General features: G+C 63.9%; 50 protein-coding genes, 1 tRNA gene and 2 rRNA genes (2 of these 53 cut by a window edge). 31 read left to right on the top strand and 22 right to left on the bottom strand.

Annotated elements, in window-relative coordinates; genetic code table 11:
- The 5 genes in view from SC1_RS00775 to SC1_RS00755 are tightly spaced (at most 50 nt apart) and all read left to right on the top strand, a layout consistent with a single transcriptional unit that may run on beyond the window.
- Positions 1-323: the 3' portion of a DUF2141 domain-containing protein gene (locus tag SC1_RS00775; RefSeq protein ID WP_062176277.1), read on the top strand. The gene continues 88 nt to the left of window position 1, outside the view; 323 of the gene's 411 nt are visible here — the last part of the coding sequence; its start codon lies off the left edge, out of view; it ends in the stop codon at positions 321-323.
- A 33-nt stretch (positions 324-356) separates the two neighbouring features.
- A complete protein-coding gene (gene lnt, locus SC1_RS00770) occupies positions 357-1,946 on the top strand; it encodes an apolipoprotein N-acyltransferase (protein WP_083435607.1) in 1,590 nt (529 codons plus the stop codon).
- Positions 1,947-1,996: 50 nt separating this feature from the next.
- Positions 1,997-3,217, top strand: coding sequence for a methionine adenosyltransferase (metK, locus tag SC1_RS00765; RefSeq protein ID WP_062176274.1), 1,221 nt, complete (start codon positions 1,997-1,999; stop codon positions 3,215-3,217).
- Complete coding sequence (locus tag SC1_RS00760) at positions 3,214-4,473, top strand: threonine synthase (RefSeq protein WP_370568686.1); 1,260 nt, start codon at positions 3,214-3,216, stop codon at positions 4,471-4,473. The genes metK and SC1_RS00760 overlap by 4 nt, the downstream gene beginning before the upstream one ends.
- A gap of 44 nt (positions 4,474-4,517) precedes the next feature.
- Positions 4,518-5,231 (top strand): tRNA (guanosine(46)-N(7))-methyltransferase TrmB, encoded by a 714-nt coding sequence (locus SC1_RS00755; RefSeq protein WP_062176271.1) that lies wholly within the window; start codon positions 4,518-4,520, stop codon positions 5,229-5,231.
- Positions 5,232-5,499: 268 nt separating this feature from the next.
- Here SC1_RS00755 and SC1_RS00750 read toward each other — a convergent pair whose 3' ends face one another.
- Complete coding sequence (locus SC1_RS00750; protein ID WP_062176268.1) at positions 5,500-5,835, bottom strand: hypothetical protein; 336 nt, start codon at positions 5,833-5,835, stop codon at positions 5,500-5,502.
- An 84-nt stretch (positions 5,836-5,919) separates the two neighbouring features.
- On the opposite strand from SC1_RS00750, the gene SC1_RS00745 reads away from it, so the two are divergent.
- Entirely contained in the window at positions 5,920-6,843 is a 924-nt protein-coding gene (locus SC1_RS00745) for a LysR family transcriptional regulator (protein ID WP_062176265.1), read from the top strand.
- Positions 6,844-6,967: 124 nt separating this feature from the next.
- Complete coding sequence (locus tag SC1_RS00740; RefSeq protein ID WP_062176261.1) at positions 6,968-7,735, top strand: sulfite exporter TauE/SafE family protein; 768 nt, start codon at positions 6,968-6,970, stop codon at positions 7,733-7,735.
- 188 nt (positions 7,736-7,923) lie between these two features.
- On the opposite strand, the gene SC1_RS00735 is transcribed toward SC1_RS00740, so the two are convergent.
- Complete coding sequence (locus tag SC1_RS00735) at positions 7,924-8,475, bottom strand: hypothetical protein (RefSeq protein WP_062176259.1); 552 nt, start codon at positions 8,473-8,475, stop codon at positions 7,924-7,926.
- Between the two features lie 191 nt (positions 8,476-8,666).
- On the opposite strand from SC1_RS00735, the gene SC1_RS00730 reads away from it, so the two are divergent.
- Positions 8,667-9,803, top strand: a complete 1,137-nt coding sequence (locus SC1_RS00730) for a beta-ketoacyl-ACP synthase III (protein WP_062176256.1) — start codon at positions 8,667-8,669, stop codon at positions 9,801-9,803.
- 110 nt (positions 9,804-9,913) lie between these two features.
- Here the strand turns inward: SC1_RS00730 and SC1_RS00725 are convergent, their stop codons facing one another.
- The 5 genes from SC1_RS00725 to hisB are packed head-to-tail and all read right to left on the bottom strand — an operon-like array spanning position 9,914 to position 13,733.
- Positions 9,914-10,996: a calcium:proton antiporter gene (locus tag SC1_RS00725; RefSeq protein ID WP_062176253.1), complete on the bottom strand. Its 1,083-nt coding sequence runs from the start codon at positions 10,994-10,996 to the stop codon at positions 9,914-9,916.
- 48 nt (positions 10,997-11,044) lie between these two features.
- Positions 11,045-11,809 (bottom strand): imidazole glycerol phosphate synthase subunit HisF, encoded by a 765-nt coding sequence (gene hisF, locus SC1_RS00720; protein WP_062176250.1) that lies wholly within the window; start codon positions 11,807-11,809, stop codon positions 11,045-11,047.
- Positions 11,806-12,540, bottom strand: a complete 735-nt coding sequence (hisA, locus tag SC1_RS00715; RefSeq protein WP_062176247.1) for a 1-(5-phosphoribosyl)-5-[(5-phosphoribosylamino)methylideneamino]imidazole-4-carboxamide isomerase — start codon at positions 12,538-12,540, stop codon at positions 11,806-11,808. The genes hisF and hisA overlap by 4 nt, the downstream gene beginning before the upstream one ends.
- On the bottom strand, positions 12,528-13,136 hold the full coding sequence (hisH, locus tag SC1_RS00710; protein ID WP_062176244.1) for an imidazole glycerol phosphate synthase subunit HisH: 609 nt from the start codon (positions 13,134-13,136) through the stop codon (positions 12,528-12,530). The genes hisA and hisH overlap by 13 nt, the downstream gene beginning before the upstream one ends.
- A 9-nt stretch (positions 13,137-13,145) precedes the next feature.
- Complete coding sequence (gene hisB, locus SC1_RS00705; RefSeq protein WP_062183263.1) at positions 13,146-13,733, bottom strand: imidazoleglycerol-phosphate dehydratase HisB; 588 nt, start codon at positions 13,731-13,733, stop codon at positions 13,146-13,148.
- An 87-nt stretch (positions 13,734-13,820) separates the two neighbouring features.
- On the opposite strand from hisB, the gene SC1_RS00700 reads away from it, so the two are divergent.
- From SC1_RS00700 to SC1_RS00680, 5 genes are read left to right on the top strand one after another with little or no spacing between them, the layout of a single operon-like run.
- Positions 13,821-14,300: an SspB family protein gene (locus SC1_RS00700; protein ID WP_062176242.1), complete on the top strand. Its 480-nt coding sequence runs from the start codon at positions 13,821-13,823 to the stop codon at positions 14,298-14,300.
- Positions 14,301-14,358: 58 nt separating this feature from the next.
- On the top strand, positions 14,359-14,616 hold the full coding sequence (locus SC1_RS00695; protein WP_083435606.1) for a hypothetical protein: 258 nt from the start codon (positions 14,359-14,361) through the stop codon (positions 14,614-14,616).
- On the top strand, positions 14,613-16,010 hold the full coding sequence (gene fumC, locus SC1_RS00690) for a class II fumarate hydratase (protein ID WP_062176237.1): 1,398 nt from the start codon (positions 14,613-14,615) through the stop codon (positions 16,008-16,010). The genes SC1_RS00695 and fumC overlap by 4 nt, the downstream gene beginning before the upstream one ends.
- A 50-nt stretch (positions 16,011-16,060) precedes the next feature.
- Positions 16,061-16,429 (top strand): hypothetical protein, encoded by a 369-nt coding sequence (locus SC1_RS00685; protein ID WP_238586520.1) that lies wholly within the window; start codon positions 16,061-16,063, stop codon positions 16,427-16,429.
- A gap of 56 nt (positions 16,430-16,485) precedes the next feature.
- Positions 16,486-16,878 (top strand): hypothetical protein, encoded by a 393-nt coding sequence (locus tag SC1_RS00680; RefSeq protein ID WP_062176232.1) that lies wholly within the window; start codon positions 16,486-16,488, stop codon positions 16,876-16,878.
- Positions 16,879-16,887: 9 nt separating this feature from the next.
- On the opposite strand, the gene SC1_RS00675 is transcribed toward SC1_RS00680, so the two are convergent.
- Positions 16,888-17,451, bottom strand: a complete 564-nt coding sequence (locus tag SC1_RS00675) for a DUF2585 domain-containing protein (protein ID WP_062176229.1) — start codon at positions 17,449-17,451, stop codon at positions 16,888-16,890.
- A gap of 44 nt (positions 17,452-17,495) precedes the next feature.
- Between SC1_RS00675 and gmk the strand changes: the two genes are divergently transcribed.
- Positions 17,496-18,158 (top strand): guanylate kinase, encoded by a 663-nt coding sequence (gene gmk / locus SC1_RS00670; RefSeq protein WP_062176226.1) that lies wholly within the window; start codon positions 17,496-17,498, stop codon positions 18,156-18,158.
- Between the two features lie 186 nt (positions 18,159-18,344).
- Here gmk and SC1_RS00665 read toward each other — a convergent pair whose 3' ends face one another.
- The 4 genes from SC1_RS00665 to SC1_RS00650 all read right to left on the bottom strand — a co-directional run bounded on the left by SC1_RS00665 (position 18,345) and on the right by SC1_RS00650 (position 22,079).
- Positions 18,345-18,782: a thioesterase family protein gene (locus tag SC1_RS00665; protein WP_062176223.1), complete on the bottom strand. Its 438-nt coding sequence runs from the start codon at positions 18,780-18,782 to the stop codon at positions 18,345-18,347.
- Between the two features lies 1 nt (position 18,783).
- Positions 18,784-19,566 carry an SDR family NAD(P)-dependent oxidoreductase gene (locus tag SC1_RS00660; RefSeq protein WP_062176221.1) on the bottom strand — a complete coding sequence of 261 codons (783 nt, stop codon included), beginning with the start codon at positions 19,564-19,566 and terminating at the stop codon, positions 18,784-18,786.
- Between the two features lie 157 nt (positions 19,567-19,723).
- Entirely contained in the window at positions 19,724-20,893 is a 1,170-nt protein-coding gene (locus tag SC1_RS00655) for an acetyl-CoA C-acetyltransferase (RefSeq protein ID WP_062176217.1), read from the bottom strand.
- 31 nt (positions 20,894-20,924) lie between these two features.
- On the bottom strand, positions 20,925-22,079 hold the full coding sequence (locus SC1_RS00650) for an acyl-CoA dehydrogenase family protein (RefSeq protein WP_062183260.1): 1,155 nt from the start codon (positions 22,077-22,079) through the stop codon (positions 20,925-20,927).
- A 230-nt stretch (positions 22,080-22,309) separates the two neighbouring features.
- Here SC1_RS00650 and SC1_RS00645 point away from each other — a divergent pair, with 230 nt between their 5' ends.
- Together SC1_RS00645 and SC1_RS00640 are read left to right on the top strand one after the other, a co-directional pair.
- Positions 22,310-23,179: an SMP-30/gluconolactonase/LRE family protein gene (locus tag SC1_RS00645; RefSeq protein ID WP_062176213.1), complete on the top strand. Its 870-nt coding sequence runs from the start codon at positions 22,310-22,312 to the stop codon at positions 23,177-23,179.
- An 86-nt stretch (positions 23,180-23,265) separates the two neighbouring features.
- Positions 23,266-25,461, top strand: a complete 2,196-nt coding sequence (locus SC1_RS00640; protein ID WP_062176211.1) for a M3 family metallopeptidase — start codon at positions 23,266-23,268, stop codon at positions 25,459-25,461.
- A 218-nt stretch (positions 25,462-25,679) separates the two neighbouring features.
- Here the strand turns inward: SC1_RS00640 and SC1_RS00635 are convergent, their stop codons facing one another.
- A complete protein-coding gene (locus SC1_RS00635) occupies positions 25,680-31,139 on the bottom strand; it encodes a YadA-like family protein (protein WP_083435605.1) in 5,460 nt (1,819 codons plus the stop codon).
- Between the two features lie 79 nt (positions 31,140-31,218).
- On the opposite strand from SC1_RS00635, the gene SC1_RS00630 reads away from it, so the two are divergent.
- The 12 genes from SC1_RS00630 to SC1_RS00575 all read left to right on the top strand — a co-directional run bounded on the left by SC1_RS00630 (position 31,219) and on the right by SC1_RS00575 (position 45,646).
- Positions 31,219-31,731 (top strand): DUF1826 domain-containing protein, encoded by a 513-nt coding sequence (locus SC1_RS00630; protein ID WP_238586519.1) that lies wholly within the window; start codon positions 31,219-31,221, stop codon positions 31,729-31,731.
- A gap of 73 nt (positions 31,732-31,804) precedes the next feature.
- Complete coding sequence (locus tag SC1_RS00625; RefSeq protein WP_062176200.1) at positions 31,805-32,710, top strand: SPFH domain-containing protein; 906 nt, start codon at positions 31,805-31,807, stop codon at positions 32,708-32,710.
- Between the two features lie 10 nt (positions 32,711-32,720).
- On the top strand, positions 32,721-32,924 hold the full coding sequence (locus tag SC1_RS00620; protein ID WP_062176198.1) for a hypothetical protein: 204 nt from the start codon (positions 32,721-32,723) through the stop codon (positions 32,922-32,924).
- Between the two features lies 1 nt (position 32,925).
- On the top strand, positions 32,926-33,168 hold the full coding sequence (locus SC1_RS00615; protein WP_062176195.1) for a hypothetical protein: 243 nt from the start codon (positions 32,926-32,928) through the stop codon (positions 33,166-33,168).
- Between the two features lie 533 nt (positions 33,169-33,701).
- Positions 33,702-34,373: a ribulose-phosphate 3-epimerase gene (gene rpe / locus SC1_RS00610; RefSeq protein ID WP_062176192.1), complete on the top strand. Its 672-nt coding sequence runs from the start codon at positions 33,702-33,704 to the stop codon at positions 34,371-34,373.
- A gap of 3 nt (positions 34,374-34,376) precedes the next feature.
- Positions 34,377-36,155 carry a heparinase II/III family protein gene (locus SC1_RS00605; protein WP_062176189.1) on the top strand — a complete coding sequence of 593 codons (1,779 nt, stop codon included), beginning with the start codon at positions 34,377-34,379 and terminating at the stop codon, positions 36,153-36,155.
- Positions 36,156-36,357: 202 nt separating this feature from the next.
- Positions 36,358-39,186, top strand: a complete 2,829-nt coding sequence (locus tag SC1_RS00600; RefSeq protein ID WP_062176186.1) for a TonB-dependent receptor — start codon at positions 36,358-36,360, stop codon at positions 39,184-39,186.
- Positions 39,187-39,207: 21 nt separating this feature from the next.
- On the top strand, positions 39,208-40,662 hold the full coding sequence (locus tag SC1_RS00595) for a metallophosphoesterase family protein (RefSeq protein ID WP_238586518.1): 1,455 nt from the start codon (positions 39,208-39,210) through the stop codon (positions 40,660-40,662).
- A 23-nt stretch (positions 40,663-40,685) separates the two neighbouring features.
- On the top strand, positions 40,686-41,702 hold the full coding sequence (locus SC1_RS00590; RefSeq protein ID WP_238586517.1) for a phytase: 1,017 nt from the start codon (positions 40,686-40,688) through the stop codon (positions 41,700-41,702).
- A gap of 178 nt (positions 41,703-41,880) precedes the next feature.
- Positions 41,881-43,473 carry a bifunctional phosphoribosylaminoimidazolecarboxamide formyltransferase/IMP cyclohydrolase gene (purH, locus tag SC1_RS00585; RefSeq protein WP_062176183.1) on the top strand — a complete coding sequence of 531 codons (1,593 nt, stop codon included), beginning with the start codon at positions 41,881-41,883 and terminating at the stop codon, positions 43,471-43,473.
- A gap of 178 nt (positions 43,474-43,651) precedes the next feature.
- Positions 43,652-44,332, top strand: coding sequence for a YqaA family protein (locus SC1_RS00580; protein WP_062176180.1), 681 nt, complete (start codon positions 43,652-43,654; stop codon positions 44,330-44,332).
- A gap of 78 nt (positions 44,333-44,410) precedes the next feature.
- A complete protein-coding gene (locus SC1_RS00575; RefSeq protein ID WP_062176177.1) occupies positions 44,411-45,646 on the top strand; it encodes an FAD-binding oxidoreductase in 1,236 nt (411 codons plus the stop codon).
- A gap of 10 nt (positions 45,647-45,656) precedes the next feature.
- Here SC1_RS00575 and SC1_RS00570 read toward each other — a convergent pair whose 3' ends face one another.
- The 3 genes from SC1_RS00570 to SC1_RS00560 form a co-directional block, all read right to left on the bottom strand.
- A complete protein-coding gene (locus tag SC1_RS00570; RefSeq protein WP_062176175.1) occupies positions 45,657-46,202 on the bottom strand; it encodes a VOC family protein in 546 nt (181 codons plus the stop codon).
- Positions 46,199-47,287, bottom strand: coding sequence for a 4-hydroxyphenylpyruvate dioxygenase (gene hppD / locus SC1_RS00565; protein ID WP_062176172.1), 1,089 nt, complete (start codon positions 47,285-47,287; stop codon positions 46,199-46,201). Before hppD ends, SC1_RS00570 begins: the two co-directional genes overlap by 4 nt.
- Positions 47,288-47,455: 168 nt before the next feature.
- A complete protein-coding gene (locus tag SC1_RS00560) occupies positions 47,456-49,327 on the bottom strand; it encodes an ABC-F family ATP-binding cassette domain-containing protein (RefSeq protein ID WP_062176169.1) in 1,872 nt (623 codons plus the stop codon).
- Between the two features lie 79 nt (positions 49,328-49,406).
- On the opposite strand from SC1_RS00560, the gene SC1_RS00555 reads away from it, so the two are divergent.
- Positions 49,407-49,829, top strand: coding sequence for a VOC family protein (locus SC1_RS00555; protein ID WP_062183249.1), 423 nt, complete (start codon positions 49,407-49,409; stop codon positions 49,827-49,829).
- 3 nt (positions 49,830-49,832) lie between these two features.
- On the opposite strand, the gene SC1_RS00550 is transcribed toward SC1_RS00555, so the two are convergent.
- From SC1_RS00550 to SC1_RS00540, 3 genes are read right to left on the bottom strand one after another with little or no spacing between them, the layout of a single operon-like run.
- Complete coding sequence (locus tag SC1_RS00550; RefSeq protein ID WP_062176166.1) at positions 49,833-51,383, bottom strand: DHA2 family efflux MFS transporter permease subunit; 1,551 nt, start codon at positions 51,381-51,383, stop codon at positions 49,833-49,835.
- A gap of 3 nt (positions 51,384-51,386) precedes the next feature.
- Positions 51,387-52,550 (bottom strand): HlyD family efflux transporter periplasmic adaptor subunit, encoded by a 1,164-nt coding sequence (locus tag SC1_RS00545; protein WP_062176162.1) that lies wholly within the window; start codon positions 52,548-52,550, stop codon positions 51,387-51,389.
- Positions 52,547-53,974: an efflux transporter outer membrane subunit gene (locus SC1_RS00540; protein WP_062176159.1), complete on the bottom strand. Its 1,428-nt coding sequence runs from the start codon at positions 53,972-53,974 to the stop codon at positions 52,547-52,549. Before SC1_RS00540 ends, SC1_RS00545 begins: the two co-directional genes overlap by 4 nt.
- Positions 53,975-54,081: 107 nt before the next feature.
- Between SC1_RS00540 and SC1_RS00535 the strand changes: the two genes are divergently transcribed.
- Both SC1_RS00535 and SC1_RS00530 read left to right on the top strand, forming a co-directional pair.
- Entirely contained in the window at positions 54,082-54,672 is a 591-nt protein-coding gene (locus tag SC1_RS00535) for a TetR/AcrR family transcriptional regulator (RefSeq protein ID WP_238586516.1), read from the top strand.
- A gap of 84 nt (positions 54,673-54,756) precedes the next feature.
- The gene (locus SC1_RS00530) at positions 54,757-56,049 is read left to right on the top strand and encodes an Hsp70 family protein (RefSeq protein WP_062176156.1); all 1,293 of its coding nucleotides are present in this window, start codon (positions 54,757-54,759) and stop codon (positions 56,047-56,049) included.
- 104 nt (positions 56,050-56,153) lie between these two features.
- Here SC1_RS00530 and SC1_RS00525 read toward each other — a convergent pair.
- The 3 genes from SC1_RS00525 to SC1_RS00515 all read right to left on the bottom strand — a co-directional run.
- Positions 56,154-56,230 (bottom strand) — tRNA-Met (locus tag SC1_RS00525).
- Between the two features lie 110 nt (positions 56,231-56,340).
- Positions 56,341-56,455, bottom strand: a 5S ribosomal RNA gene (gene rrf, locus SC1_RS00520).
- A 114-nt stretch (positions 56,456-56,569) separates the two neighbouring features.
- A 23S ribosomal RNA gene (locus SC1_RS00515) occupies positions 56,570-57,488 on the bottom strand; it runs 1,872 nt beyond the window's last position.

Raw genomic sequence — 57,488 nt, 5'->3', positions numbered from 1 at the left:
GGCAGGTCCTTGTCTGCCTGACCACAAATCCCAAGGCGTTTCCCGATTGCAGCAAGGACAAGTCATCGGTGCGCATGGCCGTGAAGGCGGCTGACGCTGGCGATTTCCTGATCCATGCCCCCGCGACCGGAACCTATGCAATCGCGGTCGTCCATGACGAGAACAGCAACAACAAGATGGACACAGCGATCTTCCTGCCCAAGGAAGGCTTCGGCTTTTCGCGCAACCCGACGATCACCGTCGGTCCGCCGAGCTTTAAATCGGCGAGCTTTGCGGTGACGGGGGACATGCGCCAGTCGATCAACATGAAATATATGCTCTAGTTAGCTTGGCGACGCCCGGCTAATAGAGCGCGCGTGACCGCGACCTCCTCCCGCATCGCCGCTTTCGCCGACCGCTGGCCCAAGCTTGTCGCCCTCCTGCTCGGTGCCGTTTCGGCAACGGGGTTTGCGCCGCTGGATTTCTGGCCGTTGACGCTGCTCGCACTCGCGGGTTGGATGGCACTGGTTGCGCGCAGTCCAAAGGGTTCGCGGGCGTTCGGGCTCGGCTGGGCATTCGGCGTCGGCCATTTCGTCGTCGGGCTGAACTGGATCGCCACCGCCTTCACCTATCAGGCGGCGATGCCCGCATGGCTCGGGTGGATCGCCGTCGTGCTGCTGGCACTGTATCTAGCCGTCTATCCAGCTGTCGCGGCATGGGGCGCCTGGGCAATCAAGCCCAAAGCCGATACGCATTTCGCGGCGCCCTCCTACCTTCTGGCTTTCGCAAGCCTTTGGACACTTACCGAATGGCTCCGCAGTTGGGTCTTCACGGGATTCGCATGGAACCCCCTCGGCGTGATGGCCGTCCCGCATGTCGCGGCGCCCGCTCGCTGGATCGGCACCTATGGCATGAGCGGAATCATCATCCTGCTCGCGGCCGTCCTGATATTGGCATGGTTTCATCGCCGCGTCGCAGCCGCGACTCTGCTCGGAAGTCTCGCGCTATTCTGGGGCGCGGCGTTTCTGGCGCAGACAGGCAGCGCCGCCGACGCTGCTGTCCGTTCCAAGGGAATGCAGCGCATCCCCATCACCGTCGTCCAGCCCAATGTCGGGCAGGCGGACAAGTGGGAAGGCAGCAAGGCCGACGGCAATTTCGCCAAGCTGGCGCGACTGACCACTCCAAAGAACGACACGCCGCGCCTGATCCTGTGGCCCGAGGCAGCGGTGCCCGACTATCTCGAATGGGGTTATCCGGCGGCCTATTATGATCGCTCGCCTGCCGCGGCGCGCGCGCGGCTTGTCGCGTTGATGAACCCGCAAGACGTCATGCTGCTCGGCGCGCTGAAGCTCGAACTAGATCGTGACGGCGATGTCGTCGGTGCGCGCAACGCCGTAATGACCGTTCACGCGGACGGGACGCTCGGCGCGCGTTACGACAAGGCCCATCTTGTCCCCTATGGCGAATATCTGCCGATGCGGCCGGTGCTGTCGGCGATCGGACTGTCGCGCCTTGCCCCCGGTGATATCGATTTCTGGCCAGGCCCCGGCCCGCATACGCTTGACCTCGGCGCCTTTGGCCGCGCAGGGCTGCAAATCTGCTACGAGATCATCTTCTCGGGCCAGGTCGTCGACCGTGCGCACCGCCCCGATTTCATCTTCAACCCCTCGAATGACGCCTGGTTCGGCGGCTGGGGCCCGCCGCAGCATCTGGCGCAAGCGCGGCTCCGTGCGATCGAAGAGGGACTGCCGGTCGTGCGTGCGACGCCGACGGGGATCAGCGCGGTGATCGATGCCAGCGGCCGCATCGTCGAATCGCTGCCGATGCATACGGCCGGGCGCATCGACACATTCATACCAAAGGCCCATGCGCCGACGCTCTTTGCACGCCACGGGAACGTGCTGCCGGTCGGATTTGCGTTGCTGCTGCTCGCGCTGGCCATTGCCTTTCGCCGACGCGGACGCTAACAGCACCATCACATAAAGCTTCCTTTATATCCGTTCACAGAAGGCTCTCCATGCGCAACAGCTTCCTCTTCACCTCCGAAAGCGTGTCCGAAGGACATCCCGACAAGGTGGCCGACCAGATCAGCGATTCGATCGTCGACCTGTTCCTGTCGAAGGATCCCGAAGCCCGAATCGCGTGCGAGACGCTGACCACCACCCAACTCGTCGTCCTCGCCGGTGAAATCCGCTGCAAGGGCGTGTTCGAGAATGACGAGTGGGCGCCGGGCGCGCTCGAGGAAATCGAAGCCACCGTGCGCAATACGGTGCGCGAAATCGGTTACGAGCAGGACGGTTTCCACTGGAAGACCTTCCGTTTCGAAAACAACCTCCACGGCCAGTCGGCGCATATCGCGCAGGGCGTCGATGAAAGCGGCGACAAGGACGAAGGCGCCGGCGACCAGGGCATCATGTTCGGTTATGCGTCGGACGAAACCCCCGACCTGATGCCCGCGACGCTCGATTACAGCCACAAGATTCTCGAGCGCATGGCCGCCGACCGCAAAGCGGGCACCGCCCCCTTCCTCGAACCCGACACCAAGAGCCAGGTTACGCTGCGCTATGCCAACGAGCGCCCGGTTGAGGCGACCGCAATCGTCGTTTCGACCCAGCATGCGCCGGATTATTATTTCCACAACGGCGAAGGCGACGAAGCCAAATATACCGAGCTTCGCAAATATGTGCTCGGGGTGATCGCCGACGTCCTGCCCGCCGAATTGCTCACCGCAAATACGGTCTACCACATCAATCCGACGGGACGTTTCGAGATCGGCGGCCCCGATGGCGATGCCGGCGTGACCGGCCGCAAGATCATCGTCGACACCTATGGCGGCGCCAGCCCGCACGGCGGCGGTGCCTTCAGCGGCAAGGACCCGACCAAGGTCGACCGTTCGGCTGCATATATCACGCGCTATCTGGCCAAGAACATCGTCGCCGCGGGCCTCGCGCGCCGCTGCACGATCCAGTTGAGCTATGCGATCGGCGTTGCCGAGCCGCTGTCGATCTATGTCGACCTGCACGGCACGGGGACGGTTGACGAAGGCAAGATCGAGGCGGTCATCCCGCAGCTCGTCCGCCTGACGCCCAAGGGCATCCGCACTCATCTTGGCCTCAACAAGCCGATCTACAAGCAGACCGCGGCATATGGCCATTTCGGCCGCACTGCCGAAGGCGACAGCTTCCCCTGGGAACGCACCGACCTGGTCGACAAGCTGAAGGCGGCGCTCGCAAATTGAGCCGGTCGCTGCCGCTCAACGTCAACCTGACGGCCGAGCGGCCGACCTTCGTCTCGCATCTGGAGTGCGGTCTGACCGGCGAGCGGTATGAGGCCGATGCCCTGCACGGTCTCTCGAACGCCGGGCGGCCGCTGCTCGTCCGCTATGACCTTGCCGGCGTTGCGGCGGCGATCGACAGGGCAGAAATGGCGGCGCGCCCACGCGACCTGTGGCGCTGGCGCGAGGTGCTGCCCGTGCGTCGCGCTGAAAACATCATCAGCCTTGGCGAAGCCGACACACCAGTCATCGCGCTCGACAAGGTCGCTGGGGCGGCGGGCGCGAGCGCCGGGACGCTGCTCGTCAAGGACGAGGGGCGCCTGCCCACCGGATCATTCAAGGCGCGCGGGCTGGTGATGGCGATCAGCATGGCAAAGGAGCTGGGCGTCACGAGCATCGCGATGCCGACCAACGGCAATGCCGGCGCGGCCGCTGCGGCCTACGCGACGCAGGCAGGGATCGAAGCGATAATCTTCTGCCCCGACGACACGCCCGAAATCAATGTCCGCGAAATCGCGGCGCAGGGTGCGCGCGTCTATCGCGTCAACGGGCTGATCGACGATTGCGGCAAGCTGGTGCGCGAAGGTGCTGCGGCGAACGGTTGGTTCGATCTTTCCACGCTGAAAGAGCCATACCGCATCGAAGGCAAGAAGACGATGGGCCTGGAACTCGCCGAACAGTTCGGCTGGGAACTGCCCGACGTCATTTTCTATCCGACCGGCGGCGGCACCGGCTTGATCGGCATGTGGAAAGCCTTTGCCGAATTGCAGGCGATCGGCTGGATCGCCTGCAAGTTGCCGCGCATGGTCGCGGTGCAGGCCGAGGGCTGCGCGCCGATGGTGCGTGCATGGGAAGCCGGCGAGCGTCACGCGGCGCGCTGGGAAGACGCCGCGACGATCGCCGCGGGCATCCGCGTCCCACAGGCGGTGGGCGATTTCCTGATCCTCGACGCGGTGCGCGAATCGAACGGCCGCGCAATGGCGGTCAGCGACGCTGCGATCCAGCAAGCCGTTGACGACGCCGCGCGCAGCGACGGGCTGCTGCTCTGCCCCGAAGGCGGTGCGACGCTCGCAGCATGGCGGCAGGCGCGCGCCGAGGGCTGGGTAAAGGATGGCGAGACCGCGCTGCTCTTCAATTGCGCCACCGGCCTCAAATATCCGCTGCCCGACGCATCGCAGACGCTCGACCGCCACGCGGCCATCGACTTTACGCGACTCTGACGAGCGGCTTGCCGCCGCGCAGCCTTGGGGCTAACGCGCGCGCCATGACTGCCTACAAACCCGGCGATCCGACGACGATCAACCGCCTTTATGGCCGTTCGAAAGGCAAGCCGCTGCGCGCCGGCCAGCAGGATCTCGTCGACACGCTGCTACCGCGGATCGCGGTGCCGGAAGGCGGCGAAGTTGCCGCGCAGCGTCTGTTCGGACATGAATGTCCGTTGCATTTTGAAATCGGTTTTGGCGGCGGCGAACATATGGCGGGACGCGCCGATATGCTGCCCGATCATGGGTTTATCGGGGCAGAACCGTTCATCAATGGCGTCGCCCAAGCGCTGGTCCATGTTGCTGGCGACCATGGTGCGAAGTTGCCGCTGGGTAATGTTCGCATCCATCATGGCGACGCGCTGGAGGTACTGCGACGCATTCCCGACGGCGCGCTATCCTTTGCCTATCTGCTCCATCCCGACCCCTGGCCCAAGGCGCGCCACGCCAAGCGGCGGATGATGAACGATGGCCCGCTCGACCTGATCGCCGCGAAACTCAAGCCCGGCGGCGAATTCCGTTTCGGCACCGATCACCCCATCTATCTGCAGCATGCGTTGATGGTGATGCGCCGCCACCGTCACCAGTTCGAATGGCTGGCAAAGGACGCGCGCGATTTTCAGGTTCGCCCGAACGGCTGGCCCGAAACGCGCTACGAAGCCAAGGCGCGCGCGCAGGGACATGAGGTCTGGTATTTCCGCTACCGGCGGATCTAGTCCCCGGCTTTGCTTTCTGCCGACCTCGCTTGCCGCAGTCGGTTTTCGCGCATCGCCAGCTCTTCATAACGGCATAGCGGGACCGCCTCCTTTATGGCGGCACCGGCGGGCGGCGTTTCTCGGCGCGGTTTCTTGTCCGGCATGGCGGCAGTCTACCTTGCAAACCGCGCACAAACAAATGGGGCGGCCTCGTATCGAGTGCCGCCCCAGTTTTGTGGATCCGTCGGGGAGAGAGAGGACGGTCCGGAGATTCGTGTGTCAGGCTGTCTTAGCGCGACGCCATCTGGCTGTCGGTTTCGACTTCGGCGACGCCGGCGATCTTCAGCGCGGCGCGGAACTGCTTGGCAGCGGCGCGTTCATTGCCTGCTTCGCACAGCTTCTTGCCGGTCGAAACAAAGCGCTTTGCGCTTGACTGCTTGCCACCTTCGACGCCGCTGGCGGCGACATGGGCCTGTTCGGCCAGACCGGCGCAGCGATAATCGCTACCCGACTGGGCATAGGCGGGGCTGGCGGTTGCCATCAGGCCGGTGAACGCGAGAGCCGAAGCGGCGACGATCGCGAAAGCGGCAGGAAAGCGGCGATAAGAGGAGAGCTGATAGGCCATGGGAGAGGTTTCCTTTCGTTTCGTTGTGCAACCTTTTTAGTCGCGGTTGCGCACATAGATAATCCTCTATAATCTGCAAGTGCTTTGAAGCAGGATTTAACAATCCCTCATGGGGCGCTCGACGGGATCGAAGCCTTCCTCCGCGTCGCGGAAAGGCGCAGCTTTTCGGCCGCTGCTGCCGACCTCGGCGTCTCGCCTTCCGCGATCAGCCAAACCGTGAAGGCTCTCGAAGCGCGCGTCGGCGCGCCCTTGTTCATGCGCACCACACGCAGCGTCGGGCTGACGCAGGCAGGCGAAATGTTCCTCGAACGCGCGGCGCCCGCCTATACGGGGCTTGCCGACGCCTATGAGGCGGCACGCAATCTGGGCAACCGGCCCGCGGGGCGCCTGCGGATCAACCTGATGCGCGGCGCGGTCCAACCGTTGTTCGAGCCGATCATCGCCGGCTTCTGCGAAACCTATCCCGATATCGAACTCGAAATCTATGCCGACGATGCGCTTTCCGACCTGAGCGCAGGCGGCTTCGACGCGGGGGTTCGGATGGGCGAATCGCTCGATGCCGATGTGATCGCGGTGCGCCTGACCGGCCCGTTCCGGTTCGTCGTCGCTGCAACGCCCGGATATCTGGAAAAGCACGGCCGCCCTGAAACGCCCGAGGCATTGCGCGACCATCGCTGCATCCGTTTCCGCCTGGCAACCGGCGCGCTGATGCCGTGGACGTTCGAGAAGGGGAACCGCGAATATGATGTCGGCGTCACCGGCCCGGTAATCGTCAACGACTGGATCGCGGCGCTCGTGGCGATCCGCACCGGCGTCGCGATGGGGATGATGGCCGAGCCGATGGCGAAGGCGATGGTGCAAACGGGCGAACTCGAACTTGTGCTCACCGATTATGCCGCCGCGACGTCCGGCCTCTTTCTCTATTATCCCGGCCGCAAGCAGGTGATGCCCAAACTTCGCGCCTTTATCGATTATGTGCGCGAATATCTGCCCGACGATCTCGGCTGACGGGGATTCGGAGAGGTTCGATGGGCGCGCAAACAAATCCCTTTGCCGCGAGCAGAAAAATTGGGCTGGCGCCTGCATCAGAATCCCGGCAGCAGGTTCTCAATTAAAAGGGTTGGGATGATATATGACTGAACTTGCGGCCATCGACTTTAGCGCGCTCCTGCCGTTCATCCTGATCGGCTTCGCCGCGCAGTTGGTCGACGGCGCGCTCGGCATGGCGTTCGGCGTCATCTGTAACACCCTGCTGGTGGCAGTACTGGGCGTCCCGCCCGCCACCGCATCGGCGCGCATCCATGTCGTCGAAATCTTCACGACCGGCGCGTCGGGGCTCAGCCATCTGTTCCATCGCAATATCGACTGGCCGCTGTTCTGGCGCCTGCTTATTCCGGGAGTCGTCGGTGGCGTGCTCGGCGCCTATGTCCTGACCTCGCTCCACGCCGATGTGGTGAAGCCCTTCGTGCTCGGCTATCTGGTGCTGATCGGCGTGTGGCTGCTCGTGCGCGGGCTCCTTTATCCGCCCAAGATCGCAAAGCCCAAGGTCGTCGCGCCGCTGGCGGTGGTCGGCGGCTTTCTCGACGCCGCCGGCGGCGGCGGCTGGGGACCGGTCGTAACATCGAATCTGCTCGTCCAGGGCGGCGAACCGCGCAAGGTTGTCGGCACGGTCAACAGCGTCGAATTCTTCCTCGCCGTGTCGGTGTCGATCGCCTTCATCTGGAATCTGGGCTTCGAAGAGATTCTGGGGCCGACGCTGGGCCTGATCATCGGCGGCGTCGCCGCGGCACCGCTGGGCGCAATGATGGCCAAGCGCTTCTCGCCCAAGGTGATGCTGGTGATGGTCGGGATCGTGCTGACCGCGACCAGCGCCTTCGGCCTTTACCGCGCGGTGTTTTAATTTCGGCTTGAAGGCGGGATTCGAGCGGTCGCGGACCATTCCATTCTCGTCACCCCGGACTTGACCCGGGGTTCCCGCTCGATGCCGAAACGGTAGATGCGCAAAGAAGCGGGATCCCGGGTCAAGTCCGGGATGACGGAAGTGGATGACTGAACGTCAGTTCTCCACCCCCCCCCAAACCTTCCCACTCAATTCGCCGGCTTGGTCTCGTCGATCTTGTCGACCCATTCGGGAAAGAAGCTCGGTTCGCGAGCCGACCAGCCAGGCGCCGTCGCAGCGGCTTCGCTGATCGACTGGAGCAATATCTTGCGCTTGTCGGGATGCAGGTGCGGCAGCGACGCCGCGGCGCAAAAGGCACCGGGCAGCCACGGCCGCGCATGCGCGCCGAGCAGTCGTTCATAGAGGAAACGATAGGGCGCGAATGCGTGGAGCCTGTCCTGTCCGAGGTCGAAGGCCGAGACCGCGATCAGCGGCGCCATGAAATGTTCGAGCGCGTCGAGCCCGCTGTCGTCGGGAATATGCGCGCGGATTTCGTGCAAGCGCTGATAGACGCGCGCCTGAACGCGGATCGCGGTTTCCTCCACCATGTCGCGCGACCAGCGCGCGATCGCATCGTCGCGTTCAAGCCCGATATCGAGCGAACGGCGGATGTATCGCTGGGTCGATGCGGGAAAGCCCGCAAATTCTTTGATCTCGGAAAGGGACAGGTCGCCTGCGGCCGGTCCTGAACGCGTCGCCATGGTCATGCTCCCGCTCGGCACCCGGGGAGCCATCCCCCCGGAGGCCTGCATCAAACAATTTGCCACCAAAATGGTTAGTGGCGGGTTAACCATGAAGTTAGCGATCGTTCAGCCAATGTTGAGGGCGTTGCGTAGCGCCGCGACCGGGCTTAATCAGCGTGTCTTGAAACCATAAGACACGCAGGGCCACCATGTCGCACACACCGCAGCCGGTCATTTCCGCAACCGGCCTTTTCACCCCCGCCGAACGCATCTCCAACGAAGAACTTGTTGAGAGTTTTAACCGGTATGTTGCGCTGCACAATAGGGAAAATGCAGCCGCCATTGCGGCTGGCGAAATTGCCGAACTCGCTGAATCGAGCGTGGAATTCATCGAGAAGGCCAGCGGGATCGGGTCGCGTTTCGTCGTCGACAAGGCGGGTATATTGGACCCCGAACATATGGCGCCGCGCATTGCTGAGCGGAGCAACGACGAATTGTCGATCCTCGCCGAAATCGGCGTCCTTGCGGCAAAGGACGCGCTCGCACGCGCCGGCCGCGACGCGGGACAAGTCGATGCCGTGCTGTGCGCCGCGTCGAACATGCAGCGCCCCTATCCGGCGATGGCGGTCGAGATTCAGGACGCGCTCGGCATCGACGGGTTCGGTTTCGACATGAATGTCGCCTGCTCTTCGGCGACCTTCGGCATCCAGACCGCCGCCGACTATATCCGCGCCGGCCACGCAAGGAGCGTGCTCGTCGTGAACCCCGAAATCTGTTCGGGGCACCTTAATTGGCGCGACCGCGACAGCCACTTCATCTTCGGCGACGTCGCGACCGCGATCCTCGTCGAGGACAAGGATATCGCACCCGCCGGGCACTGGGATATCCTCGGCACCAAGCTCAAGACGCAATTCTCGAACAATATCCGCAACAATTTCGGTTTCCTCAACCGGGGCCATGGCGGGATCGACCAGTCGGGCCCGAAGAGCGACAAGCTTTTCGTCCAGGAAGGCCGCAAGGTGTTCAAGGAAGTCGTGCCATGGGTCGCGAACCTGATCGTCGAGCAGATGGAGGTACTGAACCTCGAAGGCGGCGATATGCGCCGGCTATGGCTGCATCAGGCGAACACCAATATGAACCGGCTGATCGCGCAGCGTGTGCTGGGGCATGAAGCCAGTGAGGACGAAAGTCCGACGGTGCTCGACACCTATGGCAATACGTCGAGTGCGGGGTCGATCATCGCTTTCCACCTGAATCACGAGGATATGGTGGCGGGGGACACGGGGCTGATCTGCTCATTCGGCGCGGGGTATAGCGCCGGGACGGTATTCGTCCGCAAGACCTGAGGATCGTCTCTTTCGGCTCGTCATTGCAAGCGGCAATCCAGGGCGGACATAAACCACTCTGGATTGCGTCGCGACGGTCGCAATGACGGATAGATATTCAAAGTCCGCGGTTACGGTACGAAGGTCGTGAACAGGTAGATCGCGAACAGCATCAGGTGGATGACCCCCTGCAGCACCGTGGTGCGGCCATTCGCCAGCGTCTGCGACGCGACGATCAGCGACAGGAACAGCAGCACCGCCGACTTGGCATCGAGCCCGAGGCTGATCGGCATGTCGGTCATGATCGACAGGATCGCCACCGCGGGAATGGTGAGGCCGATGGTGGCGAGAGCCGATCCGAGTGCGAGGTTGAGGCTGGTCTGGAGCCGGTCGGCTTTCGCCGCACGGACGGCTGCGAGCCCTTCGGGTGCGAGGATCAACGCCGCGATCAGCACACCGAGCACCGCGGGCGGCGCCCCCCAGTCGGCGAGAAGCGCGCCCATGATCGGCGACAGATTTTTCGCGAGCAGCACGACCGCGAACAGGCTCGCGAGCAGGAGCGCGCCCGAAATCGCCGTGCGCTGGATGCTCGGCGGCGCGGCGTGCGCGTCGGGCTCGTCATGCGCTTCGCCATCGGGAAGGAAATAATCGCGATGCCGGACCGTCTGGACCAGCGCGAAGGTCGCATAGAGGATCAGCGAAACCGCCGCGACGAAGCCGAGCTGCGTCGCCGAATAGAAAGGCCCCGGCACACTCGAAGTAAAATTGGGCAGCACCAGCGTCACAACGGTCAGCACGGTCAGCGTCGCGAGCGCGGCGCCGATGCCGGTGCGCTGGAATCTTTGTTCGTGGTGGCGGATCGCGCCGCTCAGCAAGCAAAGCCCCATCAGGAGGTTGAGAATCACCATCACCGCGGCGAACACCGTGTCGCGCGCCAGCGTCTGCGCCTTTTCGGGTTCGGCCTGCATCAGCGTCAGGATCAGCCCGACCTCGATCACCGTCACCGCGAGCGCAAGGATCAGCGTTCCGAACGGCTCGCCGACGCGGTGCGCGATCACTTCGGCATGGTGGACAGCCGCAACGACGGCGCCCGCGAGGATGAACGCGACCAGCCATGCGTTGAGCGGCATCGCGAAGCTCGCCATCGCGGCAAGGAAACCCAGAACCGGGAAGATGTCGTTGGTGCGGTCGGCGATACGAAGTTTCGAGGTCATAGGCTTCTATTGCAGCCCCCTCCCCGCATGACTACCCCGTTGCAGGATTTAATGCGCGCGGACGGGCAATCCCGCAGCGGCAAGCCGGGCATGCGCCTCTGCCACCGTCGCTTCTCCGAAGTGAAAGATGCTGGCGGCGAGCACCGCGCTTGCGCCGCCTTCGAGCACGCCCGCGACGAGATGGTCGAGATTGCCGACGCCGCCCGATGCGATCACCGGCACGCTGACCGCATCGGCGATCGCGCGGGTGAGGGCCAGGTCGTAGCCATCCTTCGTACCGTCGCGGTCCATGCTGGTGACGAGCAATTCGCCCGCGCCGAGTTCGGCAAGCCGGATCGCGTGCTCCAGCGCATCGATGCCCGTCGGCTTGCGCCCGCCGTGAGTGAAGATTTCCCAGCGCCCCTCTTCGACGCGGCGGGCGTCGATGCTGCCGACCGCGCACTGGCTGCCGAAACGGTCGGCGATATCGGCAACGAGTTCGGGCCGCGCGACGGCGGCGCTGTTCACCGCGACCTTGTCGGCGCCCGCAAGCAGCAACGCGCGCGCATCGTCGGCGCTGCGGACCCCACCGCCTACGGTCAGCGGCATGAAGCAGACCTCGGCGGTGCGGCCGACCATGTCGAGCAAAGTGCCGCGCCCCTGATGGCTGGCGCTGATATCAAGGAAACAAAGCTCGTCGGCGCCTGCGGCGTCATAAGCACGCGCCGCCTCGACCGGATCGCCCGCGTCGCGCAGATCGACGAAATTGACCCCCTTCACGACGCGCCCGTCAGCGACGTCGAGGCAGGGGATGACGCGGACGCGGACGGTCACGCCGCCCCCGCCGCAATCGCTTCGGCAAGATCGAGCCGGCCATCATAGAGCGCGCGGCCAGTGATGACACCTTCGATGCCGTTTGCGACATGCGGGCGGAGCGCGTGGATGTCGTTGATATCCGCGACGCCGCCCGACGCGATCACCGGAATGGCGACCGTCTTGGCGAGCGCGACCGTTGCGTCGACATTGCAACCCTTGAGCAGCCCGTCGCGCCCGACGTCGGTGAAGAGCAACGCCGAGACGCCGGCGTCCTCGAAGCGGCGCGCGAGGTCTTCCACGCGAACGTCCGAGACATCGGCCCAGCCCTCGGTCGCGACCATTCCGTCGCGGGCGTCGACGCCTACGACGATCCGGCCGGGCAGGTCGCGCGCAGCCGACTTCACGAATTCGGGATCCTTGAGCGCCGCGGTGCCGATGATCACGCGCTCGACGCCGAGCGCGAGCCAGCGATCGACACCGGCACGGTCGCGGATACCGCCGCCGACCTGCACCTTGCCCGGAAACGCCGCAACGATGCTCTCGACCGCGCCGCCGTTGATGCTTTCACCCGCAAACGCGCCGTCGAGATCGACGACATGGAGATGCGAGGCGCCCGCGTCGGCGAAGAGGCGGGCCTGCGCCGCGGGATCGTCGCCATAGACGGTCGCGCGCGCCATATCGCCCTCGGCCAGCCGCACCACCTGTCCGCCCTTGAGGTCGATCGCGGGGAAGATGGTCAGGGCCGCCATGCAAGGAATCTCTCTAGCGTTGCGAGGCCATAGGCCTGGCTTTTTTCAGGATGATATTGGACGCCCACGATATTGTCCTTTGCCACGGCGGCAACGAAGTTTGCGCCATGGCTGCTGGTGGCGGCGACATCGACCGCCTCGGCGAAATGATAGCCGTGGAGATAATAGGCTTCACCCGCCGCGATCACCGGATGCGCGAAGGCAGGCACGACGTCGTTCCAGCCCATGTGCGGGATGCGCAGGCCGGGCGCGGGGTCAAATGCGCGGACGGTGCCGGAAATCCAGCCGAGCCCCTTGTGCGTACCGTGCTCTTCGCCCGCGTCGGCGAGCAATTGCATGCCGACGCAGATGCCGAGGAAGGGAGCGCCCTCGCCGCGCACCCGCCTCTCCATGGCATCGACCAGCCCGTCGATCGCCGAAAGCCCGTTCATGCATGCGGCGAACGCGCCCACGCCGGGCAGCACGATACGATCGGCCTTCGACACGACGTCTGGATCGGCAGTCACGGCAACATTGTCCGCGCCGGCCGCGACGAGCGCATTATGCACCGAGCGAAGATTGCCCGCGCCATAGTCGATCAGGGCAATGATGCTCATTGGCTGGTCCTAGAGGACCCCTTTGGTCGAGGGGATCGCATCGCCCTTGCGCGGGTCGATCTCGACTGCCTGGCGCAACGCGCGCGCGAGTGCCTTGTACATGCTTTCGGCGATGTGATGGTTATTCTCGCCATACAGCATCTCGATGTGCAGCGTGATCCCGGCGGTTTGCGCAAAGCTGTGGAACCAGTGCGGGAACATCTCGGTGTCCATCTCGCCGAGCCGCGGCTGCGAGAAGCTGGATTTATAGACGCAATGCGGGCGCCCCGAAATGTCGAGGACGCAGCGCGTCAGCGTCTCGTCCATCGGCGCATGCGCCTCGCCGTAACGGGCGATGCCCCGTTTGTCGCCGAGCGCCTTCGCGACGGCTTCGCCGAGCGCGAGCGCGCTATCCTCGACCGTATGATGCTGGTCGATATGCAGGTCGCCCTTTACCTGCATCGAGATGTCGATCAGTGAATGGCGCGACAATTGCTCGACCATATGGTCGAGAAAACCGATGCCGGTGGACACCGAATATTCGCCCGTTCCGTCAAGATTGACGGCGATCGCGATATCCGTTTCCTTGGTCGTGCGCTGGACGGTGGCGGTTCGCATGGGATGCCCCATAGCAGCGACTTTTCGCGTTGCAAGGTAACTCTCCCCCCTTGACCGGCGTGCGGCGCGCGTTCATCCCCTCGCCCCATGAGTGACGATGTACGCGACAGCCTGATTCCCTATGACGAAATCGTGCAGGACGCGCTGCGCGCCGTGGTCGGCCGCGTGCTTAGCCAGATCGTCGGCTATGACAGCCTGCCCGGCGAACATCATTTCTATATCACCTTCAAGACGCAGGCCCCCGGAGTCGATATTCCGGCCCATCTGATCGCCAAATTTCCCGACGAAATGACGATCGTCCTCCAAAATCGCTTCTGGGACCTGAAGGTCGAGGACGATCATTTCAGCGTCGGCCTGTCTTTCAACCAGACACCGTCGATCCTGACGATCCCCTATGCGTCGATCACCGCTTTCGTCGACCCGTCGGTCGATTTCGGACTGCAGTTCCAGGTCAGCGACGACGAAACCCAACCCGAACCGCATGACGAAGCCGACAATGATCGCCCCGAGGTCACGACCGAGGACGGATCGAATGTCGTGACGGTGGATTTCGGCAAGAAGCGCTAAAGTGCCAGGCCCCGCCTGGCCCCCCAGCCGTTTCTGGCAATTTTGGGCAATCGCGGGAATGCTCGTCCTGACCGGCGCCTTTTGGTGGGGGGTCGAGGGCTATACCCTGTTCCAGAATAATTATGCGCGCGGACAGGTTGCCGACGGGCTGCTGCGCTTTAGCTTGCTGGTGCTGACCCCGGCGCTGATCCTTGTCTGGCTTGCCGCCGGATGGCTGCGCCGCCGCGTCGGCGAAACGGGATATTGGCAATTGCTTGGCCTCGTCGCGATGATCTGGGCCGGGGCGATTTTGGTGACAAGGATGCTGGTGGCATGAGCGAAACGCGGACTGAAAGCGACAGTATCGGCGAGATCGAAGTCGCGGCGGATGTCTATTGGGGGGCGCAGACCGAGCGCAGCCGCCACAATTTCGCTTTCCCGCCGCATGAGCGGATGCCGCTTCCGATCGTCCACGCACTCGCGCGGATCAAGGGCGCGGCGGCGCGCGTCAATCGCAACCATGGCCTTGATGCAGGGCTTGCCGAAGCAATTGCCGCGGCCGCCGATGCCGTGGTCGCGGGTGACTATGACGACCAATTCCCGCTCGCGATCTGGCAGACGGGTAGCGGCACCCAGTCGAACATGAACGCGAACGAGGTGATCGCCGGCATCGCCAACGAAAAGCTGGCGGGCACGCGCGGCGGCAAATCGCCCGTTCACCCCAATGACCATGTGAACATGGGCCAGTCGTCGAACGACAGCTTTCCGACCGCGCTGCACGTCGCGGTCGCGGTCGAAACGACGGCAGGACTGCTGCCGTCGCTGATCGCCCTCACCGATGCGCTCGAAAGCAAAGCGCGAGCGTGGGGTGATATCGTCAAGATCGGCCGCACCCATTTGCAGGACGCGACCCCGCTGACGCTGGGGCAAGAATTTTCGGGCTATGTCGCGCAGCTGATCGCGTGCCGCGCGCGGATCGATGCGGCACTTGCGCATAATATCTGCAAGCTCGCACAGGGCGGTACCGCGGTCGGCACCGGCCTAAATGCGCCCGCGGGTTTCGACGTCGCGATGGCCGAGGACCTGTCGAAGAACAGCGGAATCGCGTTCGAACCGGCACAGAATAAATTCGAGGCGCTGGCATCGAACGACGGCCTCGTCTTTTTCTCGGGCGCGCTGAACACGCTCGCCGTCGCGCTGACCAAGATCGCGAACGATATCCGCCTGCTCGGATCGGGTCCGCGCGCGGGTCTAGGCGAGCTCGACTTGTCCGCGAACGAGCCAGGCAGCTCGATCATGCCGGGCAAGGTCAATCCGACGCAGTGCGAGATGCTGACGATGGTCGCGGCGCAAGTCATCGGCAACCATCAGGCCGTTACGGTCGGTGGGCTCCAGGGCCATCTCGAACTCAATGTCTTCAAGCCGCTGATCGGGTCGAATGTCTTACGCTCGATCGAATTGCTTAGCATCGGCATGGCGGGCTTTACCGAGCATTGCGTCGTCGGGATCGAACCCAATCTCGCGCGCATCGACGAGTTGATGAATCGCTCACTAATGCTCGTGACGGCACTTGCCCCCGAGATCGGCTATGACAAGGCGGCCAAGATTGCGAAGCACGCGCATGAGACGGGCAGCACCTTGAAGGAAGCCGCGCTCGACCTCGGCTATGTCGATGCCTCGACCTTCGATCGCGTGGTCGATCCGCGCACGATGCTGGGGCCCGACAACTGAAGGAACCCGTGGGGCCTTCCGGGGATTGAAGAGGGGAAGGAGAGATGAAGATGATCGGTCGCATCGTAGGCGGCGTTCTCGGCAGCGCCATCGGACGCCAGAATGGCAATCATTCCGTCGCGGGTGCCGTGATCGGCGCGGGCACGCTGTTCGCGGCGCGGCGGCTGTTCCCGCAGCGCTACGCGGTACTCGCGGCGACCGTCGCAGGCGCCTATCTCACCAAAAAATGGGCCGAACGCGCTGAAGCGCGCAAGGCGGCCGAAGAGGCGCATGCGCTCGATCCCGCGCTGGCGAATGCGGGTGTCGTCGACACCTATGCGGGAACCGCCAACGTCCCGACCGACGGGCAGACGATGGGCGATGCGCTGCCGCCCGCGATCCCGCTCGACGCGAACGGGCGCAGCGGCGCGCTTCATTGAATCACCTTTCGCCCGATTAACCTGATTCTCATCATGGCCGGCTATCGACGGCGGCCATGACGTTCAACCCGCCCGGCTTTCGCACCGTCATGTTGCTCGCGCTCGGTTTCGGGCTGCGGTCGCTGAGCAAGGCGCTCGAACGGACGGGCGATCTAGCCAGCGATCCGGGCAGCCGTTTGTTCAACCATGTATCGGCGCTCGTCGTGCTCATTGCCGCGGCGGCGTGCTTCATCTGGGCTTTGAAACGGATGTTCTTTGGCAAGCCGCGCACGCCGAATGAACAAGCGGCACCCCCGTCTGCACCGAAACCGGCCGACATCTATCCCGAAGAGACGAGTTTCGATCCCGACGCGGCGCTCGCTCGCTATATGCGCAACCGCCCCGGCGCCGAATTGGGCGATATGTCTGCGCCCAAGCCACCGGGCAGCTTCGGCCGGAAAGGCCTGTAACGGACGGAGCTAGGCCCCCGCCTGCCACTCCTTGATCGCCTCGACGGGCGATACCAGCATCAGCACATTAAGCGTCAGATTGTCGCGGATCGTCCATAGCGTGAAGAGCTCGAAGACGATCGCGAGCGTGACCGTCACCCACCAGCGCATCCTGCTGGCCGCGATAAAGCCCAGCACCATGAACAGCGTGTCGCTGACCGAATTGAGTACAGAATCGCCCGAATAGCCGAACGCCATCGTTACCTCGCGATAACGGTCGATGATGATCGGCGAGTTTTCCAGAATTTCCCATGCACCTTCGATACCGATCGCGATCGCCAGCGGCACCCAAAGCGGGCGGCGCGGCAGGATCCAGCGCAGCACGCCATAGAAGATAAAGCCGTGGATAATGTGGCTGAAGCTGTACCAATCCGAAATCTGCTGGCTGTTCTGGTTCGACTGCACCGTGCCATGCCACAGGCTGATCGTCCCGCACGGGCAGATCGGCGGACGGCCCATGCCGATCAATATGGCAGCAAGCAGCGCGACCAGCGCCGCGGCGACGAGCCATCCGGTTCGTGATATTCCCGCCATTCGCGCCCCCTTGACCGCTGCCCCTCGTCAGGCGAATAGCGCGCATGACCGAAAGCGTCCATCTGAACCGCCGCGGCGTGTTGTTCGTCCTTTCCTCGCCCTCGGGCGCGGGCAAGACCACCATCTCGAGGATGATGCTCGAGGCGGACAAGGATATCGCCCTCTCGATCTCCGCGACGACGCGCCCGCCGCGTCCCGGTGAGATCGACGGCGTCCATTATCATTTCGTCGACACGGAAACCTTCAAGAAAATGGCCGCCGACGGCGAGTTCCTCGAATGGGCGCATGTCTTTGGCCATCGATACGGCACGCCGCGCGCGCCGGTCGAGGCGATGCTCGCCGCGGGCAAGGATGTTTTGTTCGATATCGACTGGCAGGGCGCGCAGCAGCTTTATCAGGAGGCCGGCCCCGACGTTGTTCGCGTCTTCGTCCTGCCGCCGACGATGGAAGAACTCGAACGCCGCCTGCGTTCGCGCAATACCGACAGCGACGAGGTGATCGCCGCACGCATGGAGCGCGCCGCAAACGAGATCAGCCACTGGGACGGATATGATTATGTCCTGATCAACGACCATGTCGAAGGCTGTTTCGACGAAGTCCGCGCGATTCTGCGCGCCGAACGGTTGAAGCGCCGCCGCCAGATCGGACTGATCGGCTTCGCGCGCGACCTGATTCGTTCGGTGCCCGATGCGGACAAGAATCTGTAATTTTTGCCTCCTCCCCCTTGATGGGGGAGGCAGCGAGACTTGCCAGCTTGCTGGCTGGTCGCAGCGGTGCGGGTGCGGTTTCGGGATGCACCGGCGGTGCCATGCCGCACCGTCACCCTCATCCAACTGCGCCTAGCCGTTTCGCAGCAAGGCTTCGTATCCTTCCCTCATCGAGGGAGAAGGAAATCAGCCCGGCTTCGCCAGATTACTTTCGAGTTCCGCGACCATCTCGGCGCGGAGCGGTTTCGCCTGACCGTCGGTGCGACACACGACGACCGTATCGCAGGTCGCTATTGCGCGGCCGTTCTGGAACATCGCCTGCACGATCGTCCAGCTCGAAGTGCCGAGCCGGCCGATACCGGTCGCGATATGCACCGGATCGGGGAAATTGCCCTCGGCCAGATAGTTGATTTCGACCGCGGCAACCATCGTGCGCTCGTTCGATGGACGCTCGTCCAGCGGGCGCACCTGCCGGTTGAGCAGCACGCGGCCGCTCTCGAACAACGCGGCAAAGGCCACATTGTTGAGGTGACCGTTGATGTCCATGTCCTGAAAACGCGTCTGCAAGTCGATGCAGACGGGGTAGCTGGCGGCATCGAGCCGCCAGCTTTCCGGTTTGGGCATATCAGCGCGGCGCCATACGGATGCCGCCGTCGAGGCGGACGTCTTCGCCGTTGAAATAGCCGTTCTCGATCATGCACATGGCAAGATTGGCATATTCGACCGGGTTGCCGAGGCGCTTCGGATTGAGCACCGACGCACCGAGCGCATCGCGGACATTCTGCGGCGCGCCTGCAAGCAGCGGCGTGTCGAAGATGCCCGGCAGGATCGTGTTGACGCGGATATTCTCGTTGCCGAGATCGCGCGCGATCGGAAGCGTCATGCCGACGACCCCGCCCTTCGATGCAGAGTAAGCGGCCTGACCGATCTGGCCGTCTTCGGCGGCGACCGATGCGGTGTTGACGATCGCGCCGCGTTCGCCGTCTTCCATCGGGTCGAGCGTCAGCATGCCCGCCGCCGACTTGGCGATGCAGCGGAACGTGCCGACGAGGTTGATCTGGATGATCCAGTTGAACGCATCGAGCGGGAAATGCTTGATGCTGCCGTCTTCCTTGCTGCGGCTCGCGGTCTTGATCGCGTTGCCGGTGCCGGCGCAGTTGACGAGGATGCGTTCCTGACCATGCGCTTCGCGCGCCTTGGCAAAAGCGGCGTCGACCGACGCGTCGTCGGTGACGTTGCATTCGCAGAAGATGCCGCCGAGTTCGGCTGCGATCGCGAGGCCCTTTTCTTCCTGCAGGTCGAAGATCGCGACCTTCACGCCCTTGGCGGCAAGCGCGCGTGCGGTGGCGGCGCCGAGGCCCGAGGCACCGCCGGTGACGACGGCGGATACGGTGGAATCGAGTTTCATATTGAGGCTCTCCTTAAAGCCCCTCCCCTTCAGGGGAGAGGTTGGGGTGGGGTGTCGCGGCGAAGAGCAAGGCCGATAGACCCCTCCCCGCTGCGGCTAGCGGGCAAGCCCGCAAGTCTCGCTGCCCCTCCCCCGAAGGGGAGGGGTTTGAATGGTCTTAAAGCCGCTCGATGATCGTGACGTTGGCCTGGCCACCGCCTTCGCACATCGTCTGCAGGCCGTATTTGCCGCCGGTCGCGTCGAGCACGCCGAGCAACGTCGACATCAGCTTGGTGCCCGAAGCGCCGAGCGGGTGGCCGAGCGCGATAGCGCCGCCATGCTGGTTGAGCCGCGCATGGTCGGCGCCCAGATATTGCAGCCATGCCAGCGGCACGGGCGCGAACGCCTCATTGACCTCATAGGCGTCGATATCGCCGATCTTCATGCCCGCCTTCTTCAGCGCGCGTTCGGTCGCGAACAGCGGTTCTTCGAGCATGATGATCGGGTCGCCCGCGGTTACCGAAATATGGTGGATTCGCGCGCGCGGGGTCAGATTATGATCCTTCAGCGCCTGTTCCGAAACCACGAGCGCAGCCGAGGCGCCGTCGCAGATCTGCGAGCTGGTCGCCGCCGTGATCGATCCGCCTTCCTGAAGGATCTTGACCCCCGCGATGCCTTCGAGCGTCGCGTCGAAACGGATGCCCTCATCGACGAGGTGCGTTTGGCGGCCTTCGGGCGTTTCGATTTCGACGCCGACGATCTCGCGTTTGAAGTGGCCGGCCTCGGTCGCGGCCTTGCCGCGGCGGTGGCTTTCGAGCGCATAGGCATCGAGATCATCCTTGGTGAGGCCGTATTTCTTCACGATCATCTCAGCGCCCATGAACTGGCTGAACATGATGCCGGGATATTTTTCTTCGAGCCGTTCGGACTTGTAGTGGCCGAGACCTTCCTTGATGAACAGGGTTGCGACGCTGCCCATCGGAACGCGCGTCATGCTTTCGATGCCGCTTGCGAGCACGATGTCCTGCGTGCCCGACATCACTGCCTGCGCCGCGAACTGAATCGCCTGCTGCGACGAACCGCACTGGCGGTCGATAGTGACGGCGGGGATCGAGTCGGGCAGCTTCGAGGCGAGCACGGCGTTGCGGCCGATGTCCATCGTCTGCTGGCCGCCTTGGCTGACGCAGCCGGTGATAACATCATCGATCGCCTTGGTGTCGAAGTCGTTGCGATCGGCGATCGCGTCGAACACCGCGGCGCCGAGGTCGACGGGGTGGACGCCCGCGAGCCGGCCGCCGCGCTTGCCGCCCGCGGTCCGGACGGCGTCGACGATATAAGCTGTAGCCATGGGAGAATTCCTTTCCTGCGATTTCAAGCGATCAGAGCTTGCGCCCGATCAGTTCCTTCATGATTTCGTTCGTGCCGCCGAAGATGCGGGTGACGCGTGCGGCGCGCCAGGCGCGGGCGATCGGATATTCGTTCATATAGCCTGCGCCGCCGAAGAGCTGGAGGCATTTGTCCATGACTTCCCACTGCAGTTCGGTGTGCCACAGCTTCGCCGCGGCGCCCTCTTCGGGGGTCAGTTCCTTCTTCAAATGCCGTGACAGCGCCCAGTCGAGATGCGCCCAGCCCACCTGAAGCTTCGCTTTCAGGTCGGCGAGCACGAAGCGGCTGTTCTGGAAATCGAGGATCGGCTTGCCGAACGCCTTGCGGTCGCGCGTATATTCGACCGTGTCGTCGAACGCGCGCTGCGCCGATGCCTGCGCCGACACCGCGATCGATAGACGTTCCTGCGGCAGTTCGCTCATCAGATAGATGAATCCCTGCCCCTCTTCGCCCAGGCAGTTGGTGATCGGCACGCGAACGTCGTTGAAGAACAGCTCCGACGTATCGGCCTCGTCCTGCCCGATCTTGTCGAGGTTGCGGCCGCGCTGGAAACCTTCGCGGTCGGCTTCGACGAGTACGATCGACACGCCCTTCCACGCCGGCTCGACGTCGGTGTCGGTCTTGACGCAGACGAGGATCAGGTCGGCGTTCTGGCCGTTGGTGATATAGGTTTTCGAACCGTTGATGACATAATGATTGCCATCCTTCTTCGCGGTCGTGCGCATACCTTGAAGGTCGCTGCCGGTGCCCGGTTCGGTCATCGCGATCGCGGTAATTACCTCGCCCGAGACCATTTTGGGCAGCCAGTGCTTCTTCTGCTCCTCGCTGCCGTAGCGGGTGATATAATTGGTCACGATATCCGACTGGAGTGAAAAGCCCGTGGTCACGCGGCCATAATAGGCGCTCTCTTCATCAACGATCGCGTTATAGCCGAAGTCAAGGCCGAGCCCGCCATATTCCTCCGGAACCGTGGGGCACAGCAGGCCAAGCTCGCCCGCCTTGGGCCAGATGCTCTTGGGCACGATACCATCCTCGGCCCACTGCGCCTGATTGGGTGCCACTTCCTTTTCGAGGAACTGGCGTACCGTCGCGCGGAACGCCTCATGATCCTCGGTGTAAGCGGAGCGTGAGAGACTATCGAGCGACATGATGCTTCCTTTTCCGGGGACGTCCGGCCAGTCTGTCGAAGCCGATACGCCATTGCCCCCGCATCGATCGATGCAGGCTTCGCGCGCCAACTGACCTTACGTTTACGTCCACGTCAAGTAGAAATGCCGCTACGGCGGCAAAGATGCGACAAAGGCGCGGAGAGCGGCGGCGCAGCGAATAGGTTTGCAGTCGCTGGGCAGCATCGCCGGCCCGCGCTAGGATCTGCTCCATGGTCAAACTGCTTCTCGACGCCGGCGCATTGCTTGGCGAATCGCCCGTCTGGCACGCCGCCGAAGCCCGCCTCTATTGGGTCGACATCGACGCCCGCAAAATCCATCGCACCGACCCCGCGACAGGTGTCGACGAGACGATGGAGCTTGCCGAGCAAGTCGGCTGCATCGCGCCGCGTGCGGGCGGTGGGCTTGTCGCGGCGCTGGAAGATGGCTGCGCGCTGATCGACGACTGGAACGCCGAGCCACGGCCCTTCGGCCCTGCGGTCCTCACCGGCAAGTCCGAGCAGCGTTTCAACGACGGCCGCGTCGATGCCCTGGGCCGGCTGTGGGTCGGCAGCCTGACGAGTGACAAGGCGAACCCCGCCGCGACGCTCTATCGCCTCGACCCCGATGGCTCACTTACCGAAATGCTGCATGGGCTGACGACGAGCAACGGCGCCGCCTTCAGCCCCGACGGCCGCACATTCTATCACGCCGACACGCCGACCCACGCGATCCGCGCCTATGATTTCGACGAAGCCACCGGCACGCTGAGCAACGGGCGCATCTTTCACCAGTTCGAGTTCGGCAATGGCCGCCCCGACGGCGCCGCGGTCGATGCCGAGGGCTGTTACTGGTCGGCGCTGTGGGACGGCTGGCGCGTCGTGCGCCTCTCGCCTGCGGGCGAGTTGCTACAGACGGTCGAGCTGCCGGTGCAACGCCCGACGATGATCGCATTCGGCGGGCCCGACCTCCAAACCGCCTTCGTTACGAGCGCGGGCAAGAATCTGACCGATGACGAGCGCGCAAAACAGCCGCACGCGGGCGGTGTCTTTACCTTCCGCGTTGATGTCCCCGGCCTGATTCAGCGGGATTTTGGCGCTTAGGCGGCTTGCACCCCGCTGTCATATAAGGTTAAGTCGGCCCCTGACATGGTTTCGTCCGAAACCTTATCCTCCGGGGAGATTTATCGATGTCGCGCACCGCGCAGCCTTTTGCCCGTCATTTGTCGATCATGCTTGCATCCACCGCAATGATCGTGGGTTATAGCCAGATGACCGCAACCGCCGCCGAACCGACCGCCGCCGCCAAGCCGGCCGCAACCGCCCCCGCGGGCGAAAACCCGATGCTCGCGCCGTGGACCGGCCCGTTCGAAGGGGTGCCGCCGTGGGACAAGATGGACCCAGAACTGTTTCCCGACGCCTTCACCAAGGGCATGGCCGAAACCAGGGCGCAGGTGCAGGCGGTGATCGACAATCCCGCCGCGCCGACGTTCGAGAATACGCACGTCCCGATGATGCTCGCGGGCGATACGATGGAGCGCCTTTTTGCGCTGTGGGGCGTGCAGACGTCGAACAAGTCGAACGACCGCGTCGAGGATATCGACGCCGAATGGAGCCCCAAGCTCACCACCTTCTATACCGAACTATTTTTGGAGCCCAAGCTCTTCGCGCGGTACAAGGCGGTTTACGACAAGCGCAATTCGAGCGGACTCAACGCGCAGCAGATCCGCATCGTCGAACGCAGCTATGACGAGATGGTGCGCGACGGCGCTAACCTGTCGCCCGCGAACAAGGCAAAGCTGGTCGAGCTGAACTCGAAGCTTGAAGGCCTGTTCTCGGCTTTCTCGTCGAAGCTGCTCGGCGATGAGAAGCTTTATACCTTTGTAACCGACAAGGCCGAGCTCGCAGGCCTTGAGCCCGGCTTCGTCGCCTCGCTCGCGTCGGCGGCGGAGTCGCAGGGCAAGCCGGGACAGTGGGCGATCAAGAACACCCGTTCGTCGGCGCAGCCGGTGATGCAGGGCGCGACCAACCGGGGCTTGCGCGAGCGCGTGTACAAGGCCTTTGTCAGCCGCGGCGACAATGGTGACGCGAACGACACCAATTCGACGATCGTCGAGATATTGAAGCTGCGCCAGCAGCGCGCCGAGTTGCTCGGTTTCCCGACGCACGCCAATTATCGCATGGCCGACACGATGGCGAAGACGCCCGAAGCCGCGATGGGCCTGATGATGAAAGTCTGGCCCGCCGCTGTCGCGCGCGTGAAGGAGGAGGTCGCCGACATGCAGGCGATCGCCGACGCCGAAGCCAAGGCCGGCAATGGCCCGAAGATCACCATCGAGCCGTGGGACTATCGCTTCTATTCCGAAAAGGTTCGCAAGGCGAAATACGACCTCGATGAAAGCGAGGTGAAGCCCTATCTCCAGCTCGACAAGCTGCGTGATGCGATGTTCTGGTCGGCGGGCCAACTCTACGATCTAGGCTTCCGCGAAAATACCGGTACGATCCCCGTCTTCGACCCCAAGGTCCGCACGTTCGAGGTTTATAATCTCAAGACGAACGAGAATGTCGGGGTCTTCTATCTCGATAATTTCGCGCGCGATGGAAAGCGTTCGGGCGCGTGGATGACGACCTATCGCAGCCAGCAAACGCTGGGCGGCGAGCGCAATGTGCTCGCGTCGAACAATAATAATTTCACCGAAGCCGCGAAGGGTGAGCCGACGCTGATCAGCCTCGACGACGCGCAGACCCTGTTTCACGAATTCGGTCACGGCATCCACTATCTGCTGCAGCATGTCTATTATCCAGCGCTCGCAGGCGTACCGCGCGACTTCGTCGAATATCCCAGCCAGGTGAACGAGAATTGGCTGATGACCCCCGAAGTGCTGTCGAAATATGCGACGCACTACAAGACGGGTCAGCCGATGCCGCAGGCGCTGGTCGACAAGATCCTCGCCTCCGACAAGTTCAATCAGGGCTTCTCGACGGTCGAATATCTGTCGAGCGCGATCGTCGACATGAAGCTGCACGACCGCAAGACGCCGCCAGCCGATGTCGACAAGTTCGAGCGCGAGACGCTTGCCGAAATCGGCATGCCGAAGGAAATCGTGATGCGGCACCGCTTGCCGCAGTTCGGCCACCTGTTCAGCTCGGACGCCTATTCGGCGGGCTATTACAGCTATCTATGGTCGGAAACGATGGACGCCGACACCTGGGCCGCCTTCACCGAAGCCGGCGGACCGTGGGACCGCAGCGTCGCCGACAAGTTCCGCACGATCCTGCTGATGACGGGTAACGAGACCGATCGCGCCGAAGCCTATCGCGCTTTCCGCGGCCGCGACCCCGACGTGAAGGCACTGCTGAAGAAGCGCGGTTTTCCGACTGAATAGGCGCACGAAACCAACGAGACAAAGGGAGCGATTTCGCTCCCTTTGTTTTTGGGCATAGCGGATTTTGCGGCGCGAAACTCCCTCGGCGAAGAAGCCTTCGGCCATCTGTGCGACCTTCGCAGCGCGCGATGTGTGACGTTTCAGTCCATAGCGCGGCTACAAAAAGAAACGGCGGCCAGATGACCACCGTTTCCGTTCTTTTTCGACCTTGTGGCGGTTCAGAATTGATAGCCGATGCCGACGTTGCCGCCGAACGTGCTGCCCCGGCTCGTCTCGACATAAGTTGCGCCGCCCTTCACCACTGTCCGGCCGTCGCCGAACACCTTCGACACGCCAAGCGCGAAGGCGGTTTCATTCTGGTAGACGCCGATCGCTCCCCCGATCATGCCGCCGCTGTCACTAAAGGCCTGGGGCAGACCGGCGACCGCCATCGCCGAAGCGGTACCCGCATCAGCATCTCGCCGGACGTTGGCGAGATCGAAGCGGAGCGCGTTGACATGGTGATCGGTGTAGCCGGTTGCCGCGACCAAACCGTGGTCGATTGCATTGCTGAGCTGTCCGAGATTGACCGCATCGGTCGGGCGCGTGCCCGCCGCAACGTTCGTCACCTGCCGCTCGGCACCCTCGCGGCCAACCGAGACGACATTGTCGCGCCCGCCGTCGGTGGCTCCATGGCCGAGCGCCACCGAGCCCGCGCCGCTGGCAACCGCATTGCTGCCGATCGCGGTCGACCGGGCCCCGCTGGCAACTGCGCCAAAGCCCCCGGCGACCGCATCTTCGCCGCGTGCGTCGGGCGCGGGCAGGCCGCTCCGGTTGTTCATGCGGAACGCGCCCGCCTGACCGGTTTCGAGCAACGCCAGCTGCGTGCCGTGCGCGGCGACCCGTTCGTTCGTCGCATGGAGCTGGGCGCCGTTGACCGCATCGGTCGAGGTCGGCGAGAGCAGGCCCTGCGCGACATTGGCCAGACGCGTACCGCCGGTCCTGCCGCCGTCTTCCGACTTCGGCCCGCCGAGCGTCAGGCCCGTCTTGCCCGCATCGTCATATTGCACGCTGTTATTGCCGAGCGCGAGCGCCCGCTCGGCCGTACCATTGGCTTGCTCAGCCTTCAGGCCCGCTGCGTCCGCCGCCAATTGCGCCGTCACGACCTTCATCGCGGCGGCGTCCGCCGCATATTGCGCGGCAACCGCCTTCATGTCCGCAGCGTCCGCCGCAGCTTGCGCCGCCGCCGCCTTCATGTCCGCCGCGTGGGCCATCGCCCGCGCGGCTGCCGCCTTTGCATCCGCCGCGTCGGCAGAGGCCTGTGCGCGGACCGCCCTGGCATCGGTTGCGGCGAGTTGATCGCCGTTCACGGCATCGGTCGATCCCGCAGCGACATTGCCGGCACCGATACCGGTCAGCACATTGCCGCCATTGTCCAGGCCTTTGTTGGTCAGCTTCACCGGCCCATTCGGACCGCCGGCGATCGTCACACCGTCGCCGTTCACCGTCGTATTGCCCGCCGTCACGCTGTCGACGGCGAGGTTGCGCGACAGCGCCACCTTCACATTGCGATCGTCCGCGCCCTTCGCGACCTGAATATTGGCGTCCGCGCCGCTGATATCGACAGTCTCGCCGGGCTTCACCTGCGAAGCATTTGCTCCCTGCGCGCTGAGCGTCCAGCCCTTGCCCGCGGTCTGCGCGATATCGTGCAGTTGCCCGCCGTTCACCGCTTCCATCGACCCCGCCGCTACCGAACCCGGCGCCACGTTGCGGATCGCCGTACCGGTGGGATTGCCCGCCGCGTCGACACCGCCAGCCAGCGTCATCGCTCCCGTATTGGGCGAGCCGTCGGCATTCTTGTCATAGTGCACCGCGCTCTTGCCAAGATCGGCGATCGCGGCGGTGTTGCCAGTGACGCCCCGGTCGAGCGCGCCCAGCGCATCGCCGACATTGTCATAGGCGCTGGTCGCGGCCGCGCTGCCCGGCATGCTACCCGGATTGTGGATGACATAGGTCGGCCTGGTGATGCTGCCGTCGGCCTGCACCGCCGCACCGCCGCCAAGGCCGTTTGCCAGCACCTGGTTCGTCGCACGAAGCTGCGAGCCGTTGACGGCATCGGTCGACAGGTCCGCAAGCGAACCCTGCGCGACATTGCCCAAGCGCGTTCCGCCCGTCTTGCCGCCGTCGATCGACTCCTCACCGCGGAGCGTCATGCTCTTCTTGTCGTCACCGTCATATTGCACGCTGTTGTTGCCAAGCGCGAGCGCCTGATCCGCAGTGCCCTGCGCCTTCTCCGCTTTGTCGTCGGCGGCATCGGCGGCTTCCTGCGCCTTCACCGCTTTGCCGTCGGCCGTGGTCGCAGCTTCCTGCGCCGTCGCCACCTTTGCGTCGGTTGCCGCAAGCTGGCCGCCGTTAACCGCGTCGGTCGATCCTGCAGCGACATTGCCCGCACCGATACCGGTCAGCGCATTACCGCCCTGTTGGATCGGTCCGGCCGTGCCGTTCGCGAGGTCCTTGCCCAGCTTGTCGATAGCGGCCGTGTTGCCGACCACCCCTGCGTCGAGTGCGCCCAGTGCCGAGCCCACATCATTATGCGGGGTCGTCGCTGTCGTGCTGCCGGGGTTGTGGATGGCATAGGTCGGACGCGCAACGGTGCCGTCAGGGTTCAGTTTCGCACCGCCGCCCAGACCGTCCGCCAGCGCCTGGTTCGTCGCGCGAAGCTGCGTCCCATTGACCGCGTCGGTCGAGTTCGGCGCCAGCGAGCCCTGCGCGACATTGCTCAGCCGCGTGCCCCCCGTCTGGCCGCCGTCGGTCGAGGCAGGACCGCCGAGCACAATGCTCGTCTTGCCCTCATCGCCATATTGCACAGCCTTGTTTGCCAGGTCCGTCGTCGCTTCTTGTGCCTTCACCGCCTTCTCATCGGCTTTGTCCGCGGCCTCCTGCGCCTTCTGCGCTTTATCGTCCGCCGCATCCGCCGCGTCCTGCGCCGTCGCCAACTTGGCATCGGTGGCTGTCGAGGCGACCCCTGCCTGGCCCAGCTTCGCATCGATCTCGGCAAGCTGATCGCCGGTGACCGCATCGGTGGAGCCCGCAGCGACCCTGCCCTTGCCAAGGCCGGTCAGCACATTGCCGCCATTGTCGAGGCCCTTCGCGCCCAGTGTCACCGGCCCGTTCGGACCGTTCGCGATCGTCACTCCGTCCTTGGTCAAGGCCGTGCCGCCCGCGGCGAGGCTGTCGACGTTCAGGTTGCGCGCGAGCGCCAGCTTTACCTTGCTGTCAGCATCCCCCTTCGTCACGCCGATGTTCGCATCGCCGCTGATGTCGACCACGTCGCCCGGCTTCACCTGGGTTTCGTTCGCGCCCTGCGCACTAAGCTGCCAGCCCTTGTTCGCCGCCTGCTCGACCGCGTGCAACTGCCCGCCGTTCACCGCGTCGGTCGAGTCGGCCGCCACCGCACCCGGCGCGACATTGGTCAGGCCCTGCGGCCCGGCCGCGCCATTCGGTCCGACAAGCGCAAGCTGGCCCGGCGTCCCATTTTGCTGGATCGGTCCAGCCGTGCCGTTCGCGAGGCCCGCGATCGCCGCGGTGTTACCGGTCACGCCCTTGTCGAGCGCGCCCAGCGCCGCACCAACATCCTTGTGCGGGGTCGTCGCGGTCGTGCTGCCGGGGTTGTGGATATTATAGGTCGGCGCCGCAACACTGCCGTCGGGGTTCAGTTTCGCACCGCCGCCAAGATTGTCCGCCAGCGCCTGGTTCGTCGCGCGAAGCTGCGTCCCATTGACCGCATCGGTCGAGTTCGGCGCCAGCGACCCCTGCGCGACATTGCTCAAAAGCGTGCCGGCCGTCTTGCCGCCGTCGTTCGACCGCGTGCCATCAAGAACGATGCTCGTCTTCGCCGGGTCGGTATATTGCACGCTGTTGGCCCCAAGCGTGCGCGCTTCCTCCGCCGCCTGTTGCGCCGTCGCGGCCTTCTCGTCGGCGGCTACAGCCTTGCCGTCGGCAGCGGTCGCCGCGTCCTGTGCCTCGACCGCCTTTGCATCGGTCGCGGCGAGTTGATCGCCGGTTACCGCATCGCTCGATCCGGGCGCAACACGGCCCGCGCCGACACCGGTCAGCACATTGCCGCCATTGTCGAGGCCCTTGGCACCCAGCGTCACCGGTCCATTCGGACCGCCGGGGATCGTTACGCTGTCGACATTCAGATTGCGCGACAGTGCCAGCTTCACCTTGCTGTCGGCCGCGCCTTTCGTGACGCCGATATTGGCATCGGCGCCGCTGATGTCGACCGTATCGCCCGGCTTCACCTGCGATGCGTCCGCGCCCTGCGCGCTAAGCTGAAAGCCCTTGTTCGCGGTCTGCGCCACGTCGTTCAGTTGCCCGCCGTTCACCGCGTCGGTCGATCCCGCCGCAACCTTGCCCGGCGCGACGTTGGTCAGCCCCTGCGGCGCACCCGGCGCCGCGCCGGTCGCGCCCGGCGCAACGAGCGCCAGTTGCCCGGGCGTCGCACCCTGCTGGATCGGGCCCACGGCGCCGTTGGCGACATCCTTGCCCAACTTGTCGATGGCACCCGTGTTGCCGACAACACCCGCGTCAAGCGCGCCCAGCGCCGCGCCAACATCCTTGTGCGGGGTTGTCGCCGTCGCGCTGCCGGGGTTGTGGATGGCATAGGTCGGGTCGGTCAACTTGCCGTCAGGCCCGACCTGCGCTCCGCCGCCAAGGCCCTTGGCCAGCGCCTCGTTCGTCGCGTGAAGCTGGCCGCCATTCACAGCGTCCGTCGAGTCCGCCTTCACCGCGCCCGGCGCGACGTCGGTGATACGGTTCGTGGGCTTGTCGCCATGCTTCGCGCTGTAAGCGCCTTTGCCATCGGCCCACATCAGGCTGTCATCCAGAAGGATGCCCGTTGCTTCATCGACTTTGGCAAGTTCGCCGTCCAGCGCATCGATCGCGCCGAGCAGCGTTGTCGGCTGCGGCAACGGCTTATTGTTTTCGTCATTGCCCAGGCTGTCCAACTTGATCTGGGGCAGGACGAGTTCGCCCTTGTCGTCGACCGTCGCGCCCGGACCCACCGCCGCCAGCACCGATTTCGCGCTGCCATCGCCGTTGCTCTTGGGCAGATTGTTGAGCTGGTTCTGCAGCGTGGCGAGCTGCGCGCCCGTCACCGCATCGCTCGAATCCGCCGCAACCTTGCCCGCGCCGACGCCAGTCAGCACATTGCCGCCATTGTTGAGGCCCTTTGGACCCAGCGTCACCGGACCCGCCGCGCCGCCGGGGATCGTCACGCCGTCCTTGTTCAACGTCGTGCCGCCCGCCGTCACGCTGTCGAGCGCAAGGTTGCGCGCCAGCGCCAGCTTCACGCCATTGTCGGCCGCGCCCTTCGACACGCCCAGGTTCGCGTCTGCGCTGCTGATGTCGACCGTTTCGCCCGGCAAAACCTTTCGCGCGTTCGCGCCCTGCGCGCTGACCTGAAAGCCCTTGCCGAGGTCATCGACCTGCGTCTTCAGCGCCCCATGTCTGCCGTTCAGATCGTTGAGTTCGGTATAGAGCGGAAATATCTGCGCCCCATTGATCGCGTCCGTACTGGTCGCGCTGATCGAACCCGGCGCAACGTTGATGATCTGTCGTTGCTGATCGGTGTTACCGACGCTGACTACGGCTTTTGCCTTCGAACTGTCGAACTTATAGGTTTTGCCATTCAGCACTTGGTCCGCGACGGTCCGCAAGCCCTCCGTCGCTGCCCTGCTGCCAAGTGCGACGGCAAAATTGTGCAGCGTCGACGATTTGAAGCCGATCGCCGTGCCCAGCCTGCGCCCGATCCAGTTAACGAGCGACGTCTGCGACCTGGGTTCGGCGTTGAACCGCGCGATGCAGGCCGCGGGCTATCCGGCCGGCAATGTCCGCGTCAGATTGGAAGCCGACATCATCGATCTCGCCGCGCGCTTCGCGGCGATCATGCGGATCGACAGGCTCGATATTCGGTTCGAACGGATCACCGGCGATGCCTGTCGGAAATTCCACGCCGATTACGTCCTTGCACGGCTGATCACCACCTATACGGGGCGCGGGACGCAGTGGCTCGACGGCGAGAGCATGGACGATTGCGACTGCGGCACATCGCATAACATCCGCGAGATGCGCGCGGGCTACGTCGCAATCCTCAAGGGCCGAAACTGGGACGAGGCGCGCGCCGCGGTCCACCGATCGCCGCCGATCGCCGGTACCGGCGAAGAGCGACTGCTGCTCACGATGAACCATTCGACCCTTCCCCCTAAAGTGCGTCCGGAGTTTTCGTAGAATCCCGATTGACCATCGCTCCATTCGATATAAATATGATATCATCATTATATCGAGTGATTCGGAGGGAAAGATGGTCGAAACAGGGACACGGGCGCTGAACCGCAGCCGCGAGACACGCGCCAATACACAGAGCGGCTATCTGATGCTGCTGATCTGGCTTGGCCTGCTCGGCGCCGCCATCTGGGCGGCGACGACCAATATCGGCGCGGACGGGATCGACTGGAACTGGAAATGGGCGGTGGTGGTCGCGAGCGGGGTGATCGGCACGATCATCCTCTGCGGCTTCTACATGATCAACCCGAACGAGGCGGCGGCGGTCCAACTGTTCGGCGCCTACCGGGGTACCGACCGCGAGGAAGGGCTGCGCTGGGTATTGCCCTGGCTCAGCCGCAAGAAGATCGCGGTCCGCGCCAACAATGTGATTTCGGACAAGATCAAGGTCAACGACCTGCGCGGCAACCCCATTGAAATGGCGGCGCAGGTCGTGTGGCGCGTCACCGACACTGCGCAGGCGCTCTTCGACGTCGACGATTACAAGGAATTCGTCATGGCGCAGATCGAGGCCGCGGTACGGGCAATCGGCTCGCGCTATCCCTATGACGACATCGAGCATCAGGAAGTGACGCTGCGCGGAAACCACGACGAGGTTGGCGGGGAACTGCGCAAGGCACTGATCGAACGGCTGGAAGTCGCTGGCATCACGGTCGACGAATGCGGCCTGACGCACCTTGCCTACGCCCCCGAAATCGCCGGCGCGATGCTCCGTCGCCAACAGGCAGAGGCGGTGATCGCGGCCCGCAAAAAGCTGGTCGAGGGCGCGGTGACGATGGTCGAGATGGCGCTACAGCACCTCTCCGAAAAGAATGTCGTCGACCTCGACGACGAGCGGAAGGCGGCGATGGTCTCGAACCTGATGGTCGTCCTGTGCGGCGAACGCGACACGCAGCCCGTCGTCAACACCGGCTCGCTCTACTGAGGGCCGGGCGATGGCAGCGCAGTCTAAAAAAGCCTTTGCCCTCCGCCTCGATCCCGCGCTCTACGCGGCGATCGAGCGGTTGGCGGCGGCCGAGCTGCGCAGCGCCAATGCGGAGATCGAGATGTTGCTGCGCGAAGCGCTGGCGCGGCGCGGCGTCAGTGTAAAACGGTCCGATGCGCCCAAGCGCGGACGGCCACCCAGGGAGGAAAGCTGATATGCTGCACCTGATGTTCGACACCCGCCCCTGGTTCCGGCCGAAACGCCGCGGTTTCGGCACCGGCCTGCCGATCACTTGGCAAGGCTGGCTGATGCTGGCGATGCACATCGCGCTGATTACCGGAATTGCGATGCTCCTGCGCGATCGGCCCGCGATGATGACCATCGCAGTGGTCCTTGCCGGCCTCGCCCCGATGCCGCTTTATCGCGCCAAGACAGAGGGAGGGTGGCGCTGGCGATAGGCGCCGCGATGTCTGTTTTGGGGTGGGGAGCTGACGTTGCCTTCTTTGGACATCGCCCGGCTGGATCCAGATCGGGTCGGCGCAAGGGCCGCGCAATATTCCAAAGTTCAGGAAAGTTCAGCCCTATGAGCGCGCCGATTTGCAAGTCGCGGCGTGCTGGATGTGCGAGGCACGTCCGATCATGGTCGTACCCGCAAGCCGGGCAGCGACCACCTTTTTGTTCACCGAATGAAAGAGCCGGATGAAGGCTGGCACGGCCGAATAATGTAGGAAAGACCTAATTGAAGGCGATGTTTGTTTTGTATTGGGGAGCGGACATCCCGTCCCTACTTCAGTCATCCCGGGCTTGACCCGGGATCCCGCTTTTTGAGGCACTCACTGGTTTCGACCTCAAGCGGGACCCCGGATCAAGTCCGGGGTGACGACGAAAGATAGGTCGGCTTCCGGCCGAAAACTGCCCTCATCACGCTTTTCCACCATTGGCGCGCCCACCCCGCTTGCCCCCGACTCGCTAGATGGTTAAGGCCGGTCTCATGACCGCCGCCTCCGCTCCAGTTCGCATCGCCCCGTCGATCCTCAGCGCCGATTTCGCGCGGCTGGGGGAAGAAGTACGCGCAATCGAAACGGCGGGCGCCGACTGGGTGCATATCGACGTCATGGACGGCCATTATGTGCCGAACCTGACGATCGGCCCGATGGTGGTAAAGGCGCTGCGTCCGCACTCGACGCTACCCTTCGACGTCCACCTGATGATCTCGCCCGTCGATCATTTCCTTGACGCCTTCGCCGCGGCGGGCGCCGACATCATCACCGTGCATCCCGAATCCGGGCCGCATATCCACCGCACCGTCCAGCACATCAAGTCGCTCGGCAAACAGGCGGGCGTGTCGCTCAATCCCGCGACGCCGGCGAAGATGCTCGACTATCTGATCGACGACATCGACCTTGTCCTGATCATGAGCGTCAATCCGGGCTTCGGCGGACAAAGCTTTATTTCGAGCCAGCTTCGCAAGATCGAGGCGGTCAGGAAGATGATCGAGAAGTCGGGCCGCGATATCCGGCTGGAGGTCGACGGCGGCATCGACGCGGGCACCGCACCGCTCGCGATATCGGCGGGCGCCGACGTGCTCGTCGCCGGCACCGCGACTTTCAAGGGCGGACCGGACGCCTATGCCGACAATATCCGGCGGCTGCGCGGGGCCTGATCGATGGAGGGGAGACCGTTGACCGCTGCCCCCGCCGACACACCGCTCGACTCCGGTGACGACGCCGCGCCACTCGACGATACGATCGAACCCGGCAAGCGGCTGATCCGCCTTCCCGCCGACCAGGGTCTTTCGCTCGGCGATCGCGTCGCAAACGCGATCACTCGCCTGACCTGGCGCACACCGCTTCACGCCTTCCGGCTGAAGGGGCGTTTTCCGCTCAAGCTGCTTGGCGTGCCCACCGATCCGATCCCCGGCGACACACGGGCGGGCACGGCGATCCGCGCCGGCCATCTCCTGCACCGCGGGTTGAAACTGCCGCTCGGCGAGCTCGATTTCGCGGCGCTCGACGTCGTTCCGACCTTTGCCGATTATCTGCACAGCTTTGCCTGGCTGCGCGATCTCGCCGCAACGGGATCGCGCGCCGACGGCGCGCCGATCGCCGAAGCCGTCGTGCGCCATTGGCTGGGCACGCACGGCGAAACGGTCAGCGAACCCGCGTGGAAAGCCGACAATACCGCCTGGCGCATCCTGTTCTGGGCTGCGCACGCGCCGCTGATCCTGTCGTCGAGCGACCTTGTTTATCGCTCGGCGGTGCTCAATCATCTTGCACGCGCGGCGCGCCACCTCGACCGTATCGCCGACAAGACGCGGCCCGGCACGGGGCAGATGGTCGCGTGGGTCGGCATCGTCGCCGCGTCGCTTTTGATGCCCGGCGGCGAACCGCGACAGGTGTTCGGCGAAGCCGGCCTTCGGAGGGTCCTCGAAACCAGCTTCTACGCCGACGGCGGCAATATCTCACGCTCGCCCCAGGCGCAGCTCGACGCGATCATGGCGCTGTCGATGCTCGCGAAAATCTATGACATGCGCCGCATGGAAGTGCCGCCCTTCATTCAGGAAGTGCTCGCGCGGGCGGTTCCGGCACTGCTGGGCCTGCTTCACAGCGACGGCGGCATGGGTAGCTGGCAGGGCAGCGGGGCGACCTCCGCCGCCTATGTCCAGGCCATCGTCAATGCGAGCGGCGTGCGCACGCGCCCGCTCAAGCAGGCACGCGACTGGGGTTATCAACGGCTGGTTGCGAACAAGGTCGTGCTGCTCGCCGACGCGGCGCCGCCGCCCATCGCGCGCGTCACAGAGGCGGGCTGCGCCTCGACTCTCGCCTTCGAACTCAGCGACGGCGACGAGCGCATCGTCGTCAATTGCGGCGGCGCGGCGCTGACCGGCGCGACGATTCCGGCCGATCTCGCACGCGGGCTTCGCACCACCGCGGCGCATTCGACGCTGACGCTCGGCGACAGCAATTCGACCGCGATCCTTGCCAACGGCTCGCTCGGCAAGGGCGTGACCGAGGTCGAGCTCGACCGGCGCGAGACGCCGCAAGGCAGCCGGGTCGAGATGAGCCACGACGGATATGCCCGGCGCCACGGACTGATCCATCGCCGCCTGCTGATCCTTTCGCCGAACGGCCGCGAACTCCGCGGCGAGGATCTGCTCCTTCCCGCCCCGCGTACACGGCGCAAGGGCGACAAAGGCTTCACGCTGCGCTTCCACCTTGGACCGCATATCTCGGCCAGCCTGACCGCCGACAAATTGGGCGCGCTGCTGCGCGTGGGCGGCGGCCCGCTCTGGCAGTTCCGCACGTCCGAAGGCGGTCTCGACATCGAGCAGAGCCTGTGGGTCGATGGCGAGGGCCGGCCGCACCCGACCGAGCAACTCGTCGTCACCGGCAACGCGCCCGCTGGAGGCGCCAGCATCGGCTGGATTTTCAAGCATATCGGCTGATCAGGCCGGCAATCGATCGTCAAATATATTTACGGTCGCAAGTTTGCGAACAATCCCTTGCGGTTGCGCGACACCGCTTTCCTATATGTCAGAACCGTGACACCGACGTAACACAGCGGTCATACAGCCCTGCCAGTGGCCCCCTCGACTCGTCGGGAGCCAACAGGACCCGGCGACATTCTCGCACTCCTCGGGGGACTTCATGCACCAGCTTCGTACTGTCCGTTCGCGCATCCTGCTCGGCACCTGCCTTTCACTCGCCGCGGCGCTTCCGACCGCCGCCTTTGCGTCCGACATCGTCGGGACCGTCACCGACGCGACCGACACGCGCGCGCTCCAGAGCACCGAGCTGCGTCTTGTCGAACTTGGCCGGGTTGTCGAATCGGGCCGTGACGGCAGCTTCCGCTTCACCGACATTCCCGCAGGCACCTATACGCTCGAAGCGCGCTATAGCGGCGCCGAACCGCGCACGCAGGAAGTCGTCGTTCCCGAAACGGGCAGCGTTACCGCCAATGTCCTGCTCGGCACCGACGGTGCGATCCTGGTCGTCGGCCAGGCCGCAAATCTTGCCAGCAGCCTGTCGCGCCAGCGCGCCGCCGACGGCGTCGAAAGCGTTCTGACCCGCGACGGCATCGGCCAGTTTCCCGACCAGAATGTCGCCGAATCGCTGCGCCGCCTGCCGGGGGTGAATATCCTGAACGATCAAGGCGAAGGCCGCTTCGTCTCGGTCCGCGGGCTTGATCCCGAACTCAATGCCGCATCGATCAACGGCGCGCGCGTGCCGGCCCCCGAAAGCGATGTACGCTCGGTCGCGCTCGACGTTGTGCCGTCCGAACTGATCGAATCGATCGAGGTCAAGAAATCGCTCACCCCCGACATGGATGGCGACACGATCGGCGCCTCGATCGAGATCAACACGACGAGCGCCTTCGACCGCAAGAAGGACCTGTTCTCGGTCAAGCTGGAAGGCAGCTATAATGACTACGCCGATGCGGTGACCCCGAAGGGCAGCTTTGACTTCTCGACCCGCATCACCGATAATTTCGGCATCGCAGGCGGCATCAGCTATTATCAGCGCAAGTTCGAAACCGACAATATCGAAGCGGCAGACTGGGACGAGGTCGGCGGCATCGCCTTTGCCCGCGAACTTCAATATCGCGACTATGACGTCGAACGGAAGCGTCTCGGCGGCTCGCTCAGCCTCGACTGGCGCCCGAGCGACACGACCAAACTTTATGCCCGCGGTCTTTACAGCCGCTTTTCCGATCAGGAATATCGCGGCGACATCATCTTTATCCTCGACGAGGAACGCATCAACCCGGTGTCGGGCACTGCAACCAGCGCCAATTTCCTGAGCAACCAGCAGGGCGTCGAGCCCACGGACGAATCGCCGCGTATCGAAGTGCGCCGCCGCATGAAGGACCGCTTCGAAAAGCAGCAGATCGGCTCGCTCGTCGTCGGCGGCGAAACCGAAACCGGCCCGTGGAAACTGACCTATTCGGGCAGCTATTCAAAGGCTACCGAGCGGGAAAATGGCTCGGTCGATCCGACGCGCTTCCGCGCGCGCTTCGCGGGTTCGGGCGCCAACCAGGTCGGCGTGAATTTCGACTATTCGGATCCCCGCCGCCCCGCCTTCACGATCACCGGCAACACCGCATTGTTCAACAATCCGGCGAGCTATGGCTTCAACGAACTTGAATTGACCGACCTGTCCGATTCGAAGGATCGCGAATGGGGCGTGCGGGGCGACGTGGCGCGCGAGTTCGCAATGGATGCAGGCACCTTCACGCTGCAAGGCGGCGTCAAGTCGCGCTGGCGCAAGAAATCCTACGACTTGGATGCGCTTGTCTATGACGGATATGACGGCACCTACACGCTCGCCGACGTGCTGGGCAGCGGCTATAATTACCGTATCCAGGACCTCGGCCCGCTTCCGGGCAAAACGTCGCCGAGCGATTTCTACAATAACAACACCGACTCGTTCGAGCTGAACGACGCCGACACGATCATCAACTCGGCCTCGTCGGACTATTCGATCAAGGAAGATGTGCTTGCAGGCTATGTCCTCGGCCGCTTCGACGGCAGCGCGGTACGCGTGGTCGGCGGTGTCCGCTTCGAGCGCACCTATAATGATATCCGCGCCTTCGCGACCAACGAGGACACGCTCGATGTCACCCCGAACCGTTCGACGCGCAGCTACACCGACTGGCTGCCCAGCCTGACGCTGCGTTTCGAGCCCGCCCAGAATCTTGTCCTGCGCCTCGCCGGCTACAAGAATCTGGTGCGTCCGAAACTGTCGAACCTCGCGCCGCGCGTTTTGGTGAACGAGGATCTGGACGCCGAGTTCGGCAACCCGAACCTCAAGCCCTATCGCGCCTGGAACATCGACGCATCGGCCGAATATTATTTCGGCAATAATTCGGCGATCACCGCCGGGGTGTTCTGGAAGTCGATCGATGATTTCATCGTCGAGGTGACCGACAATACGCCGGGCGAGATCCTTGGCATCGATTATGAACGCGCGACGACCTTCACCAATGGCGAGACCGCCAAGGTCAAGGGGATCGAGCTGAGCTTTGCCCAGCGCTTTACCTTCCTGCCCTCGCCGCTCGACGGCTTGCTGCTCAACGCGAACTATACCTTCACCGATGCGAAGGGCACGGTGTTCGCCGGTGACGACCTGACCGATCCGCGCCGCATCAACCTGCCCGCTTCGTCGAAGCACACGTTCAACGTCGTGCTGGGTTATGAGAAGGGTCCGATCTCGCTGCGCGCGGCGGGCACCTATCGCGATAAATATCTGGACGAACTGGGCGGCGGCGCCGACGAGGACCGCTACATCGATCAGCATTTCCAGCTAGACCTGTCGGCAAAGTTCCGCGTCACCAACAATGTCCGGCTGTTCGCCGAATGGGTTAACGTCACCGACGCGCCCTATTTCGCCTATCAGAACTTCGAAGGCGCCAAGCGCATCCTGCAATATGAAAAATATAGCTGGACCGCGAAATTCGGCGTTTCGGCCAACTTCTGACGACGGACATCAAGGGTAGACATGACGATGATGAACAAGCGGCCCCTTGGCCTGTCGCTGCTCGCGGCGACGTTGCTATCGGCGGGCGCCCTGCCCGCCGCGGCGACCGAGCCCGCGTTCAAGATCGTCACGCAGACGGAGGATGGCGCGCCCATCCCCCGTTCCGCGGGCCTTCCCTACGCGCCGAAAAACCTTCCCGACCGCATCGTTCTCACGCCCGGGGCCGATCCCGCGCGCGAGATGGCGGTCGCCTTTCGCACCGACACCGCGCAGGCCGAGTCCCAGGCCCAGATCGCGGTGTCGGTCGATGGGCCCACGCTCGGCGAAAAGGCACGGCTCGTCACCGGCAAGGCGATGCCGGTCGATAGCAGCTATGGCCCCTCGCTCTATCATCAGGTCCGTTTCACCGGCCTCTCCCCCGACACCGTCTATGCCTATCGCGTCAAAGGGGCTGCGGGCTGGAGCGAATGGCATCAGTTCCGCACCGCCGCCGCGGAGGCAAAGCCCTTCCGCTTCCTTTATCTGGGCGACATCCAGAACGGCATATTGACCTATGCCAGCCGCGTGATCCGGCAGGCCTTTCTTGCCAATGGCGATATCCGTCTCGTCGCGCATGCCGGCGACCTTGTCGGCCAGCGCGACGACCTGGACCATGACGACGAATGGGGCGAGTGGAACCAGGCGGGCGGCTATAATTATGCGAGCGTCCCGCAGGTGCCTGCAACGGGCAACCATGAATATGTCGACGTGCTGAAAGCGGACGGCAGCGAAAGCCGCCGGCTCGGCCCCTATTGGCCAGCCCAGTTCGCGCTGCCGTCGAACGGCACCGATCCGGTCAAGGCCACGACCTATTACACCGATTATCAGGGCGTACGTTTCATCATCCTCGACGGCACCGCCGCGATCGACCTCGGTTCGATGCAGGCGCAGACCGATTGGCTCGACAAGACGCTGGCGTCGAGCAAGGCGAACTGGAACGTCGTGCTGTTCCATCAGCCGGTCTTCACCTGCGCGCGCCCGAACGACACCGCCGAGATCAAGGCGGCGTGGAAGCCGGTGTTCGAAAAGCGCAAGGTCGATCTGGTGCTGCAGGGGCACGATCATTGCTATAGCCGTTTGACGGGCGAAGCCGGGCGCGATGCGAATGCAAAGGCACGCGCCGACGGCAGCATCCAGGGGCCGGTCTATCTTGTGTCGGTGACGGGATCGAAAATGTATCGGCTCAACGATCGCACGCCCTGGCAGCCCGATAAGATCGCCGAGGCGACCGAACTCTACCAGATCGTCGACGTCGAGCCGAAGACGCTCAAGTTCCGGACCTTCACCGCCTCCGGAAAGCTTTACGACGGCTTCGACCTCGAACGCACCGCGCAGGGCAACCGCCTCCGTGAACTCGCCGAACCGACGCTTGCCGCGCGGCGCTGCACGGGCGATGTCGGCCCGGACGGCGGTGTGTGCGTCGCATCGGGCAAATGAAGAACCAACGCTTGGGGGATATAATGGTCAGTCGCTGGAAATTGCTCGGAGCTGCGGCGCTCGTATGGACGCTTGCCGGATGCGCTGCGAGCGGGCCCGTCATCACTGGTCTGCCGCCGGTGCAGGTTACCGCCAGCGCTGAGACCGCGCCCGTCGGCACGGGCAAGGCCGACGCGGCGGACGATCCGGCAATCTGGATCGATCCCGCCAATCCGAACCGCGCGCTGATCGTCGCGACCGACAAAAAGGCGGGGCTTCACGTCTATGACCTTTCGGGCAAGGATATCGCCTTTACCCAGGCCGGCCTCGTCAACAATGCCGATGTCGCGGGCAACATCATCGTTGCGAGCGATCGCAACGACGGAGTGAACGCGCATCTGGCGGTGTTCCGGCTCGACGCGGACAAGCCGGCGATCGTCTCGCTCGGCCGCGCGGCGGCGGGCACCGGCGAAGCCTATGGCCTGTGCCTCAAAAAGACCGCGCCGGGTGCGCCGATCACCGCGGCGCTGATCGTCAAGGACGGCACGGTGCGCGTCGGCACGCTCGCAGTCGATGACACGCCGAGCTTTACCGTTCAGTGGGAATATAAGATTCCGACCCAGTCCGAAGGCTGCGTCTTCGACGGCGACACGCTGTATGTCGGCGAAGAAGACGCCGGCATCTGGGAATTGAAGCCCAGTGGCACCACCGCGATCGCACGCATCGTCGCACCGGTCGACAATCAGCGGCTCGTTGCCGATGTCGAAGGCCTTGCGACGATCGATCACAAGGGCCAGCGCTACCTTCTCGCATCGAGCCAGGGCGACAATGCCTATGCGGTCTTCCGGCTGCCGTCGGTCGAGTATGTCGGCCGCTTTGCGGTCGCCGCAGGGACATTTGGCGCGACGAGCGAGACCGACGGGATCGAGGCGGTCGCCGGCAATTTCGGCCCCGCCTTCCCCGATGGCATCTTCCTGGCCCAGGACGGCGACAATGCCCCCAAGGCCCAGAACTTCAAACTGGTGCGCTGGGACCAGATCGCGGCGGCGATGGGGCTTTAACGCATTCGCGCAGAGGAATAGGAGTTCACGCGGAGACGCGGAGACTTCAACCCCGCTGCCAGCCCAAAGCCATGTCCGATAGCCCCCTCCGGCCTTCGCGGGGCAACGATACTTGCTCTTGGGGGATGACCCGCCTAGGGGGGCCGCGTCATCCCATCGCCAGCCGAGGCCTTCCCCAATGACCGACCTGATTCCCGTCCGCCGCGCCCTTCTGTCCGTCAGCGACAAGGCGGGGCTCGCCGATCTTGCCGCCGCGCTTGTCCGCCACGGGGTCGAACTGGTGTCGACCGGCGGCACCGCCAAGGCGCTGCGCGAGGCCGGCCACACGGTCCTCGACGTGTCCGACCTCACCGGCTTTCCCGAGATGATGGATGGCCGCGTGAAGACGCTGCACCCGACGGTTCACGGCGGCATCCTCGCGGTGCGCGACGACGCGGCGCATGTCGCTTCGATGGAAGAACATGGCATCGGGGCGATCGATCTGGTCGTCGTCAACCTCTACCCCTTCGCCGCGACCGTCGCGAAAGGCGCGGCGCGTGACGAGATCATCGAGAATATCGACATCGGCGGCCCCGCCATGGTCCGCTCTTCGGCGAAGAACCATGCCTTTGTCGGCATCGTCACCGAACCCGAGGATTATGCCGCCGTAATCGCCGAGATGGACGCCAATGACGGCGCCACGACGCTGGCGCTCCGCAAGCGCCTTGCCGCGACCGCCTTCGCGCACACCGCGACCTATGACGGGATGATCGCAAGTTGGTTCGCCTTTGCCGACCAGGGCAAGATGTTCCCCGACACGCTACCGCTGACCGCCAAGCTGTCGGCCGAACTGCGTTACGGCGAGAATCCGCACCAAAAGGCGGCGCTCTACCTTCCCGCCGGCCCGGCCGCGCGCGGGATTGCGCAGGCCGAACAGGTGCAGGGCAAGGAACTCAGCTATAATAATATCAACGACGCCGACGCCGCGCTCGAACTCGTCGCCGAATTTCGCGAGGCCGACCCGACCTGCGTGATCGTCAAGCATGCCAACCCGTGCGGCGTCGCGACCGCCGCGACGATCGCGGAAGCCTATGACGCGGCGCTGAAATGCGACGATGTGTCGGCGTTCGGCGGCATCATCGCGGTCAACCGTCCGCTCGACGGCGCGACTGCCGAACTCATCAGCGGCATCTTCACCGAAGTCGTTTGTGCGCCCGACGCCGACGCCGACGCGCGCGCCGTATTCGCGAAGAAAAAGAATCTCCGCCTGCTGCTAACGGGCGAACTGCCCGATCCCGCACGCGGCGGGCTGATGCTCAAGACGATCGCGGGTGGATGGCTCGCGCAGAGCCGCGACAATGGCCGCATCACGCGCGCCGACCTGAAGGTCGTCACCGACCGCGCGCCGACCGAGGAAGAACTGACCGACGCACTCTTTGCCTGGACCGTCGCGAAGCACGTCAAATCGAACGCCATCGTTTATGCGAAGGGCGGGTCTACGGCGGGCATCGGCGCGGGTCAGATGAACCGCCGCGACAGCGCGCGCATCGCCGCGGTGAAAGCACGCGAAGCGGCCGATAGCCACGGCTGGTCCGAAGCTCGCACCGTCGGCAGCGCAGTGGCGAGCGATGCCTTCTTCCCCTTTGCCGACGGGCTGCTCGCTGCTGTCGAGGCCGGCGCGACCTGCGTCATCCAGCCGGGCGGCTCGATCCGCGACGATGAGGTGATTGCGGCGGCGAACGACGCCGGGCTTGCGATGGTCTTCACGGGCATGCGCCACTTCCGGCATTGATCGGAAGATAAGCGTCGCCCCCACGAAGGCGGAGGCCGTTCTCGGCCTTGTGCCGCAATGGCGGTGTAATCCGCCAGTGGCCTCCGCCTTCGCGGGGCGAGGGATATCGGCTTTATTTAACCGCGCCCGGACGGCATAGCAGGCCTGTGGTCATCATGGCCCCGCGCAAAGGAACAGCATGACTGCCACAACCCATCGGCCCGGTTTCATTACCCGCATGTATAACTGGACGATGGAGAAATCGGCGCATCCGCACGCCGAATTCTGGCTGGCGCTGGTCGCGTTCGTCGAGGCGAGCTTTTTCCCGATCCCGCCGCACCCGTTGCTCGGGCTGATGTGCCTCGCCAATCCGAAAAAGGCGGTGCGTTATGCGATCATCTGTACGCTTGCGTCGGTTGCGGGCGGCATCCTTGGCTACGGGATCGGCTTCTTCCTGTACGAAAGCGTCGGCTTGTGGCTGCTCGGGGTGCTCGGGCTGACCGACGCCTTTCCGCCAGCCGCCTGCTATTTGCGCGAATTCGGCGCCGAGATCATCCTGATCAAGGGTGCAACGCCCATTCCGTTCAAGCTGCTGACGATCACCGCCGGCTTCATCCACATGAATTTCTGGACGTTCCTGTGGGCCAGCCTCGCCAGCCGCGCCTTTTCCTTCATGCTTGTCGGCATATTGTTCCGGCTGTTCGGGGCGCCGATCAAGGCGTTCATCGACAAATATCTGATCTGGGTCACCGGCGCGTTTCTGGTCGCCGTGGTCGCGGGCTTCCTCGCGATCGGCGCGCTGTCGGGCGACGGCAAGACGAAGGAAGCCGACAAATGCAGCGGCGCGACGCTGGAAAGCATCGGGCTGGACCGGAAGTAGCCACGCGGCGCGATGCAACCTGTTCGCGCGCCATGGATTGAAGACGGGTCGCTCCTGCCGCGATAGGGAGCCGCTTTCATGCCGATCCAAGCCTCGGTCACCCATCATCGCGATTTGCGCACCGGCCAGTCGATCTGGTCGGCGCGGCGGCGCCCAGTGGTGCCGACGCACGCATTGACCCGAACCGTCCGCTGCGACGTGACGATCATCGGTGCGGGGATATCGGGGGCGCTGATTGCCGAAACCTTGTCGGAGGCCGGATTGCAGGTCGTGGTGGTTGACCGTCGCCGACCGATGGACGGGTCGACCGCGGCGTCGACGGCTATGCTGCAATATGAAATCGACACCCCTTTGTCGTTGCTGTCGCAGCAAATCGGCCGCGACCGCGCCGAGCGTCTGTGGCGGCGGTCGCGTCAGGCGGTCGACGCGCTGCGCGAGCGCACCGAGCGGCTGGGGATGAAAGTCGATGCCGCGACGCGCGGTTCGATCTATCTGCATGGCAATGTGCTCGATGCGGAGGGGCTGGCGCGCGAAGCCGATGCGCGGCGGCGCGCGGGCTTTGAAGTCGAACTGCTGAAACCCGCAGCGGTGCTCGATCGCTATGGCATTGCCGGTCGGCACGCGATCATCGGCTTTGGCAATTACACCGCTGATCCGCGCCAGCTGACCGCCGCTTATCTGAATATGGCAATCGGTCGCGGCGCGCGAATTTATAGCCCCGTCGATATTTGCGACGTGTCGCCCGGCGCGAGCGGGGTGACGATTACCAGCGCCGAAGGGCATGAAATCCACGCGCAAAATCTGGTTGTCGCGACGGGTTATGAGATGTTGAAGGGCGTCCCGCGCAAAGGGAACAAGATCATCTCAAGCTGGTCGATCGCGACCAAAGCGCAGCCGCGTGCGATCTGGCCAACGGCGGCGATGATATGGGAAGCGGCGGACCCCTATCTCTATATTCGCACGACGCCGCGCGGCGAAGTCATCTGCGGCGGCGAAGACGAAGAGATCAGCGATGCCGGCGAACGCGATGCCAAAATCGCCGACAAGGCGCGGACCTTGTCGCGCAAGCTCGCGGCGCTGCTGCCGATGATCGACGCCACTCCGGTTCATGCCTGGGCGGGCAGTTTCGGCGACAGCAAGACGGGCACGCCGACGATCGGCCGAATTCCCAGGATGCCGAACTGCTATGCCGCGATGGGTTATGGCGGGAACGGCATCACCTTTTCGATGATGGCCGCGCAAATGCTGCGCGGGCTGATCAGCGGCGACGGCGATCCCGACGCCGATCTGGTCAGCTTCTCGCGCAAATTCTGAGCCGGCGCGCTTACTCGTTCGCCGCGGTGTGCAGCCAGTCGGCGTGGCGCGGGGCCTTCTTCGTCTGGCTCCATTCGTCGAGCATCAACGGCGCGACGCGTTTCAGCTCGGCATATTGTTCGGCGGTGCCGATGTCGCATGCCAGCTCGACGCGGTGGCCGTTGGGGTCAAAGAAATAGATCGACTTGAAAATGCCGTGGTGCGTCGGACCGAGGACATCGACGCCCTCGGCTTCGAGATGCGCCTTTGCCGCGACCAGTTCGTCGAAGCTGCCGACCTTGAACGCAAGATGCTGCACCCACGCTGGCGTATTCTCGTCGCGGCCCATGACGGGCTGGTTCGGCAGCTCGAAAAAGGCAAGAATGTTGCCGTTCCCCGCGTCGAGAAAGACATGCATATAGGGGTCATATTCGCCGGTCGACGGCACATGATCCTCGGCAAAGGCGGTGGTGTACGTCATGCCGAGCATGCGCTCGTACCAGTCGACCGTTTCCTTCGCATCCTTGCAGCGATAGGCGGCGTGGTGGACGCCGCCCAATTTGATCGGGCTCGTCATTCGGCGGGTTCCTCGACATTCAATGCACCGCGGCGAATCTGGTCCATTTCCATCGATTTGAACAGCGCGGTGAAATTGCCCTCGCCGAACCCTTCATCCTTCTTGCGCTGGATGAATTCGAAGAAGACGGGGCCGATCACGGTCTGGCCGAAAATCTGGAGCAGCAGGCGCGGATCGCCTTCGGTGGTCGAACCGTCGAGCAGGATACCGCGCGACTGAAGCCCCTCGACCGACTCGCCATGACCCGGAAGACGCTCTTCGAGCATCTCGTAATAGGTTGCCGGCGGCGCGGGCGCGAAGGGATTGCCGAGCGCCTTCAGCTTGTCCCACGCCGCGTAGAGATCGTCGCAGCTGAACGCGATATGCTGAATGCCTTCGCCATTATAGGCGCGCAGATATTCCTCGATCTGGCCCTTGCCGCCCGCACCCTCTTCGTTGAGCGGGATGCGGATCTTGCCGTCGGGGGCGGTCATCGCCTTTGACGTCAGGCCGGTATATTCGCCCTTGATGTCGAAATAACGGATCTCGCGGAAGCCCGCGATCCGCTCATAGAACGCCGCCCAATGCGCCATGCGGCCGCCATAGACATTGTGCGTCAGGTGATCGATGAGCTGCATTCCCGCGCCGACCGGGTGGCGATCGACTCCCTCTTCATACACGAAATCGATGTCGTAGATGCTGAGGTCGTCGCCATAACGGTCGATTAGATAGATGATCGAACCGCCGATGCCGCGGATCGCGGGCAGGCGCAATTCCATCGGGCCGGGGTTGACCTCGACCGGCTCGGCGCCGCGTTCGACGGCCACAGCATAAGCCATGGCCGCATCCCGAACCCGCCACCCCATCCCACAGGCTGAGGGGCCATGTTCGGCAGCGAAGTAGGCGGCGGGCGATTTGGGCTCATAATTGGCAATCAGGTTGATGCCGCCCTGGCGCCACAATTGCACGTCCTTCGAGCGGTGGCGCGCAATCAGCGTGAAGCCCATCGCTTCAAACACAGGCTCAAGAATGCCCTTTTCGGGCGCCGAAAACTCAACGAATTCGAAGCCGTCGAGGCCCAGCGGATTGTCGAAAAGGTCGGCCATGTCGCATTCCCATCTAGTTTCAATTGAAACTATTATGATGGAATGCAGGCGGGGAGTCAATGTGCCAGACTCGTCGCCCCCGCGAAGGCGGGGGCCGTAATCGTCCTGGCACTTCGCCGCTGCGCAAACCTTCAGCGGCCCCCGCCTTCGCGGGGGCGACGGATCGAATTATGCCGCCGCCTCAAACGCCTCCAGCGCTTCGCTGGCCTTTACCCAGCGCGCTTCGGCGGCTTCCTGCGCGGCAACGATCTTGCCGCGGCGCTGCGACAATTCGCTCATCGTCAGCCCGGCATATTCGTTGCTCGCACCCTGCGGGTCGAACATCGCGCGGTCGATCGCGGACAGCACGACCTGATATTTGGCCAGGTCGGCTTCGGCGTCCGAGACCTCCTTCCTGACTTTCGCCGCGGCCTCGCGCGCTGCAGCGGCCGCCTTGCGGTCTTCCTTCTTGTCCGCCTTCGAGGCCTTTTCCTTCGACGGACCCTTGCCGAGGATCAGGTCGACATAATCGTCCATGCTGCCCGAATATTCGCGCGCGGTGCCGTCGTCGACGAGTACGAGCCGGTCGGCGGTAAGTTCGAGCATGTGTCGATCGTGGCTGACGAGCACTACCGCGCCGTCGAAGGCATTGAGAGCCTGCACCAGCGCTTCGCGCGCATCGACGTCAAGGTGGTTGGTCGGTTCGTCGAGGATCAGCAGGTGCGGCGCGTCGCGTGTGATGAGCGCGAGCGCGAGCCGCGCACGCTCGCCGCCCGACAGCTTGGCGACCTGCGTCGTCGCCTTGTTGCCCGAAAAACCGAAGCGGCCAAGCTGCGCACGGATCGCTGCTTGTGTCTTGCCCTCCATCACGCGCGTCATATGCGCGAGCGGAGTGTCGCTGCCGTCGAGTTCCTCGACCTGATATTGCGTGAAATAGCCGACGCGCATCTTGCCCGATGCTGCCATCGCTCCCGCCATAGGCGTCAACTGTGCTGCGAGCAGCCGTGCGAGCGTCGTCTTGCCATTGCCGTTGCGGCCGAGCAGTGCGATGCGGTCGTCAGGATCGATGCGCAGATTCAGACGCTGCAGCACCGGGCGTTCGGCGTAGCCCACGCTCGCGAGGTCGAGCGTGATTAGCGGCGGCTTCAATTCGTCCGGGCTCGGGAAATCGAACGCAAGTGTCTGGTCTTCGGCAAGTGCGGCGATCGGCTGCATCTTGGCGAGCAGCTTCGCGCGTGACTGCGCCTGCTTCGCGGTCGACGCGCGCGCGCTGTTGCGCGCGATATAATCCTGAAGCTTGGCGCGCTGCGCATCCTGCGACGCCTTCGCCGCGGCGAGCTGCGCCGCTCGTTCGGCGCGCTGGCGCTCGAACGCGTCATAACCGCCCGCGTAAAGCGTGACCTTGCCGCCCTCGAGATGTAGGATATTGTCGACGACATTGTTGAGCAGGTCGCGTTCGTGGCTGATAACGACGAGCTGCCCCGGATAGGCGCGCAGGAAATTTTCCAGCCACAGCGTCGCTTCGAGGTCGAGGTGGTTCGACGGTTCGTCGAGCAATAGCAGATCGGGTTCGGAGAATAGCAACGCAGCGAGCGCGACGCGCATCTTCCACCCGCCTGAGAAGCTGTCGAGCGGCTGGCCCTGCATATCCTCGTCGAAACCGAGCCCGATCAGGATACGTGCGGCGCGCGCCGGCGCGGTATAGGCGTCGATCGCAATCAGCCGCTCATGAATGTCGCCGAGCTTGTCGGGATCCTGCTCGGTCTCCGACGCCGTCAGCAGTTCGGCGCGCTCGGTATCCGCGGCAAGGACGGTGTCGAACGGCGTCGCGGTGCCACTTGGTGCCTCCTGCGCTATATAGCCGACGCGCGTCTTGCGCGGCATGTCGATGCTGCCCTCGTCAGCTTCGAGCTGACCGATCATCACCTTCATCAGCGTCGATTTGCCCGCGCCGTTACGTCCGATCAGCCCGACGCGGCTTTTTGCCGGCAGGCTCGCAGTGGCGCGTTCCAGGATGGCGCGCCCGCCAAGGCGTACTGTGATTCCATTAATTGTCAGCATGGCCGCGCGCCTAGCATGTTCGGCGCGCCAGCCCAAGACCGGACTGGCGTTCGGCGCGACGCTGGGGCAAGCAGGCACCATGGCCGCACTTGCTCCCTTTCATATCGCCTTTCCCGTCGACGACTTGGGCGCCGCGCGCCATTTCTACGGCACCGTCCTCGGCTGCCCAGAAGGACGCAGCGCCCCGGACTGGATCGACTTCAATCTCTATGGCCATCAGATCGTCGCGCACCGCGTCGATACGCCGCGCGTCAGGGCCGCGCATAATCCGGTCGACGGGCATGATGTGCCAGTGCCGCATTTCGGCGTCGTGCTACCGCCCGCCGAGTGGCAGGCGCTCGCCGACCGATTGAAGGCAGCGGGGACCGATTTCGTAATCGAACCGCACACCCGCTTTCCGGGCCAGCCGGGCGAGCAATCGACGATGTTCTTTCACGATCCCGCAGGTAACGCGCTTGAGTTCAAGGCCTTCGCCGATCTGGACCAACTGTTCGCCAAATAGGCCTCAGTGCCCGCCGCCCATCGAAATCTGCTTTGGCCGCGGCGCGAACCACACCGATATCGCGGCAATCACGAAGACCACGCCCGATGCGAGGAACAGGTGCAGCACCCCGATCGTCGAGGCCTGCACTTCGACCAACCGCTCTATCGCGCCGCGCGCTTGTTCAAGCGTTAGGCCTGCATTCTGCAGCGAGGTCATCGTCGCTTCGGGATTGTTGAGCGAGGAGACAAGCTCTGACCGCGAGGTCCGACTCGCGTCGTCCCATGCGGTGGTCGCAATCGCGGTGCCGATCGCCCCGCACAGTGTGCGCAGGAAGCTCATCAAGCCCGCGGCGGAGGTCTGATGTTGCGCCGGCACCGAACTCAGCGCGAGCGCGGTCAGCCCGACGAAGAAGAAGGGCATGCCGATCCCCTGCAATATGTGTGGCAGCGCGAGCGTCCAATAGCCGACGTCGGCATTCCAGCTTGCGCGCAGGATCGACATCACCGCCATCCAGAGGATGCCCGCGGAGATGGTGATACGCACGTCGATTTTTGTGATCAGCCCCGCCGCGACCGGTGACAGCAGCACCGCGAACACGCCTAACCAGGCGACGATGAAGCCGGTCTCGGTCGCGGTATAACCCGCGACCTGCTGGAGCCATAAGGGCGTCAGCACGACTTGCGCGAAAAAGGCACCGAAGCCGAGTGAGATCGCCATCGTTGCGAAACTGAAGCCGCGGAAGCGGAAGATGCGCAGATTCACGACCGGATTGGCGTCGGTGAGTTCCCAGATCACGAACGCGGCAAAGCTGATTGCCGCGATGACAGCAAGCCCGACAATCCACGTCGAACCGAACCAGTCATGTTCGCGCCCGGTATCGAGCATGATCTGAAACGCCCCGACCGACACGACAAGCAAGATCAGGCCGATTACGTCGATGCGTGCCTTGGCGCGCTTCGTCTCGAACGGCGTCAGCAGGGTGAACACGCCGAACGCGCAGATCGCGACGACGGGTAGGTTGATGAAGAATATCCACGGCCAGGTCCAGTTATCGCTGATCGTGCCGCCGAGGATTGGGCCGAGGATCGGCGCCGTCGTTGTAGTCATCGCCCAGATCGCGAGGCCCACGCCCGCCTTTTCCTTGGGGAAGATTCGGAGCAGCAATATCTGCGACAGCGGCATCAGCGGACCGCCCGCGAGGCCCTGCAAAATGCGGAAAAGCACCAGCGCGTCGAGCGTTCGCGACACACCGCAGAGGAAAGAGAAGATGCCGAAGCCGATGATCGAGATCATGAACCAACGCACGGTCCCGAACCGCATCGCAAGCCAGCCGGTCAGCGGCACGCTGATCGCGTCTGCAACCGCATAGCTGGTAATCACCCATGTACCCTGCGTCGGCGAGACCGCGAGCCCGCCCGCGATATGCGGCACCGACACGTTCGCAATCGTCGTGTCCAGCACGACGACGAAATTGGCCAGCGCAAGTGCAAAGGCCGCGACGATCAGCCGCACGCCGGTGAGCGGCTGCGGTTCGGCGGGGATCACAGAGATAGAGTTGGCGGCGCTGGCCATCACTCAGTTCCCGCGCGTATCGATCGTGGCTTCCATCGACAGGCCGACGCGCAGCGGATGGGCCTTCAACTCTTTCGGATCAAGCGCGATGCGGACCGGCAGGCGTTGGACGACCTTGACCCAGTTACCGGTCGCATTCTGCGCGGGGATCAGCGAGAAGGCCGCGCCGGTGCCGCCGGCGATGCCGATCACCTTGCCGCGATAGACGACGTCGTCGCCATAATAGTCGGAGGTCAGTTCGACCGGCTGGCCGATCCGGATATCCCCGAACTGGCTTTCCTTGAAATTAGCGTCGACATAGGCCGTACTGATGGGGACGATCACCATGATCGGCGCGCCCGCGGCGATCCGCTGGCCCACCTGAACCTGCCGGTTGGTGACAATGCCGTCGACCGGCGCGCGCAGCACCGTACGCGCAAGATCAAGCTTTGCCTTCTCCAGCCTCGCTTCGGCGGCAGCGACATCGGGTGCGGTGTTGATCGTCGTACCGCGGACGACGGCTTCGGCGGCGCCCAGGTCACCGCTCGCCGATCCGCGCGTCGCCTCGGCGGAGGCAATTCCTGCTGCCGCGAGGTCGCGCGCGGCCGACGCCGACGCGAGCGCGGCGCGTGCGGAGGTCAGCTCTTCGCCCGAAACCGCGCCGGTTCCGGCGATGCTTTCGCGCCGGGCAAGCTCGGCGCGCGCGCGCTCGACCGTCGCATTGGCGTCGCGCAGCCGCGCCCGCGCCTGCGCAATATCGGCGCCACGCGCCGCGACGCGCGCGCGCGCCGCATCAGCATTGGCATCGGCCTGTCCGTAACGCTGGCGCGCGAGGCGGAGCGCCGCTTCGGCGTCGACGACTGCGATACGCTGATCGGCGTCGTCGAGGATGACGAGGATGTCGCCCTTCTTCACCGCCTGCGTCCCGCTGACGCGCACTTCCTTGACCGGGCCTGCGATAAGCGCGGTCACCTGCGCGGAGTCCGCGCCGACATAGGCATTGTCGGTATGCACTCGCCCCGCCTGTGTCAGGAAATACCATAGGCCCCACATAACCCCGATGGTCACGACCACGATCGCGAGGATGCGGAGCAGCTTTGTGCGCTTAGCGCCATTGCCTTCGGAGCTTGCGTCGGAAGAGGTTTCGGGAGCGGGGGTTGCGGCTGCAGCCGTTTCGTCGGCCATCATTCGTCTCCTGTCAGGTTGGGCGCGCGATATCCGCCGCCGAGCGCACGGATAAGGGCGACATCGAGCGAGAGCTGGCGCGCTTCGAGGTCGGCAACGGTGCGGCTCAATGCCACCATGCTATCCTCTGCAGTCAGCTGAACGATCTGGTTCGAGAGTCCGGCGCGGTAACGCAACCCGGCCAGCTTCGAAGCCTCGGCCGCCGCGGTCAGCGCATCACGCCGACCGACGAGTTGGCGCTCGGTTGCCGCGCGTTGTGCAACAAGATCGGCAACGTCGCGCAGCGCGCCGATCAGCGTTCGGTCATAGGTTGCGACTGCAGCGTCATAGTCGGCGCGCGATCCGCGATAGCGGCCCTGCAGGCGTCCACCCTCAAAGATCGGTAGGCTGATCGCGGCACCGCCATTGCCATATTCGGAGCCCGATTTGAACAAGTTGGAGAGGCCGAGCGACTGAAGTCCGACGAGCGCAGACAGGCTGATATTGGGATAGAAATCGGCGCGCGCAACGTCGATGCGCTTCGCGGCGGCTTCTGACCGCAACCGCGCAGCGATGATATCGGGGCGGCGTCCGATCAGGTCGATCCCGGCATTCGCGGGCAGTCCCAGCAACGGCCGCGCCATTTGCGGTCGCGAGATCGACAGCCCCCGATCGGGGCCGGCGCCGACGAGCGCTGCGATCCGGTTACGCGTCGTAGCTATCACTTCTTCGAGCACCACGACGTCGGCGCGCGCCGAAGCCGCGCGGCTTTCGGCCTGCCGCTGACTCGCCTGATTTTCGATCCCGGCGCGCGCTCGCTCGCCCGACAGGTCCGCGCTTGCGGTGCGGACCCGCACCGCATCCTCTGCAACATCAAGCGCCTGATAATAGCCCGCAAGATCGGCATAGGCTGCGGCGATGCCGGTGGTGAGCATCAGCCGTGCCTGCGCCTCGTCGACGCGTGCGGCTTCGGCCTCGGACGTCGCCGCTGCGAGCGCTGCGCGATTTTTGCCCCACAGGTCAAGATCGAAGCTGAAGGTCGCGGCGATATGTCCGGTATCCTGGATGCCGTCGGGCACGAATTCGGGCGGAATGCCCATATTCTTGCTTTGCTGGACGCCGCCCGCGCTGCCCTCGGCGCCGACACGCGGCAACAGTGCAGCACCCGCCTGTTGCGCCATTGCATCCGCTGCGCGCGCGCGCGCCGCTGCGATCTCGACGTCGGGCGAACCGTTGAGCCCTTCGGCAATCAGCGCATCAAGTTGAGCGTCGCCAAAGCCCCGCCACCAACCCTCGGCGGGCCATTCGCCCTGCGTGGCACCAAAGGCGGTCGCCGACTCAAGCGCTTCGACAGCGGCAGGCGCGGGCTTCGGCCCAAGGTCGGGAACGGTGGCACAGCCCGCTAACAGGCTGAAAACAGCGGAGGAGAGAAAAATCGATCGGGGCATGGCTTCCAACGATACTAGCTGGTATCATGCGCCATTGGACCTCGGAGGATGCGTTGTCAATCGAAATGATACCAGCTAGTACGGCAGGCTTAGACGATGCCGCGACGATGCGCCGCAAGGCATTTGTCGATGCTGCGCGCGAGTTGTTTTTCGCAAACGGCTATGCCGGAACAACGATGTCGTCGATCGCGAGCAAAGTCGGAGGATCAAAGACGACGCTCTGGACCTATTTCCCGTCGAAAGAGGAACTCTTCGAAGCCGTAGTCGACGATATCGTCGAGCAATATGGCCAGACGCTTGCGATAGACTTGCCGCTCGACGAACCGGTGCTCGACGTGCTGCGGCGCTTCGGCAATCTGCTGATGACCAAATTGACCGCGACTCCGATCCTCTCGCTCTTTCGGCTCGTCGTCGGCGAGGCCGAGCGTTTCCCGCACCTTGCCGAAACCTTCTACGAGCGCGGCCCACGCCGGGGAAAGGCTCGCGCTGCGATATGGGTGGGGGAGAAAATGGTGCGCGGCGAGCTCAGGATGGGCGACCCAATGCGCGCGGTTCAGCAGTTCACCGGGCTTTGCCAATCGGGCATCTATCAGTTCGCGATGCTCAATCTTCCTGAAAGCCGCGACCTTTCTCGGCTTCAGGACGATGTCGACGCAGCGCTCGACACTTTCTATCGCGCGTGGCGACCGGAAAGCTGAGCCTTGGGGCGGTGGCTTGCCGCATCCGTCATCCTGTGCAATAGGCGCCGCCCCCGACCGGGTCTCCGATCACAGGAGCATGTCATGGACAAGGCGGCCGCGAGCGCGCTCGGCCTCGATTTCGGCACGACGAACAGCGTCGTTGCGCTGGCTGATGGCCAAGGTGGGACCAAGCTGGTGTCGTTCGGTGACAGCGGCGAGGCGGTGTTTCGCTCGGCGCTATGCTTCTGGGAAGAGGAACGCGGCTGGAACGGCATCGCGCATGAGGCGGGTCCTTGGGCGATCGACGAATATCTGCAATCGCCGCTCGACAGCCGCTTCATCCAGTCGTTCAAGAGCGTTGCTGCGAGCCCGCTGTTCGAACGCGCGATGATCTTCAATAAACCGTTCCGCTTCGAGGATATGGGCCGCCTTTTCCTCCAGCGCCTCGTCGCGCACGCCGGCGGCGCGCTCGACGAGCGGCCGCACCGCATTATCGTCGGCCGCCCGGTCGAATATGCCGGAGCCCGTCCCGAGCCCGACCTTGCGCGCCAACGCTATGACGCGATGCTTGCGGCGTTCGGCACTGAAATCTATTATGTCCACGAACCGCTCGGCGCCGCGCACAGCTATGCGTCGCGCCTGACCGAACCTGCGACGATCCTCGTCGCCGATTTCGGCGGCGGCACGACCGATTTTTCGATCGTCCGTGTTGCAGAGCCCGGGAGCCAGCGCCGTTGCGTGCCGCTTGCCTCATCCGGGATCGGGATCGCCGGTGACCGCTTTGATTATCGCATAGTCGACCGGCTGGTCCTGCCCCTTCTCGGCAAGGGGAGTAATTACAGGTCGTTCGACAAATCGCTCGAGATACCCGGCGGCTATTTCGCCGATTTCGGCGACTGGTCGCGGCTCGCGATGATGCGCAACCGGCGCACGCTTGACGACATCCGCCGCCTTCAGCGCGATGCCGAGCGGCCCGAGTTGATTGGCCGCATGATCGCGCTAATCGAGCATGAACAGGGATTCCCGCTCTATGACGCAGTGGGTAGGCTCAAACGGGCGCTATCGAGCGACGACAACGCGCAATTTCATTTCACCGGCGGCGGCATCGAGATTGGCGCCGATGTGCGGCGCTCCGATTTCGAGCAATGGATCGCCGATGACCTTCGCCGCATCGAGATAGCAATGGATCAAGCGATTGCCCGCGCGGGCACGGCGCCCGAAGGGATCGACCGCGTCTTCCTGACTGGAGGATCTTCGCTGATTCCGGCCATCCGCATGATATTCGCTCGCCGCTTCGGCGAGGAGCGTATCGCGACTGGTGGTGAACTTACCTCGATCGCCCACGGTCTTGCATTGATCGGCGAGGAATCCGATCCGGCCGAGTGGGCAGCATGATTGCTTTGCCGTTCGAAAAGGAACTTTAGGGCGTCGAACAGTTAAAACTGGCCACTTCAGACGCAAAAAAGCCCGCCTTCCAGAAGGAAAGGCGGGCTTTTTGTTGGTTGCGGGAGCAGGATTTGAACCTGCGACCTTCAGGTTATGAGCCTGACGAGCTACCGGGCTGCTCCATCCCGCGTCAACCAATCGCGATCGCCAGTCGGGACCGCAGAAACAGCAAAAGGCCGGCATCGCTGCCGGCCTCTAACTTTGTGAATGGGTTTCTTTCGACCATACGCCGGCCACAATGCCTGGCGACGTCCTACTCTTCCAGGGCTTGAGCCATAGTACCATCGGCGCTGTCAGGTTTCACGTCCGAGTTCGAGATGGGATCGGGTGGGTCACTGACGCCATGGTCACCAAGCAATGAAGCCGGCGTAGGTCAAAAGGGTTTCAATCGATGTCCGTGCAATACTGTCTGATCAATCATCCACTATCGAGGACAAACCGTTCAGGCTTGTCGTTGATGGCGGGACTCTTAAGTGCGAATAGAGCAATTAGTATCGGTTAGCTCCACGCGTTACCGCGCTTCTACATCCGATCTATCAACGTGGTGGTCTTCCACGGCTCTATGAAATCTTATCTTGAGGGAGGCTTCCCGCTTAGATGCTTTCAGCGGTTATCCCGTCCATACATAGCTACCCTGCTGCGCGGCTGGCGCCACGACAGGTACACCAGAGGTATGTTCAACCCGGTCCTCTCGTACTAGGGTCAACTCCTCTCAAATTTCGACGCCCACGGCAGATAGGGACCAAACTGTCTCACGACGTTCTGAACCCAGCTCACGTACCACTTTAATTGGCGAACAGCCAAACCCTTGGGACCTGCTCCAGCCCCAGGATGTGATGAGCCGACATCGAGGTGCCAAACGATTCCGTCGATATGAGCTCTTGGGAATCATCAGCCTGTTATCCCCGGCGTACCTTTTATCCGTTGAGCGATGGCCCTTCCACTCGGGACCACCGGATCACTATGACCGACTTTCGTCTCTGCTCGACTCGTCAGTCTCGCAGTCAGGCAGGCTTATGCCATTGCACTCTAACAGACGGTTTCCAACCGTCCTGAGCCTACCATCGCGCGCCTCCGTTACTCTTTAGGAGGCGACCGCCCCAGTCAAACTACCCGCCACAGAGGGTCCCTGATCCAGTTTCATGGATCGAGGTTAGACATCAGAAAACAACAGGGTGGTATTTCACCTATGGCTCCACGTCAGCTGGCGCCAACGCTTCAAAGCCTCCCACCTATGCTACACAGTTCTTTCCTAATGCCACTCTGAAGCTGCAGTAAAGGTGCACGGGGTCTTTCCGTCTAACCGCGGGTACTCCGCATCTTCACGGAGAATTCAATTTCGCTGAGCATCTCCTGGAGACAGTGGGGAAGTCGTTACGCCATTCGTG

Origin of the sequence: Sphingopyxis sp. C-1, assembly GCF_001047015.1 — a bacterium.
In the GTDB taxonomy this organism is placed as follows: Bacteria; Pseudomonadota; Alphaproteobacteria; order Sphingomonadales; family Sphingomonadaceae; genus Sphingopyxis.
Note: the sequence above shows the minus strand (reverse complement) of the source record. Positions and strands in the feature narration are given on the sequence as shown.

Bases quoted from the DNA above. Each gene is read 5' to 3' on its own strand.
- gmk (WP_062176226.1), top strand. From the start codon at position 17,496: ATGACCGAAAGCGTCCATCTGAACCGCCGCGGCGTGTTGTTCGTCCTT.
- SC1_RS00750 (WP_062176268.1), bottom strand. From the start codon at position 5,835: ATGGCCTATCAGCTCTCCTCTTATCGCCGCTTTCCTGCCGCTTTCGCG.
- SC1_RS00740 (WP_062176261.1), top strand. From the start codon at position 6,968: ATGACTGAACTTGCGGCCATCGACTTTAGCGCGCTCCTGCCGTTCATC.
- SC1_RS00620 (WP_062176198.1), top strand. From the start codon at position 32,721: ATGGCAGCGCAGTCTAAAAAAGCCTTTGCCCTCCGCCTCGATCCCGCG.
- SC1_RS00560 (WP_062176169.1), bottom strand. From the start codon at position 49,327: ATGCTGACAATTAATGGAATCACAGTACGCCTTGGCGGGCGCGCCATC.
- SC1_RS00640 (WP_062176211.1), top strand. From the start codon at position 23,266: ATGTCGCGCACCGCGCAGCCTTTTGCCCGTCATTTGTCGATCATGCTT.
- SC1_RS00590 (WP_238586517.1), top strand. From the start codon at position 40,686: ATGGTCAGTCGCTGGAAATTGCTCGGAGCTGCGGCGCTCGTATGGACG.
- purH (WP_062176183.1), top strand. From the start codon at position 41,881: ATGACCGACCTGATTCCCGTCCGCCGCGCCCTTCTGTCCGTCAGCGAC.
- SC1_RS00660 (WP_062176221.1), bottom strand. From the start codon at position 19,566: ATGAAACTCGATTCCACCGTATCCGCCGTCGTCACCGGCGGTGCCTCG.
- SC1_RS00700 (WP_062176242.1), top strand. From the start codon at position 13,821: ATGAGTGACGATGTACGCGACAGCCTGATTCCCTATGACGAAATCGTG.
- rpe (WP_062176192.1), top strand. From the start codon at position 33,702: ATGACCGCCGCCTCCGCTCCAGTTCGCATCGCCCCGTCGATCCTCAGC.
- hisB (WP_062183263.1), bottom strand. From the start codon at position 13,733: ATGCGAACCGCCACCGTCCAGCGCACGACCAAGGAAACGGATATCGCG.
- SC1_RS00570 (WP_062176175.1), bottom strand. From the start codon at position 46,202: ATGACGAGCCCGATCAAATTGGGCGGCGTCCACCACGCCGCCTATCGC.
- SC1_RS00540 (WP_062176159.1), bottom strand. From the start codon at position 53,974: ATGCCCCGATCGATTTTTCTCTCCTCCGCTGTTTTCAGCCTGTTAGCG.
- hisH (WP_062176244.1), bottom strand. From the start codon at position 13,136: ATGAGCATCATTGCCCTGATCGACTATGGCGCGGGCAATCTTCGCTCG.
- SC1_RS00730 (WP_062176256.1), top strand. From the start codon at position 8,667: ATGTCGCACACACCGCAGCCGGTCATTTCCGCAACCGGCCTTTTCACC.
- SC1_RS00535 (WP_238586516.1), top strand. From the start codon at position 54,082: ATGCGCCGCAAGGCATTTGTCGATGCTGCGCGCGAGTTGTTTTTCGCA.
- SC1_RS00685 (WP_238586520.1), top strand. From the start codon at position 16,061: ATGATCGGTCGCATCGTAGGCGGCGTTCTCGGCAGCGCCATCGGACGC.
- SC1_RS00575 (WP_062176177.1), top strand. From the start codon at position 44,411: ATGCCGATCCAAGCCTCGGTCACCCATCATCGCGATTTGCGCACCGGC.
- SC1_RS00595 (WP_238586518.1), top strand. From the start codon at position 39,208: ATGACGATGATGAACAAGCGGCCCCTTGGCCTGTCGCTGCTCGCGGCG.
- SC1_RS00655 (WP_062176217.1), bottom strand. From the start codon at position 20,893: ATGGCTACAGCTTATATCGTCGACGCCGTCCGGACCGCGGGCGGCAAG.
- SC1_RS00695 (WP_083435606.1), top strand. From the start codon at position 14,359: ATGCTCGTCCTGACCGGCGCCTTTTGGTGGGGGGTCGAGGGCTATACC.
- SC1_RS00680 (WP_062176232.1), top strand. From the start codon at position 16,486: ATGACGTTCAACCCGCCCGGCTTTCGCACCGTCATGTTGCTCGCGCTC.
- SC1_RS00600 (WP_062176186.1), top strand. From the start codon at position 36,358: ATGCACCAGCTTCGTACTGTCCGTTCGCGCATCCTGCTCGGCACCTGC.
- SC1_RS00725 (WP_062176253.1), bottom strand. From the start codon at position 10,996: ATGACCTCGAAACTTCGTATCGCCGACCGCACCAACGACATCTTCCCG.
- SC1_RS00675 (WP_062176229.1), bottom strand. From the start codon at position 17,451: ATGGCGGGAATATCACGAACCGGATGGCTCGTCGCCGCGGCGCTGGTC.
- fumC (WP_062176237.1), top strand. From the start codon at position 14,613: ATGAGCGAAACGCGGACTGAAAGCGACAGTATCGGCGAGATCGAAGTC.
- hppD (WP_062176172.1), bottom strand. From the start codon at position 47,287: ATGGCCGACCTTTTCGACAATCCGCTGGGCCTCGACGGCTTCGAATTC.
- SC1_RS00755 (WP_062176271.1), top strand. From the start codon at position 4,518: ATGACTGCCTACAAACCCGGCGATCCGACGACGATCAACCGCCTTTAT.
- metK (WP_062176274.1), top strand. From the start codon at position 1,997: ATGCGCAACAGCTTCCTCTTCACCTCCGAAAGCGTGTCCGAAGGACAT.
- SC1_RS00650 (WP_062183260.1), bottom strand. From the start codon at position 22,079: ATGTCGCTCGATAGTCTCTCACGCTCCGCTTACACCGAGGATCATGAG.
- SC1_RS00580 (WP_062176180.1), top strand. From the start codon at position 43,652: ATGACTGCCACAACCCATCGGCCCGGTTTCATTACCCGCATGTATAAC.
- SC1_RS00735 (WP_062176259.1), bottom strand. From the start codon at position 8,475: ATGGCGACGCGTTCAGGACCGGCCGCAGGCGACCTGTCCCTTTCCGAG.
- SC1_RS00605 (WP_062176189.1), top strand. From the start codon at position 34,377: ATGGAGGGGAGACCGTTGACCGCTGCCCCCGCCGACACACCGCTCGAC.
- SC1_RS00615 (WP_062176195.1), top strand. From the start codon at position 32,926: ATGCTGCACCTGATGTTCGACACCCGCCCCTGGTTCCGGCCGAAACGC.
- SC1_RS00555 (WP_062183249.1), top strand. From the start codon at position 49,407: ATGGCCGCACTTGCTCCCTTTCATATCGCCTTTCCCGTCGACGACTTG.
- SC1_RS00545 (WP_062176162.1), bottom strand. From the start codon at position 52,550: ATGATGGCCGACGAAACGGCTGCAGCCGCAACCCCCGCTCCCGAAACC.
- SC1_RS00645 (WP_062176213.1), top strand. From the start codon at position 22,310: ATGGTCAAACTGCTTCTCGACGCCGGCGCATTGCTTGGCGAATCGCCC.
- hisA (WP_062176247.1), bottom strand. From the start codon at position 12,540: ATGGCGGCCCTGACCATCTTCCCCGCGATCGACCTCAAGGGCGGACAG.
- SC1_RS00665 (WP_062176223.1), bottom strand. From the start codon at position 18,782: ATGCCCAAACCGGAAAGCTGGCGGCTCGATGCCGCCAGCTACCCCGTC.
- SC1_RS00625 (WP_062176200.1), top strand. From the start codon at position 31,805: ATGGTCGAAACAGGGACACGGGCGCTGAACCGCAGCCGCGAGACACGC.
- SC1_RS00530 (WP_062176156.1), top strand. From the start codon at position 54,757: ATGGACAAGGCGGCCGCGAGCGCGCTCGGCCTCGATTTCGGCACGACG.
- SC1_RS00550 (WP_062176166.1), bottom strand. From the start codon at position 51,383: ATGGCCAGCGCCGCCAACTCTATCTCTGTGATCCCCGCCGAACCGCAG.